This window comes from Streptococcus infantis (assembly GCF_047465035.1).
Taxonomy (GTDB): domain Bacteria; phylum Bacillota; class Bacilli; order Lactobacillales; family Streptococcaceae; genus Streptococcus; species Streptococcus infantis_T.
The window spans coordinates 1-57,671 of record NZ_JASHAQ010000013.1 but is presented as its reverse complement, the minus strand read 5'-3'; the positions used below and the strand labels follow the sequence as shown (position 1 = coordinate 57,671).

The window sequence follows — 57,671 nt, the reverse complement described above, 5'->3', positions numbered from 1 at the left end:
CTACTATAGAATCCATAGCCTACTATTCTGGATTCAATCCACTGTACAAAAAAGATACATGGTAAAAATAGTATTACAAGAAAAAACGCATACTATCAAGACTTTAAAAGTCTTGATAGTATGCGTTTAATGTTGGAGAGCGCTATTGGCCTTTCTTTTCAAATCAACCTTTGGACTACCCTCGCCATTTTTTACTTTTATTTTACTTCAAATCCTTCTGCGACTGCATCCGCAAAGTTTTCTTCTACGATACTTGCACAGTGGTCACAGATGGTTGCGTGGTAGCAACGTTCTGCTGTACTTGGATCAATACGGCGGCAACGATCACAAACTTCACCTGCAGCGCGTTCAACTGTAAAGGCTACATCTTCAAAGGCTACTGCACCTTCTGGAACTGGTCCTTCTGCGATAGTCAATTCTGAGACGATCAAGAGTTGAGCAACATTACTGTTAACCGCACCAAGAAGGGTTTGTACCACTTCATTTGGATAAACTGTCAAGTGAGCTTCAAGGGATTTACCGATGACTTTGGCATTACGAGCTTCTTCCAAGGCTTTTTGAGCTTGTCCACGGAACTCCATGAAGGCTGCCCATGTATCCAAGATTTCCTCTTGGTTAGCAAAAGTTTGAGCTTCTGGCAATTCTGACAATTGGACAAAGTCTTCAGCTTCAAACTCAAGATATGACCAGATTTCTTCCGCAGTGTGAGGAAGGATTGGAGTCAAAAGTTTGGTGATTTTTACAAGGATATCATAGAAGACAGTTTGCATTTGACGGCGTTCCAATGATTTGGCACCTTCGATGTAAACAACATCTTTGGCAAAATCAAGGTAGAAGGCAGACAAATCAACGTTGATAAAGTTCACTAGGGCTTTATAGATTGTCAAGAATTCAAAGTTTGCATAAGCGTCACGAATGGTCTTAACAAGTTGGTTAAAGCGGATGGTCATGTACTTATCAACTGAACGAAGTTCTTCGTAAGAAACTGTATCCTCAGCTGGATTAAAGTCAGATGTATTGGCAATCAAGAAACGAAGAGTGTTACGGATCTTACGGTAAGTTTCAGAAACTTGGCTCAAGATGTCCATAGAGATACGCACGTCATTGCTTGAGTCAACACTGGTTACCCAGAGACGCAAAATTTCAGCACCAAATTGTTTCTCAACATCGCTTGGAGCAATGGTATTTCCAAGAGATTTAGACATCTTCTCACCTTTACCATCCAACGCAAAACCTTGTGACAAGATTTGTTTGTATGGTGCCACACCATGGTTAGCTACAGATGTGATGAGTGATGAGTTGAACCAACCACGGTATTGGTCAGAACCTTCAAGGTAGAGGTCGGCTGGGTATTTGAGTTCTGGACGGTTAACCACGACCCCATTCCATGATGAACCTGAGTCGAACCAAACGTCCATGATATCTGTTTCTTTCTTGAACTCGCCATTTGGTGAACCTGGATGTGTAAATCCTTCTGGCAAGAGGTCTTTAGCATCACGTTCCCACCAGATGATTGAACCATGCTCTTCAAAAAGTTGAGCTACATGTTCAATCGTTTCAGCTGTCATGATTGGTGTGCCGTCTTCTGCGTAGAAGATTGGAAGAGGAACTCCCCAAGCACGTTGACGAGAGATGACCCAGTCACCACGGTCACGGATCATGTTGTAAAGACGGACTTTACCCCATTCTGAATGGAATTTCACTTTTTCGATTTCATCTAAAATATCTTGACGGAATTTTGATACTGAAGCAAACCATTGTGGAACTGCACGCCAGATGATTGGTTTTTTCGTACGCCAGTCAAATGGGTATGAGTGAGAGATTTCTTCTTGAGCAAGAAGGAGGTTGCCTAGTTTCTCGATAACAGTTGGAACCACCTTGTCATAGAATTGACCTTCGAACTCAGCGCCAGCATTAGCCATCATGATTCCGCGTTCGTTAACTGTCACAGCAACCTCAAGACCATTAGCAATACCAACATTGTAGTCGTCTTCACCGAAACCTGGGGCTGTATGGACAATACCTGTACCAGAGTCAGTTGTAACGTGGTCACCAAGGATAACGAGTTCATCTACTGCAGTATCCCATGGGTGTTCTGTCACGATATGGTTCAATTCTTGACCACGATAAGTCGCCAAAACTTGAACATCAGCCCAGCCAAATTTCTCAGACAAGCTAGTCAACAATTCTGCAGCAACCACAAACTTACGAGTTTCACCAGCAGGTTGAACCAAAACGTAATCAATATCTGCACCAACCGTCAAACCACGAGAAGCTGTGATAGTAAATGGAGTAGTTGTCCAGACAACGATATAAGTATCTGTATCTAGAACACCTTTGCCATCTTTAACCTTATTGGCATAGTACAGTGATGTTGAAACCAAGTCATGATATTCAATCTCCGCTTCAGCAAGAGCTGACTCAGATGACCAAGACCAGTAAACTGGCTTGGCACCACGGTAGATGTAGCCCTTGTTAGCCATCTCACCGAAGACACGGATTTGGGCTGCTTCATAGTCAGGAGTCAAAGTCACATATGGATTTTCCCAGTCACCAGAAACACCCAAACGCTTGAAGTCTTCGCGTTGTTTATCTACTTGAGAAAGAGCGTATTCACGGCAAAGTTTCAAGTACTCAACCAAGTCCATCTCTTTGCGTTTGACACCTTGTTTTGCCAAAACTTGCTCGATTGGCAATCCATGTGTATCCCAACCAGGGATGTATGGCGCATAGAATCCTGACATAGACTTAGAACGAACAATGATATCTTTTGAAATCTTGTTCATAGCATGCCCAACGTGGATATTTCCGTTAGCGTATGGAGGCCCATCATGCAAGACAAAATGCGGTTTCCCTTCATTTAATTCTTGACGACGTTGGTAGAGTTTTGCTTCTTCCCACTCTTTTTGCCATACTGGCTCTTTGGTTGGAAGTCCTGCACGCATAGGGAAATCTGTTTTCCCTAGATTTAAAGTTTCTTTGAGTTTCATGATATCTCCTTTATGATATAGACAAAATAAAAACCACGATTCGCTAAAAAGGACGAAAATCGTGGTACCACCTTTGTTCGGAAAAAGAACTAGTCTTTCTCCCTCTTTTCCCGTAACGTGGGCAACGTCAAATCCTACTAACTTCAGACTTGATAACTTGAGAGGATAATCTAATCAACAGGGATTGTAGGACTTTCACCATCTCCTACTCGCTGGAAATATGTTTGATTAGATTTTGTTCTCAGATTTTACAATTATAAATGTTGAGAAATTGTTATTCTGAATTCTCTTTAGACTCAGAACTCATTTCATTATTTACTAACGAAGATAAGTCAGATAAAGTTGATTCATCCTGTGCTTCCATCAATTCACGATTAGTTGCTTCTATACGTGCTTGGAGCTCAGCAACCTCTTCAGGTGAAAACTGACGAGTCAAATCATTGGCTTCCTCCTCATGAAATGCTGAAATATTTTCCCCCAAAGCCTCTCTAACCACCTCTTTAAAGACTTCATCACTAGTTTGTAAATAAGTTGCTGTTGGACGTAAAATTTCTTCCCAATCAGATGAATCAACGATGGCCAATTGACTTTCAATTGTAGATTTCAAGCGTTGATGGAAGACGCGACTCTTATTCTTCAGTTCTTCTGTCTCAATCGCAACCTTCTTAGCATTATCAGTTGCTTGACGTAAAATTTCATTTGCCTTGTACTTAGCTTCATCAAGCAAACGTTGTGATTCCTGTTCAGCATGATGAATGATATTATGAGAGCGTTCAGTAGCTGCTTGTTTAACTCGCTCAGCAGTATCTTGAGCAATTAAAACAGACTGACTCAATGAATCTTTCATCTCATCAAAATAAGACAAACGCTCTTCTAAATTTCTAATTTGTTGCTCTTTATCATGGTTACTTCGAACCAATGTTTCATAGTCTCGAACTACAATATCGAGAAATTCATCAACTTCTTCAGGATCAAAACCTCTAAACTTAGTACTAAAGCTTTTATCCTTAATCTCTAACGATGTAATTGGCATATTTTCCCCTCACTTACTTAATAATAATTGTATTGTCAATTTCTTCTTATCCCTTTTTGTCTGACCATTTTCTCTCAGAACACTAATTCTTCCAAAACGTCTGACACTTACTAAATCACCAATCTTAACTTGATAATCGGATTTTTCAACCAGATGGTAATTTACCTGAACATATTTTCTTTCTAATAAATCAGCTGTCTGAGAGCGAGACAATTTCAGAACATTTGACAAGAAAGCATCCAAGCGCATACTCGGAACTAAAACTTCCTTTTCCTGATAATCACTCTCGGCTTCTACCAATTCTTCAAAGGATTTGACTTCAAGTTTGACAGGCAATCGAGCAATCTTTTGAATCCCATCTTGAAAGAGAGAAGTGAATTTCCGGTCCACAATGATTTGAGCTCTATTTTCCGTTACCAATATATCACCAAACAACTTGCGATCGATTCCCAGACGATTCAGAACAGTTCCTAAAATCTTGGAATGAGTCAATTGGTCAAACTTACTAGAATAAACAATCTCAAGCAATTCCATTTCAAAATCCGTCAAAGTCGGTATGAAATAATCTGGTGCAAGTAGTACACGACTATACTCGCTAGCTACAAAATCATTGCTAGAAAAAACTTGAATCCCTTGATGATTGCCCAATGTCTTTAAAATAAAGGCCTGATGGGGGTTGATAAAAGGAGTTAAGATGGGAGCGTAGTGCTCTTCAACCTGCCTAAGCCACTCCAAACCTTTATCAATAAAAGGAATATCCTCGACTGAAAAATGCTGATAGATATCTTTTCTCATGCTAGTATTAAAAGAAAACGGATCAGATAGTTTCCAAGTAAATGAACTAAAACGACAGCCACCCAAACTGAAAAATCTAAACCACCAATACTTAGCGGCAGACGTCTCAAGGGTTGAAGAATCGGTTTGACTAAATTAGTCAACAAACGACCTGCTCTAGTCTCATAGGCATTTGGAAACCAGGATAAGAGAGCAAACGCTACAAGTATCATAGAATAGATATCTGTAGCGTTTTGAATAAAGCGAACTAGAAATATCATTATCTCACTCGTTTTCTCTTCATATCGAAATCAAACTCTTCACCATGAGTTCCCTCAGGCAAACGAATATCTTCGATGTTAACCACAACTCCTACTGGTGTCAAAAGGTACATGGTATTTGCAACCTTTCTTAATTCACCAGCAAGTACATGACGAGCTCCATCTAAATAGTCTAGACAACGACGCGCTTGTACTTCAGTCATGTATTGGAAATCGATTAAAATACTTTCATTACCTGCTAGTAAATCAACGATATCCGTTGCATCTTCGTAGCGACGAGGATAACGAACATCAATGGTTACCTTTTCTGTACTACGATGACTCTTCATCGCTAATTCTTGCTGACGAGCATGAAGGCGCGTAATATTTTTTTCCTTTGAATTCACTTGTGAAGGCTGAGGAAGTTGTTGAGCTTGTGGAAGTTCTTCCATGGGGGCAGAAACTGATGTTAGCGTTTTTTCAGGCTTTAATTCAGCAACGTTTGGTGCCATTTCTTCTCCATCTTCAGTGAAATAATCTATAAACTTTTCAAATTTATTTTTTAGTGACATGGTTATTTCCTACTTAAAAAATGCTGTGCCGATTCGAACGAAAGTTGAACCACATTGAATCGCTTCTTTGAAGTCACGACTCATTCCCATACTGAGTTCTGTCATCGGCATATTTGGGAGATATTTCCCCTGAATGGTTTTTTGCAATTCTTGCGTTTCTTTAAATATCTCTAGTAATTCTTGACTAGTTGCATCAAATGGAGCCATGGTCATCAGTCCCACATACTCAATCTGGTCTAATTCTGAAAGTTCTGGTAAGAGGGCTAACAATTCTTCTTTCGAAAAACCGTGCTTGCTCTCTTCCTTAGAAATATTTACTTGCAAAAAGCACTTAATCTTGTGGTCTGCTCGTTTTTGAATTTCCTGAGCTAGCTTTAAGGAATCTAAAGCATGAAAATAATCCACATAAGAAATCACTTCCTTGACTTTACGTCTCTGTAAGGTTCCAATCAAATGCCAGGTAAGATTCTTATCACTTAGAGCATGATACTTGTCAAGAAATTTATCAACACGGTTCTCACCAATGTGTTGCACTCCTTGCGAAACCAAAGCTGAGGCTGTTTCAACATCTACATATTTGGTCACCGCAATCACAGAAACCGAGTCGTTTTCACGACCAGCTTCCTGAACTGCATTCGATATCTGTTGAAAAACAAGGTTCGTATTTTCTTTTAAATTCATCTTCATTAACGATTTTTAAAGAATGGTGGTGTTTCCAACTCATCTTCATCCGTAGCTGCTGGAACTTCAAAACGTTCCACTGGAGAAACAACTGGCTCTCCTTGACGAACGATAGCATCGCGTCTCAAGTCCCAGTCACCAAAAGCTGATGTCTTTGGAGCTTCTTGACGGCGATAACTTGGAGTTGGAATTTCTGCTGTATCAGCCATATCAAAATTACGATCAAAAGTTTGCGTATGACTAGTTCGAGCAGGTTCACGGTGTGTTGCTTGGCGCGGTTGAGGAGTTACAACTTTCTCAACTTTATCCTGACGTACTCCTGTCGCAACAACCGTCACGCGGATTTCGTCTTTCATTGTCTCATCAATAGATGTTCCAAGCCAGATGTTAACTCCATGCCCAGCTGCTTGGTTAACAATCTCTGATGCTTCTTCAGCTTCAATCAAAGTCAAGTCCAAACCACCAGTTACGTTAACAATCACATCTTCTGCTCCATCGATAGTTGTTTCAAGAAGTGGTGAGTAGATTGCTTTACGAGCAGCTTCTACAACACGTTCTTCACCGCTACCGATACCAATTCCCATAAGGGCGTTACCTTTATTGGCCATAACAGTCTTAACGTCTGCAAAGTCCAAGTTAATCAAACCAGGATTTGTAATCAAATCTGTAATCCCTTGCACACCTTGACGAAGAACGTTATCTGCTTCACTCAATGCTTCAAGAAGTGGAGTCTTCTTGTCAACGATTTCTAGCAAGTTGTTGTTTGAGATAATCAAGAGTGTATCAACATGCTCACGAAGTTCGTTAATCCCTTCGATAGCAAATTGTCCACGTTTGCTTCCTTCAAAACCAAATGGACGAGTGACAACACCTACTGTCAAAGCACCAAGACTTTTTGCAATACGAGCGATAACTGGTGCAGCACCTGTACCAGAACCTCCACCCATACCAGCAGTGATGAAGACCATATCAGCACCGCTGATTGCTTCTGTCAATACTTCTTCGCTTTCTTCCGCAGCTTTACGACCAACTTCAGGTTGACCTCCTGCACCAAGTCCGCGAGTCAATTTAGGGCCGAGCTGGATAACTGTCTCAGCTTTTGTACTGCTCAAAGCTTGTACATCTGTGTTGGCTGCGATAAATTCAACGCCAGAAACGCCTTCGTCAACCATACGGTTGATGGCATTTCCACCACCACCGCCGACACCGATTACTTTAATTACTGCACCTTGTGCTGCTGCTGTATCAAATGAAAATGTCATATTTATATTCCTCTATTTTATTCGTCAAACATGCTTCCAATCAAGCTACGGAAACGATCCGTTAATTTACCTTTGCTCTTTTCTTCCGATTGAAGAGGAGCTACTGGTTCAACAGATTGAGTTGTTTCAGGCTCAGGTGTTGTCACTGTATTAAATACTGGTCGTGGAGAAACAGGTGAAACTGGTTGAGCTGAATTTATAAAGTCAAGTGACTGGTGGCTTAAAGTATGTTCTCCTCGAATTGCTCGCTGAGCTAGAACATTCACTTCAGTAAGGCTTCCAGCGAATTCTGACAAGCTAATGACATGGGCAAAAGCAGGATTGCGGATCCCAACTTGATTTGGTACGAATAACTTAACACGGACTCCAAATACTTCTTGAGCCAATTCAACGACACCTGGAAGGAGGGCATTTCCACCAATCAAAGCAATACCTCCTGGCAAGTCTAATAGGTGACGTCTTTCCAAATCTTGCTTAATTTGCTCAAAAATGTGCTTAAGTCTTGCCGAAATAATCTCAGCCAAGTATTCTTCGGTCACTTCAACTGGTTCAACTTCACCGATCACTTCAACTTGGAAAGTTTCTTTGCTTGCTAGCGGTGGATAAGCTTCACCATAGTTCAATTTTAGACCTTCTGCAATTTTCTTAGAAGTCTTGAGAACTTTTGAAATGTCTTTTGTGACATAATCGCCACCCTCTTGGTTGACATTTGTATATTGAAGTTCTTGGTTGCGAATAGTGGCAACAGTCGTTTGGCCACCACCCATGTCGATAACAGTCGCACCAAACTCACGTTCACCTTCATTCAAGACAGAGTGAACCATTGCAAGAGGTGAAATAATCACGTTATCAACTTGAATGCCTACACGCTCTACAGTTTTACGAAGATTATGGAGAATCGTACGTGGACCAGTGTACAAGAGACCGCGCATTTCCAAACGCACACCCATCATTCCGCGAGGATCACGAATTCCTTGGAATCCATCTACGACAAATTCCTCTGGAATAAAGGTGATAACTTCACGATCAGGAGTCATACTTTTAGTCAAAGCTGATTTAACCACATTTTCAACATCTTGATCTGTAATTTCTCTTGTATCTGATGTCACCGGAATCATGCCTTGAGTTGGCTCAACTTGTAGCAAATTAGCTGGCAAACCAACATTTACAGACTTGATTGAAATTCCTGCTTTTTCTTCTGCTTGAGAAATTGCAGACTTAATAGCAGTCGCTGCTGCTTCAATGTCAACGATAATCCCATCTTTGACACCTTTACTTTTGGCATTGCTTACGCCAATTACATTCACTTCACCATTTACAAGCTCTGCAACCAACACTTTAATAGAGCTAGTTCCAATATCTAAGCCTGTAAAAAAACCATTCCTAGTCATTACACTGCGTCCTCTCTATCTTACCAGTTTCACACTTCTATTTTTAATAGCTACACCAAGGCATAACTACTCACAGAATATTATAACACAAAAAATACATTCGTGCTCGAATTTTCTAACATTTAACCAAGCTTTTTCTTGAATTTTTATAATTATCCGACGATTTCATCGGTGGGTAAATAAAAAGAAAACGGCTGGGCAAACGCCCCCTTAAAATAAGAAAACGCATAATATCAGATGTTCAAAAAACTTGATACTATGCGTTTTATAACGGAAAGATTTACTCAATTTTATCTTCAAATTGAGTTTTTAGCTCCTCCGACTTTTATTTGAAAAAAACAGTAAAAAAGCGCAAAAAATCACTTCTTGTTCTATACTATAATTGAATTGAATTTTTTTATTTTGGGCGTTAGAACTGTTTCCTCAGTCCTAGCGCCTTTTCTGTTTGATAAGTCTGCTTGATGGAGAGTAGTTTGTAAATGATTCTAAGAATCTTATGGGTGCAAGCAATGACGGATTTCATCTTATTTTGTCATGAGTTAGCAGGATCTGCCTGCTTAGAGTTTTATTAATCAAAATTTCATATTTTATTTCAAAAATATCCCTATTTTCTATTTAATTGTATTATTCCTTCATTAAAAAATTTAATATAATCAAAAAGATCAATATCTCTTTTTCCTACCAGTATATTTCTATATCCTAGTAGACTTTTCACTTGTATTTTACCATTAATTGTTTCATTAGCTTTTGGAATATGTATGGCAGACTTTATTTCTGGCATCTCCTTACTTACGAACACAACTTTATTTTTATAGGATAATTTATCAAATTCCAATATATCTTCATATGTACATCCATCCCGCTCTATCATGAAAATAAATAAATTGTCCAAATTTACTCTTCTCTTTCTTTCATTCCATTTATCTTTTAATTCTGAAAAATTTTTATAATGTAAACCATGTATCTCTATATCATTACATAAAGCGATAGGATAATCACCTGACCATTCTTTTTCCGCTAGTGGTTGCTCAAAATAGTAAGTCAAATTCTTACAAAACTTAACAAATGAGCTGGGTTCGATAAACAAGTTCACTGTTGGAGACATAAATTTAAGCCCTAATTTATGACTTATTACACCTCCAAGACAGTTAGAGCTTATTATCGTGAAGTCAGAATTTTTTAAATCTAATCTTTTCTTCTTAATCATATTAAATTCTAATGCTTTTAAAAAATATTTTATCATACTATTCTTCCCTCCATACTGATGAACTTGAATACCTTCCTCTTCACGGGTATAGATATTACCCGCGATGTGATTCCTTTTTCAATGACTTTTACTTTTTGCCTTTTAAGGTCGCTTCATGGACAAACACTGCACCAAAAAAGGCCCACACCTACAACAGATAATCGTACATCTTAAGCTCCTTTGGAGTTCATTATCTGCCTCTTTTATTAGACTAGAAAATCATTCTATTGCTTATCTCACTTCTTGTTTATAAAATTCTTTCAAGGCATCTTGCCAAGTTGGGATGACAAATCCTGTAGATTTGGCTTTGGCCAGACTCATCGTTGAGTTTAGGGGACGTTTAGCTTTTGCTGGAAATTGACTGGAATCTACTGGCTTGATTTCCACATCTGTATCTTTCAAAATTTCAACTGCAAAATCATACCAAGTTGTGTCTTCTGTAGCATCATTTGACAAATGATAATAACCAAATTCCTTACGGTTTTCAGCTAGGTAGGTCATGAATTCAGCCAAGGTACGAGTCCAAGTCGGACGACCGTGCTGATCATTTACAACTGTTAAAGTCTTATGAGTTTTTGCAAGATTTTGCATGGTAAAAACGAAGTTTTTGCCATAATTTCCAAATACCCATGCAGTACGGATAATATAGAAATTAGACACATACTTCTCAACTAATTCTTCTCCCATACGCTTAGTACGACCATATTCCGTTTGAGGATCTGGTTTGTCATCCACTTCCCACTCTTGTCCAACTGGTTTCTTACCGTCAAATACATAATCTGTAGAGATGTAGACTAGAGTTGCACCATGCTTTTCGGATGCTTTGGCGACATTTTCTGTCCCCGTAACATTGATGGCAAAGTCCAACTCTTTTCCTTCATCCTCAGCTGCATCAACAGCTGTGTAGGCTGCACAATGGTAAACTAAAGTCGGTTTCACCTCTTCAAAAACTTTCTCCACCATTGCTGCATCGGTAATGTCCATCTCAGCCACATCTACGGCAACGTATTCTTCATTACGCTCATCTAATAAATAACGAAGTTCCGTTCCTAATTGGCCATTTGCCCCTGTAATTAAAATCATTTTTCTTCCTTTCAACTGATTCACAATTCTTCGGTATAGCAATAAAAAGCAGAAAGTTTCTGCCTTTTATTTTTCAAGAACCTCTTGTGTTTTAGCGTAGTTGGCTTCAACAGCTTCTTTTTCTCCCTGCCACCACTCTTGGTTATCTTTGTACCATTGAATGGTTTCTTTGAGACCTTGTTCGAAGTTGGTGAATTCTGGTTTCCAGCCCAACTCATCACGGAGCTTGCTTGCGTCAATTGCATAACGAAGGTCATGTCCTGCACGGTCAGTCACATGATCATAGGCATCGGCAGGTTGTCCCATTTCCTTAAGGATAAGTTCCAAAACTTCCTTGTTGTTCTTCTCGCCATCAGCACCAATCAAGTAGGTTTCACCGATTTGCCCTTTTGTCAAGATTGTCCAAACTCCTGAAGAGTGGTCATTGGTATGAATCCAGTCACGAACGTTCTTACCTTCACCGTACAATTTTGGTTTAATTCCACTTAGAATGTTGGTAATCTGACGTGGGATAAATTTTTCAATATGTTGATAAGGACCGTAGTTATTTGAACAGTTAGAAATCGTTGCCTTGACTCCAAATGATCGTACCCAGGCTTTGACAATCAAGTCTGAAGCTGCCTTAGTTGATGAGTAAGGAGAGCTTGGATTGTATTTGGTATCAGCGGTAAATTTCTCACCTGGACCTTCACCATGACCTGGCAAATCCTCACGTAGAGGAAGGTCTCCATAAACTTCATCTGTAGACACATGGTGGAAACGAATATTATATTTACGAGCTGCTTCCAAAAGAGTATAGGTTCCGATGAAGTTGGTATGGATAAATGGTGATGGATCATTGAGTGAATTATCATTGTGACTCTCAGCGGCATAGTGAACAATAGCATCTGCTTGAGCTGCCAACTTGTCTACCAACTCTGCATCCGCAATGTCCCCAACAACTAACTCAACACGATCACCTAAAATTTCCTCAATATTAGCGCGGTTCCCAGCATAAGTCAATTTGTCTAATACTGTCACATGAACATCTGGAAAATTCTTGTAAACATAGTGGACAAAGTTGGAACCGATAAAACCAGCTCCACCTGTCACGATAATTTTTTTGTATTCAGTCATATTAAAACTTCCTTTAGTTAGATAGTATTTCTTGATAACGATTTTTACAAGAATGATTTAGTTGTCTATAATTTCAGTTGTGTTTCAAAATCATGATAGTCGAATCCCTGTTCTTTCATTTTACTAATGAGAATACGATTGTCCTCTGAATCTCTATCTCTACCGTAAATTTGATTGTTTAACTTTCTAATTTGAGCATACTCAAAATAATCCTCTTCCTTAAAGTCATTTAAATAAGGTAAAATAAACTTTTCCATAATTCTATTCGCATCATCAAATCCTAGCCAATCAGGAACATATTTTTCTAGTATTTTTAATAAAAATTTATTAAATACTTCAATAATTCCTTTTTCTTTACAAATAAAATTAAAGAGTTTAATTTGGTCGGACGATATCCCGCCTAAATCTTTTATATTATCATCAGACATAATCATCTCTATATACTCTGATATACTATCCTTGGTATACCATAGAAAAAGATAATGATTGATTCCTTTAAACTTTTTCTCTATTCTTCCCTGAACATCTGAGTGTAGATATTGGTAATAATCTGGATAAAAGTTTAAAAATAAGATAAATTTATTGATAGGAATATCTAAATCAATTATATCTTTAATCTTATCTGACTTTAGTTTACCCTCAATAAAATCTTTAAAAAGTGCTTCATCTTGTTCTAAAACTTTGATTATAACGAATAGATTTAAAAAATTATTTTCCAACTCTTCATTATTCTTTTCAAAAGTCAACGTCCAAACATTTTTAAAGAATTTCTTTTTTAGTGGCATACTCATTCGTGAATAAAAACGATTATAAAAGTAATTATATTCATAATTATTATCTTTACTATCCTCATAAAAATTACGAATGTTAAAATGCGATTTTTTTTGTTCAAAAGACTCAAAAACTCTTTCAAGACCACGAGACATAAAATGTGCCGATTTAGTTAGTAAAGTTTCATAAATTTCCTTTATAAATCCAAGTGTTAATTCTCTTGTAGGTTGATAAATTTGTTGTTCTTTATCAAATGACGGATGAGCGCTCAAATTTCTTTTTAATTTTACTGCTTGAATAGTCGACCACAAATTATCATCAACAATTTCGAAATCCGTACTCTCATGCAATTTACCTAATAAAAAATTTTCCCATGAACTCTTATCATCAGAAGAATTTATTTTTTTATAAACTTCTTCCAATAGTTGCTTAGCATTTGAATCCTCATATTCATCTCGTAATTCTTCGAGTTTATACGTTAAATCATAAAGTATAACTGTATATAGAACAAGGATAGCGGCACGATAATTATGATTCTCATAACAACTGATTACTTCACTAAAATAACTTCTAATTTCTAAATTTTCAATCTGATTAATATCGAATAACGAATACTTCATATTTTACAAATCTTCTTTTTTCAAAGGTTTTACATCCTTAAGTAGTGGATGATTTTTATCAGCTTCTGAAACCTCTGCTTCTGCAAGATTTTCCCATTCAATGCCAAGGCTTGGGTCAGCGTAGTTCACAAAGGCATACTTAGGTTTGAGCTCGAGAGCCCAGTAGTCATTGACCAGATAACTATAAGAAACTGTATCTGATAGGACTTGGAAACCATTGGCCACACCTCTAGGAACAAAGATTCCCTTACTTACATCAATGACTGTCTGATAGGTATTCCCAAAGGTTTCACCCTCGCGTAGATCAACCCAAGAACCCAGAACTTTCCCTCCATCTGCTACAGAGATGTACTTATCCCAAGGCTCTGCGTGGAGGCCTCGAAGGACATTTTTACGTGAGAAAGATACATTGTTTTGCAATTTTCCTTCTGCAAAGAAAGACTCTGGAAATCCAAGTGGAAGCATTTTTTCCTTTTGGAAATTTTCTTTAAACCAGCCACGATTATCTCCATGAACGGGAATATCGAACTCCAACATACCTGGAATTGCATCAACCTTACGTGCTGCAAGTGCCTTGCCGAAAAAATTATCTGTCATCTATGCTTCTCCAATCAAACGGAGCAGATACTGCCCGTATTCATTTTTCTTAAGTGGTTGGGCTAAGGTCAATACATCTTCGCGACTGATATAACCCATACGGTAAGCAATTTCTTCCAAGTTCGCCACCTGAACATTTTGCATTCGTTGAACTGTCTCGATGTACTGTGACGCCTCTAGCAAACTTTCATGAGTGCCAGTATCCAACCAAGCAAAGCCACGTCCCATAACCTCAACCGATAAATCTCCACGATCTAGGTAAGCCTTGTTGACATCTGTAATTTCCAATTCACCACGCGGGCTTGGTTTTATATTTTTGGCAATTTCTACCACATCATTATCGTAGAAATAGAGACCTGTAACTGCATAATTGGAACGAGGATGCTCTGGCTTTTCTTCGATAGAAATAGCGTTCATATCCTTGTCAAACTCAACAACGCCAAAGCGTTCTGGATCCTTCACATGATAGCCAAACACAGTTGCTCCTGACTCCTTACTAGCTGCCTTTTGTAGCATCTTCGAAAGGCCAGGACCATGATAGATATTGTCACCTAAGATCAGAGCAACACTATCATCGCCAATAAACTCTTCCCCAATGATAAAGGCTTGTGCCAAACCATCTGGACTCGGTTGCTCTGCATAAGAAAGTTTAATCCCAAACTCAGAGCCATCTTGCAAAAGTTCTTTGAAACGAGGCAAATCTTGAGGAGTTGAGATAATCAAAATATCCCTAATCCCAGCCAACATCAATGTTGAAAGTGGGTAGTAAATCATCGGTTTATCATAAACCGGCATCAGTTGTTTTGATGCAGCTCGAGTCAACGGATATAAACGTGTCCCCGAACCACCCGCGAGAATAATACCTTTCATAGTAGGGTACCTTTCTTTGTTGTTTTAGAGTCAATTACTATTAGTTGTGTACTGCTCTAAAAGGAAAATAATCATCACATTTTTTCAAATTATTATCTAAAAATTACAGAAAATTTCTTCTTTATCCATAAAAAATTCACTTATTTCATAGTACATTTAGTATAAAATGAAATAAGTGAATTCTACTTTGTTTATATACAATTAAAAGTCATTTCCTAACGATGTCTCAAATAACTGTGTAAGAGGCATAATTTCACCATTTCTTAGTTTTTCAATACTAAAATACATAGTAACTGGTTTTCCATTATAAATCGCCATCTCTCTAGGATCAATGAAACCCAGTTTTTCATAGAATTCTACAGCATCCTCTAAAGCATGAACTCTTACCCCTTTTATTGGTAACCAACAGTCAATAGTTAAAGATAATCGAAGTGCAAAGGTCACCAAAAGCGAACCAATCCCTCTTTTCTGGCAATCCTTGTGAACACCAAGATAGTCTATACTAATTCCCATCTCTTTACCCTGAGCGATGAAAGAAAATGATACTAGTCTACAAGAAATAAAACCTAGTAATTCAAAATTTTGATTTACAATAGCTAACACATGGCCTGATTCTTCATCGTATTTGTTGTAAATATCCAAAAAAACATCATTCAATTCTTGATATCCACAATCAAAAGCTCTAACATCCTCATCATTTAAAATAGATGATGAAGTACTTATTAATTTCAATTCATCAATAGAATCCAAAACAGGCAATTAGTGCGTCTCCTTACTAAACACTTTCAAACGTTTACTTTTCTCATTCAGTCGTCGTAATCTACGACTCACATCATCAGATAAGTCATACTCACCATTTAAAATAGATAAAATATGTTGTTTTTCTTCATCAGTCTTCTCTTCAGTAAGTACATCTTTAAAAATTACTGCCATTATTCTCACCTCACTTCGATGGTTAAAGTGTTGTTACTTTATTCTATCAAAAACTAGACACAAAAGCTACAATTTCTTATATCAGCATTTTTTAATAATAGTTCATTCTGACAAATCTTCTTTTATCTTTGTGGTTGATATTTCTTTTGTTCTAGGCAAATAAACTACTTCAACACCTTCTTCTTCAAGATAATCAAATTTACCTTTCCAATCATCACCCATCACAAAAGTATCAATATGGTATTCTTTGACATCTGACTTTTTCTGTTCCCAACTAGTTTCAGGGATTACTAGATCTACATATCGAATAGCTTCTACTAAATTTTTTCTGTGTTCATAGTTAAAGTAACATACTTTATTCTTTTCTTTTAAATTAAACTCATCACTTGAAACAACCACAATCAAGTAATCACCTAGTTGTTTAGCACGTTTCAACAGATTGATATGACCATAATGCAATAAATCAAATGTACCATATGTTATAACTCTTTTCATCTAAAGGTCTCCTTATTTATCATTCAAAAAATATAATTATTTCAATCAATAACCCTATTGTTTTTTTATTTTTTCTTCAATCCAATTAGCACACTGTACCGAGGCTTTTCCTCTATCAAAACGAACGTCCTCTAATTCATACAGACGAACTTTTTCATCATAATTACTTCTTTCAAAATCTCTAATAATTTCTATCAACTCATTGTTATGATACGCTCTTGGAAATGGCAATTTATAAAAATTATTATCCAATGGTCTATCGTTCACATATCTTTGATAATCTGGTAAATACAGAAATACTGGACGATTTAATAACATAAAATCAATCGAAGATGACGAATAATCCGTAATCATTACATCTGCACTCATCATCAAATCCTGAGGATTTGAATAGGTTGACACATTTATACAGTTTGTATCCTGCAAATTTATAAAACTAGAATCAACAATTGGATGAAGACGAACTAATATTTTTACATTTTTTCTAAATTTGTTTTGAAAAGCATGTATTAGTTTCGAGTAATCTAAATTATAGGCATCCAACGATCCATCATCTCTGAACGTCGGCATATACAAAACCACCAGTTCGTCTAAATCAATATCAAATAAACTTCTAAATTTTATGTTTGTAGTTTTGATTTTTTCACTTTTAAAAAAATCATCATTTCGAGGTAATCCAAATTCAAGAAACTCCACATCCTCTGTCAGCCAAAAATTATTTTGCATCCCCAAAGTTTGAAAGTGCCGACTTGATACGATACCGTCTGTAATCTTTCCATCATACTTCGCCATTCTAAGATAAGTTTTTTTTAGGCTCCCTGCAACACTTTTTTCAATTAACTTTACCCCATCTGAGCCATGCCAAGTTTGAAGATAAATCTGTCCTTTACGCTTCCAAGGTCGATCAGAACAGCGAATATTATCTACCCAAACTCTAGCTGTTAACCATTCGTAGAAAGAACGATAACTTCCATATTTTACTACACGAACACCTTTTGGGACAGAAATTTCTCTATCTTTTGATATCCATACAAGATCTAGATTATTTTCTCGAGAGACAAGTTCTTCAAGTATATACTTGGGATTATCTCCCAAACCTCTACCACCAAAATTATCAAACACTATTTTATTAGACTGAATAGGTAATAAATTCAACGGTAATGTAGAGACTTTTTTTAATAAATTTTTTATATAAAATTTCATATTTTTTTTATAAATTACTATTATTCATTAGTGGGTTCAAATTTACGGCATAAGACCGTAAATTCAAGAAATAAATATTTTATAGTTTCTGAGTTTCTAATTCTGTTTCCGTATTAGTTAGAGAAAAGAGCAGTAGATTTAGGATCCATAAAAAGTTATGATAAATCGAAATATTGTCCGTAAACCATATCAGCATCTGAAACATTGTCAAGACAAAATATATGAATGATTCTTTATGACCAATTTTTACAAATATGCGTTTAGCATTTCTATAAAGGAGAGTATAAAAATAAATAGATAATCCTACAAATCCTATCTCAATGTAAGATTTCAAAATATCATTATGAATCCCCATTGATCCTGTAAGACCATTGATATTTAAAGTCATCCAATTATTATCCATCCATTTTGATGCAAAACCTACCCCTCTCCCCATAAATATAGGTGTAAAGCTATAGGTTGATTCAATTCCCTTCCATAAATCTGTTCTAGCCATCGAATTGATATTATGTTCTTGGATAAATGTATATATAAAACCAGATTTAATACTATAAACATAAAGGAATATTCCTGTTATAAATACTAAGGAAAAGGCATTTAATAAACTTAAAATTTTTCGTTCTTTCCCTAGTTTGCTCACTTTTTTATAATACCAATAAATTACTAAAAATACTGGTATGATAATTAACACACTCAAAAATACGATTCGTTTAAGACTTAAAAAGAGAATAATAAGAGCTATTAAGATCTTACGAAATACTGCAGAAAAACTATTTTCTTTTATAAAATATTGATACAGATAGTACAGAATAAAGAGAGCTGTAATTGGTGCTACCTCATGCATTTCTAGCACCGAACCATTGAAACTATCATCTGTTAACATCAAAATAAATTGACTAAGTCCTCCTTGACTATAGGCAACAATGATACTAGTTAAGTAACTAAGTGATATTGCTGTAAAAGTGTAATCTACTACTTTTTGTCCAAAAAATTGAAAAACAACCATAGCTTGAAAGATAGCTAATAAGCCAAAAATAGTCATACTTGACAATCTACTAAAATACCCACTAAATTGAACTGGATTCATTAGATGTAATAAAACTGAGTAAAAGAAGAGAACAATTGTTGGCATAGCTAATATCTTAGCAAGATATAATAATTTTTTATTAACAAAAATAACCTTTCCGAGACTTACTAATAATAAAATGAATAATACAATAATCAAAATACCAATATAATATTTTGTCATGTATGTTACAGGATACAGATGTTGTCTATCTGTAGCTAATTCTAAATACACTAACAATATATACAATATCGCGATTGGGTTAAATTTAAATTTCACTATTACTTCCTTTTAAATAAATGAGTACGTTCTAAAAAATTTGTTCGTAAACCAATAATTACCCTGTTTTTTGAAGAAAAGATGTACAAAATCAATAAACTAATATAAATAAAAGCTCCGACTATAATTTCAATAATAAGTGTAAGTAGCGATGTAGGTAAAATACTTGAAATAAGAATTAAGACCATATACATTACTGAACCAATAAGAAATAATATCCCAGCATTTATCAGATATTCTCTGATATGTAAATAATTTCTAGCGATCCACGTTTGATAGCAACATAGAACTAACTCTGCAACAATTGTTCCTATAACAGCTCCCATTGCTCCTATCTTCGGAATCAAAATAATATTAATCAAAATATTAACAACGGCTCCATAAAGCAAAGATACCGTATATTCCTTGTCAAAACTTCGTGGAATTAAAAACTGAGTTCGGATGACATTTCCAAAAGCCGAAAATACTAAAGCCGGTGTCATTCCTGCAATAATTTGGCTACTTGTCCTAAATTCTTCACCCCAATAAACAGGAGCAAAGGTTGCAGAAACTCCTGCTAAACCGAAAGCACAGCCCATTGTAATCACTAAAACGATCCACATCGTTTTATCAACATATTCTAAACTTTTTTGTTCATCACCTATACTCAGTAAATGTACTGTTCGAGGCAACATTACAGCTCCAAAGGCTTGAATCAGAGCTTTTGGAATACTAATGATCTTATCTGAATTCTCATAAAAAGCAGTTTCCTTCAAACTACTATACATTCCAAGCATTATTTTATCTAGAAACGAAAAAATACTAACCGCTAAGACGGGGAAAAATAAAATAATAATAGGTTTCATGTGTTTCTTTATTTTTCCAAGACTAGGGCGCACAAAGTTTACTTGTTTTAACAAAAATGGCCATGTAATCAACTGACCAAGCAGGGTACTCCCTGCCATTATAAAGGTATATAAATAGATATCATTAGGGCTTTTTACAAATGTAAAGATAGATATTAAAGTCAATAATTTAACAAATGAATTCCTAGCAACTGTAATACGAAACTCTTCAAGACCATAAAAAAACCAACTAACATCTGTTGCATACGATAAAACATGTAATACTTGGATATAGGCTACAATCTGAAAACTATTCACAAATACTGTTGCATAAATCAAATATGAGACGGTCATAACTAGTGAACACGTTAACTGAACCGCGTAAATATTCGAAAATTCCTGATTCAAATTTTCTCTACTTGTTCGTACCTGTGCTATTGTCCGATTCCCATAATTAGAAATCCCCAACATGGACAGAATCATAAAGTAAAAAGCAATAGAATAGGTAAAAGAATAAACTCCAATTTGCTCTGCACCTAACACACGCGCTAAGTAAGGTGAGGTAATAAACGGTACTATTACAGCTAAGATCTGATATAAGACATTGTAAACAATGTTTTTCTTTAAACTAGGCAAGATTCTCCCCTCTACTGATTCAGTAAGTAACTGTACAAGCTCTCAGATTTATCATTGTAATTTTTTTTATAATTTAATTTATGAAAATCAGAAATTTGACATAATTGCTGGTAACGTTCCTTTGAAAAATCATTATTTAATTCATCAACCATTATATGTGGTGCTGCGTTCGTATAGGTGGGTACAGACTGCCAAACATCCGAATAATGTTCAGCTACAATCGTGAACAGCAAATGAAAAACAAAATAATGTATTGCAATATTCTCTCTACACCAATATTCTACTAGCAACTTCTTCACAGATAGTATTAAAGGGTGATTTGCTGTTGAAGCAATCATCCAGCTTGATGATGAAATATTTTCTTCGATTGAAGATAGACTCTTATACATAAAAAATGGATTTTTTTCAATTAATTCCTTAATTGTACTACCAGTGCAATAAACTGTGGCATCTAACCAAATACCTCCATATTTAGATAAAATCTCAACACGCAAAACATCTGAAAAATTTGCGTTATTTATGATACCTTTATTCCACTTATACAAAATTTCTTCAGGAATTGTTACATACTGTTGAATAGTCTGAGCCGTTAATACTGTAATTTTATAATCTGGAAATTCTCTTTTAACAGACTTATAACATGATTTCACCAAATCTGGAGCATTCTCCATACCTTGAAACCAGCAAATCCAGATTTGCTTGGGAACTTTTTCTGATAAGTATGATTTATCAAAAGGGTTTGAAATTAAAGAACCGTATTTCTTTTTTAGTATTCTGTAGGCCCTATCTTCAAGTTGCACTTCTCGAATAGCCTTACTCCGAATCCACCACAAGGGCCAACGGTTACGTAAGGCGTGAATAACAACAGGAAAAAACGTTCCATTTTTTAAAGATAGTTTTAATTTTTCTATATTCATCGCCATAAAATCTATACACTCCGATTCCGATATTTTAATAAGGTTAAAGCTAAAAGCAACATCGACATATTATACTTAGCTAATACACAGATCAAACGTTTAGGAAAAGGTAAACGATGGATTGGATAGTGATACAAAACTGCTTTTGAGATAGGATCCTTACAAATCTGTCTAATTCTTTGCAAGCGTTTATGAATTCTAGAACTTTTATATAAGGATTCCTGAAAAATACATAAACGAATATTAGCAATTAAAATTCTCTCGATTCTTTCTTCCAAAATTTCTTGATTAGGTAATCCCTTAACTCTTTTTAATTGCTCGTTATACAAGATTTTATCCAACTCAAATCGATCTTCTTTATATTTCATACTTAAAGAACCAAAGTTTTCACGATAGTAGTATAAAATATCTGGGATAACAAGGGCGGATGTTGCTAATTTTAAACAATCAATTTGAAAAATAGCATCTTCTGAAATGAATTCTCTTTCCGAATGAAATAATAGCCCTTTATCCTTAAACAAAGAACGTTTATATACCCCTTTCCACACTGAAACACCTATCTTTCCATCTCCAATAAATTCTGGTGGTGAAGATATTACATCTGGTAAAAGTTCTGTGAAAATTGAATCATTTTTATAAAAAATGGAATCTAGGCTCTGATCAAGTGGTCCTATAATATTTCCTTTATTATCCACTCGATAAAAATTTTCACTATAAATCACGTCTGCATTAAAACGTTGTAAGTATGTATCATAAATTTCAAGCATCTCATATGAGACATAATCATCCGAATCAACAAAGACAATATAATCTCCTGTACAATTTTCAATACCTGTGTTACGTGCAAAACCAAGACCTTCATTGGTTTTATGTATTACTTTTATCCGATGATCTTTTTTCCCCCATTCTTCACAAAGACTTCCAGATGTGTCAGTAGAACCATCGTTTACCAAGATAAGTTCAAAATCTTTAAAAGACTGATTTACAAGAGTATTTAAACATTGAGATAAATAATTCTCTACATTATAAACTGGAACAACTACACTAAATGTAGGCATAAATTCTCTTCCTTTCAGAAATAGTTAAACACTATCTATAGGCCAGTATTCTAGCTGGTACTCCACCTATGATAACATTATCTGGAAACTGCTTAGTGACAACAGCATTCGCTCCAACAACACAACCTGAACCAATGCTGGACCCATCCAAAAAAACAGCTCCAGCACCAATCCAACAATTATGTCCTACTGATATTCCCTTTCGAGATACACCTTGTTCAACAATAAGTTTATTTAAATCACTATAATTATGATTTTCAGCATGAAAACGAACATTCTGACCTGCGATAACATTATCACCAATTGTGATACCTCCAGCAGAACCAAATAAACTATATTCTGAAAAAGATGAGTTCTTACCAACTTTCAAGCCAATCCCCATATTTTTTATAGATCCTGTTCCAATAATTTGAGAATAATCTCCAATCTTCACATTATCTGCAAAATGGATTCCTTCTTTCGACAGTGCATCTATAGACACCTTTTTACCAATTCGAACATTTTTCCCAACAAATAATTTACGCTTTGCTAAGATAGAAACTCCTTGTCCAATGAATAAACGCTTCCCCTTTTGACCAAATCCGATTCCACGTACAAATCCACGAAAGAGTCCAAAACCATAGTTCATACCTCTTTGTAGTATATACGCCATGGGTACATCAGGGTGAATGTCTACTGCTTTTCCAGTAATCTTTTTTATTAAGCTCTCAACTATCATTTATCACTCTTTCATAATACTGAATCACTTCTTTCGAGTGTTCATCTATAGTTTTTAATTTTGTATTTTCTATATCATTTTCTATAACTTTAACTACTAAGTCATTCTGATTTTTAAAAACATGTGTTTCTGGAAGTAAGTCTTTTGATCCAACATTTTCACTCACAAAAACATTTACCCCATAGGATAACGCTTCTACTGTTATCAATCCAAATGTCTCCTTCCACTTACTTGGAACAATAAGAATATCAATATTTTCATAGACACTATCAATCGTTTCCTTGGTAAAATATCCTTTTTGTTCAATGAATGAAGGACACTCTTCATTTGGTAAATGACCATAAGTTGCCACTTCATATAATTCTTGATCTAAAGTTCCAGCAAAATCAATAAAATCAAAGTAGCCTTTATATTCTTCGTCTGAACCAATATAAGCAACCCTAATTTTATTATTTGTGGTTGTTAATCTCTGATGCTGTTTAATTGAACTATTTGTTATAGATAATACTATACTATTAGCTGGTTGAATCTCATTTATCTCATATACATTCTTTGCTAGACTACTATTAAACAAATAACCATCTATCAAATGGAACATCTCATTATAATAGTGTCGAAGCTCACTATAATCTTGCTCCTCAATAACATCTCGAATAACTAAATTCTTTTTAGATTTTGGATTTTTCCCCAATAATTTCAAAATCTTGCGGATAGTTGGATAAAATGGAACTTGAAAGAATCGTAATTTTTTTACACTCAAAGCATTGGAAGACATGATATTCCATGTTAAGTTTGTATTTTTATCACTATAATCCACCCCATTAAAATAGAAATGAGGTACGGGTGCTAATCCATAATAATCATGACTCGTAAAAACCACTTTAATATTCAAGTTTTTAGCAATTTTGAGGAATTCTTTATGCAATCCCATAAACGAATGAATATGTATAATGTCGGGTTGTACTTCTTCTAAAAAAGTACGATAAACATTTTTATCACAAGATGTTAGGAAAGCAGTTGGATTGGATATCCCTCCAAATAAAGCAAGAGGTAAGCTATTAAGCAGTTCATAACACTCAAACTTTCTTGATGATACCTTCTTTATTCCTACTTTTTTTGAAAGTAACCTAATATTTCCAGGATATAGGGCAGTCACTTGATGACCTTGAGCAATTTGCTCTAGCATTAAATCCTCAGCATATTTAACCAAACCACCTGTTCGCTGGGGTTGAAATCCTAAAGTATAATGTAATATTTTCATATTTTAAATAAATTCTCATATTCTGTGACAATCTTTTCCCAAGTGAAAGCATCTGCAATTCTCTGATTTGATTGTCTATCTAACTCATCAATCATCTTTTCATCAAATTGTTCAACTTCCTCAATCACTTGTGATAGTTCGTCTTTTTTCCAATAGATGGCACTTTGCTCCCCAACTTCGCGGTTAAAACCAACATCAAGTAGTAGGTTCAACTTTGTTGACTCCAAAGCTTCAAGTAACGAAGGATTGGTTCCACCAACTTCATGCCCATGGAAGTAAGCAAAGGCGTTTTCACGAATATACTTCAGAAGTTCTTGGTCATAGACTGTGCCTACAAACTTCACTCGTGGATCTTTATCAAAGCCAGTACTTGCTAATAACTGATTATAAAATTTATTCTGTTCTACATTTGTGATTAAGACAAAGTCCTTCTTAGAATTAGATGCTAAAAAACCACGTATCATAGACTCATAGTTATTCTCTGGAACAAAACGCCCTACAACTAGGTAATACTCGTTTTCAGAAACATTTTTCTCCTTGAACCAAGCACGCACTTTTTCATCACTGCTATTTAATGTGGAGCGTGTTGTATCTGTCCCATAAGCGATATAGGTTGTCTTAGGTTGATACTGTTTATAATCTTCTTGGACATATTTTTCAATATTCTTACTATCACACACTAAAAGATCTGCATGTTTGACCATAAGACCTTCCGAAATTTTCCAGTAACGACGAACCGGGGCGCTCCACTTAGCACGCAACCACTCATGACCATCTGGATTTACCAGAAGAGTCCCACCTATTGCTTGAATTTTTTTCTTGATTCCATGGATAAAAGGTCCAATGCGACAAGCTAAAATATAAAAGATAGGAGCTTCATCCTTATTTTCTTTAGCAATTTCTATCGCTCTGTTAATTGCAGCAATATCATAAGCTATAGCTCGCGCTGGACCAATATTAGGTACATCGACGTTATAACAGATAGCACCGTTATGTTCAAAAACATCCTCAGTAATCCCTGACTTTGCAGAGTTTTCACGCATACAAGCCACATAATATTGGATATCCTTATCTTGTTGAAAGGCTGTTAATTTTTCAACAAAGGTTTCAAATCCCCCGTATTTAGCAGGAATCCCTTTTGACCCTACGATATAGACAGTTTTTTTCATGTTACTCCTAATTTATAGACAGAGAGAGCAACGAGACTTACTTCGCTCCATCTCTCATCAACACAACTTTTACAGTTTTTAACAATATTTCAAAATCTTTCCAGATGGTCCAATCATCGATATAAGCCACATCCAGTTTCACGACTTCATCGAAGTTTGTAATTTCACTTCGACCACTAATTTGCCACAAACCAGTAATACCAGGTTTGAAACTGAGACGACGTTTTTGTTCAGGTGTGTACTTTTCGTACTCATCTACAGTCGGCGGACGCGTACCGACTAGACTCATGTCTCCAATCAAAACATTCCAAAATTGTGGCAACTCATCCAAACTCGTTTTTCGGATAAAGTGTCCAATCTTAGTCACTCGAGGATCGTTATTGATCTTAAACATCCCACCTTGCATGGTATTTTGATCCATCAACTGTTCTTTAATAGCTTCAGCATCGACTCGCATCGAGCGGAATTTATAAAAGGTAAAGTGACGACCATTTTTTCCGATACGAGTTTGTGAAAAGATTGCAGGCCCTCCATCTTTCCGAATCAAGGGAACTAAAAATAGACTAGCAATTCCACAAAGGATCAACCCAACAATAGCACCACAAATGTCGAGGATACGTTTGGCAATTATGTGACTTGGCTTGTAAAAATTTGTAGAAAATGTCACTACATTCAAACCAGCCATTTCATGAATTTGTTTATCTCGGCCTAAACTTTTATCGAAAGCATTTAAGTTAACTGTGACATCAATCCCCATTGTTTCAAACTGAGAAATAACAGCTCCAATATCATAGTCCTCACTTGGAAGATTGACAAAGACTTCATCCACCACTTCGTGTGTCGCATAGGTCAGTAACTGCTCCTTTGGTACCACAACCACCTTTTCATGGGTGAACTCTGGCATGTCTAAAACGCTTACCGCAACCAATTTCCCCTGAACATCATTAGCTGTTAATAATCGATCCAATACTTTTTCGGTACGTGACATCGCCGTAATCAACAAAATATTACGACTTCCCTTCAAATTATGTTTGAAGATTCTCCAATATTTCTTCACAAAGAAACTGAGTAGATAATTCAAAACACTATACAAGGAAAGCAAGTATACCATCCCTCGCCTTGAAATTACAAACTTTTCCTTCAAGAAAAAACTTGAAAAACTAATCAGCAGAGCATAAAAGATAATATATTTAATTGTTTCTACTAACTCCACATACTGACCACGTTTTAAAAAATCCTTACCGTAACCACTGATATAGAAGGCGACAAAGTGAAGAAAAAACAGAACAAATACTGTATTTAAAACAATGTCAGTTTCTGAAATTGCAATCAGTACATAAGCTAATAAACTAACAAGTATACTCTGCAAGAATGCCAGAGTTACATTGTAGAAACCCCTTCCTTCCATATCGAACTCCCTATCCTATTTTTACCTTTTCCCATAAGATCCGTAAGATCCGTATTTTTCTCGTTTAACATCAAATTTATTTAAAACAACACCCAAAAATGGGATCCCTGTTTGTTCTAACTGAACCTTAGCTTTTTGAACATCTCTTCTTTTTGTTCCACCAGCTTCTGTAACCAAAATCGATGCATCGCATTTTTGCACAATAATTGCTGCATCAATTACAACTCCGATTGGTGCTGTATCAACAATAATATAATCAAAATATTTCCGTAGTGTTTCAATCATCAATTCAAAATTAGCACTTTGAAGAAGAGCTGTTGGATTTGGAGAAGGTGACCCTGATTGGATCATAAATAAGTTATCAATGTTTGTTTCACAAAGACCATGAGATAAGTCTTGCGTTCCAGCAAGATAATCAGTTAAACCTGTGATTCGTTCTCTTGATTTGAATACTCCAGACATGACTGAATTTCGGATATCAGCATCAATCAGGAGTGTCTTGTAGCCTGCACGCGCAAAAGCCAAGGCAATATTTGTAGAAGTTGTCGATTTTCCTTCGCTTGGTTCAACAGAGGAAATCGTTATAACCTTTAAATTATCTCCACTCAACTGTATATTGGTACGTAAAGCATTGTAATATTCTTCTGCTTTTTTGGCAGAATCAAGTTTTTGTTTTGTTAATTCTAACTTCGCCATAAGTTCTCCCTTACTTTAATTTATCAAGATCTGGAATGACTCCAAGGAGTGATATTTTCATAACATCCTCGATATCTTCTGGACGTTTGACACGGTCATCGAATAGTTCAAGCAACAAGACCACTAAAATCATTAATCCTGCACCTACTCCAACTCCCATTATAGTATTACGACGAATATTTGGTGAGGAAGGTGAAGTGGCAGGGCGAGCATCTTCTAGCGTAGTCACATCCGCAACACGGGTGACCGCAATAATCTTTTGTGCCGCAACTTCTCGAAGAGCATTCGCAATTCGACTTGCTTCATCTGGTTTATCGTCGATAACTGAAATGGATACAATACGCGTATCCGCAGGAACAGTCACCTGAACCTTCTGTGACAATGCTTTCGAGTTGATAGTTAGTTCAAGATCTTTAACTGTTTTTTCCAAGACATCTTGAGAAAGGATGATCTCTCGGTAGTCCTTAACCAGGTAAGCTCCTGCTTGTAAATCTTGATTTGTCAATCCTGGTTTATCATCTTGCTTACGATTAACCACATAGATACGCGTGGTACTAGAAAACTGAGGCGTAACAAGAAAAGTACTATAAGCAAAAGCTGCAGCTCCTGTCAAAATTGCAACTAATATAATCAATAACTTTCTTTTCCACAGTCCTTTTAACAATTGAATAACGTTAATTTCAATAATATCTTGTTCTTTCATTATAACTCCTAAATAATTTGATCTTTAATGACTTTTTCGGGATTTAATATAAAGAGTTCCCGAGCCTTATCTTGGCCATACTTTTTACTCACTATTTCGTAGGCTTCCTTCATATAAGGAGGGCGACCATCTAGATTGTGCATATCACTAGCAACTATATGAACCAAATCCCTCTCTAAGAAATAGCGAGCCCGTTTTTTCATGAATTTATAAGTATCACCAAACAATTTTGTTTTAAGGATACTCGAACTGTTGACCTGTGTATAACATCCCATGTTGATGAGGTCTCGCACTCTTTTTTCATTATTTTCCAAAGCATCATAACGTTCTATATGGGCAATAACAGGGGTTATTCCCAACATCAAAACATTGGTCAATGCGCTATGGATTTCACGATAAGGGGTATTCATGCTGAATTCTATCAAGGCATAACGGGTGCCATTTAGTTGTGGAATCTGCTGATTCTCTAATTTGTTTAAAGAATCACTGCTGTAATAAATCTCTGCTCCATACAAGATGGTTAAATCAGGAGCAACCTCTTTAGCCAACTCCTTGACAACTTTAAAATTTCTTAATATGTCCTCTTCTGGTGTTTCAAACATTCCCTTTCGACGATGGGAAGTCGAAACGATGGTACGGATTCCTTGAGCATAGGCCTCCTTCAGAAGCGCTATACTTTCTGCCTTATCCTTAGGACCATCATCTACATCAAAAACTATGTGTGAATGGATATCAATCATCTTATTTTCCTTCCATGATATCTTTAATTTCTGTTTTGAGTGTCTCTAAGCTATTTGGATCTACCTCTAGCATATAAAGGCTGCTGTCAGGCATGGCATAGGAAGGAAGATCCATACGACCAGTTCCCTTTAGATCTCGAGTGATGACAGTATATTTCCCTCCACTTACTAGTTGGGCGTTCACTAAACTAACCATTGTTTCAGGAGGCATATTAGTTTGGACAGAATCCTGTAAACTTTGCATAATATCATCAAAATTTTTCAATGCTTCTGCCGAAGTTAGTTTCTGGACAATTGCAGAAATGACTTTCTGTTGATTGCGCCCACGGTCTCCATCGCCATTTGCTAATGAATACCGCTCGCGTACAAAGCCTAGGGCCTGTTCAGAGTCTAGATGAACATTTCCAACAGGAAAATGGTAATTACCATGAAGCGAGGTAAATTCTTGGTCATTATTAACATCGACACCACCTAAGAGATCAATTAATTTCAAGAAGGAAGTGAAGTTGAGTCGTGCATAGTAATTTAGATCAATTCCATAAAGATTTTCCAAAGTATGAATCGAAGCATCCACACCATAAATACCTGCATGGGTCAATTTATCATTTTGGTTATTGCCTCCATCAGCTATGGGCACATAAGCATCTCGAGGGGTCGTTGTCAAGAGAATTTTCTTGGTTTCTTGATTAACCGTCATGATGATGTTGACATCCGAACGAGAAACGGAGCTAATCGGTCCGTATGTGTCAATACCACTAATATAGATATTAAAAGCCTTATTTTGAGAAGACTTAGGTGCCTCAACAGTTTTTGTTAGTTCTTTGGTATAAATTTTCTTGATTTTTTTGGCGTGATCTGGATACTCTTGTTCAATCAGATTTTCAAAGACACTATTCAAAACAATTGCCTTGGTCTCTCCAGCTAAGAGACTCTTATAAGCCGCAAGGTAAGAAGAACTATCCTCAACCTTTAGATCTTTATTCTGACTTGTCTTAATATCATCAAGCAATTTTTTGATATTCTCCGCATCTGTTTTTGTCGGAGCTGTCACACTGGATAGTTGGGACACATTACCAATCTCACTATCCGCCAAAACTGCAACACTGATGGAGTAACTAGAATAGTTAGATGTTGCATTTAAATGATTGGCCAAACTAACGAACTGATGAACTCCAACCAAGGCTAGTGAGCTAGCTACAATAGATAGCAAGAGCATGATTAAAGTAAACTTCTTAGCTTTTCTATTTGATATTAAAAATAAAGCTACTAGCGCAATGAACACCATAATAGCTGCTAGAATAAGATTGAAATAACTAACGGCTAAGATATGATATCTGAATATTAAAAACAGCAAAAAACAAGTAAGCACTATATATAGAAACAACAAAATAATATTGAAACTTTGCTGAAACTTGCTCGTTTTATTTTCTTTTAAACGTCTCCCCACCTTACACCTCTATTAATTATTTTATTTCTATTATATCACAAACTAACACTGGATGCTATCAACACCTGAATTGCAACCGTTTTATTTCACCTTAAAACCAAAAATACTATATTTCAATCATTAAATGCCTCATATCTTTTTTTGAAAGAAGACTGCCAACAAAAATACCAGGAGATAGAAATCGGTTGACAAGTTCTCAATACCATACTCTCACACCCTAAAACTTTCAATAATTACCAAGAAAGTGGAAGATTTTAGCTAGAGAAACTCATATTTTTACAAAAATAACCTTTTAGAGTCTCAAAAACAACCCACTATCGCAGCAAAGATTTATCGTTAATAAAAAACAAGAGGCAGGGTAAAAGTATTAAAAATAAAAAAAACATAGTATTAAGTGTTCAAAAACTTTATACTATGCATTTTATACTTGAAAGCTTCACTCAATTTCATTTTCAAATTGAGTTTTTACCCAACCTGTCTTCTTATACTTATTTCACGTGACTTTCAAAGTCTTTTTGACTCTTTTCGACAGAATTTTTACGTTCTTGTTCCCATTTAGCCTTCGCTTCAGCAAATTGAGAGCTTGTAACAACATCTGTCTGCAATCTCATGTACTTGTAGTTACTTCCAGTTCCTTTGATACCAACTAGTGAGTAAGCGCGTGTAAATGGTGTCACACGAGTCACTGAAGCACCACCACCGTTTGACACAACTGGGATTAGAAGGGAACTATCAATCAACCAAGCTTGTGCGTCTGCATAGTTTTCATAGCGCTTAGCTACATCTGTATTTTCTGCATCTGCTGTTTTTAATTTTTGAGTAAATTGGTCCAAACCTAGACTAGTAATCTTATTTGCATCCTTGCTTGGATCAAGTCCCAAAATCTTGAGATAGAATCCATCTTCAGCGTTGAAAGGATTGAGGTAAGTTGAAGGATCTTGATAGTCAGCTGACCATCCATCCAAATTCAAATCATAGTCGTGATCTGCAGGAGTTGGTGCTTGAACTGTTGCGTTTGTATAATCATCCGTCGATAATTGGATAACGTCAACCACTACATTTTCAGAACCAAGTGTTGATTCAATTGATTGTTTGATTGAGTTTGTTCCAGAAAGCAAGGTCTTGTTAACCTGGTCTACAGGCAAGTCCAAATGAATTGGGAAGCTCACACCTTGGGCTTCTAATTCTTTTTTAGCTTCAGCAAACTTGGCTTGTGCTTTTTCTTTATTGAAATAACCGTCTTGAGCATCTTCAAGATTCATATTCGACCATTGTGTACCATAGTTGACCAATTTTGAAGCAACTGTTTCACCAAAAATCTTGTCTCCAACTTGTACGAAAGTTGGTGGTACAAGCGAGTTACGAAGAGTGTTTTTAGCTGCTTCTTCACCATTTGATTGAGCTGAGTATGCTGTACGATCAATGGCGAAGTTAACTGCCTGACGGAAGTTTTTATTCAAAACTGCAGCTTGAGTTGCTTGTTTTTGCTCATCGCTTGTTTTTGCAGTATGGTTATAAGCACCACGGTTGACGTTAAAGTTATAGTACCAAGATGTTGCATCTTGCAAGCTATAAACGATATTGTTCTTGTATTTTTCCTTGGTCTTAGCGAAGTTTGAGCTATTTGGATAAACACCTGCAGATGAGTAAGCACCACTTTCAAAGTTACGGATTGTCAAGTCTTGGTCTGAACCGTCAAAATAGGCCAATTTTACCTTTTCAATCGTTACTTTTTCTTGGTCATAGTAATGTGGGTTTTTCACATATTCGATAGAAGACTTAGATGTAAAATCTTTTAACAAATATGGTCCGCTATAAAGAATGCTATCTGGTTTCAGGGTTCCGAAGTCTTTACCTTTAGAAGCTAGGAATTCTTCATTAACAGGGAACAAGATACTGTTGGTTGTTTTTGAGTTCCAGAATGGTTCTGGTCGTGTCAAGGTATATTGGACAGTATAGTCATCTAAGGCTTTGACACCAACATTTGAGAAGTCAGTATTTGCACCTGTTACATAATCATCCAAGCCCTTGATAGAGTTCTGAATCAAGTCCAAAGCTTGTCCCTTGTTGTCAGCAGCATACTTGATACCAGTTACAAAGTCTTGTGCTTTAAGGGGAGCGTATTCCTCACCGTCAGCTGTAAACCACTTGGCATCTTGGCGAAGTTTGTAGGTATAAGTTAAACCATCCTTAGAAACACTCCAATCTTCTGCAAGGGCAGGAATGAGGTTTCCGTAGTTATCATTTTCAAGCAAACCATCAACCAAATTGGTTACAATAGCAGTGTTATCACCAGCGTAGTCCAAGAGATAGTTGAAGGTTGTTGGATCTGCACCAAAGGTCGACGAGTATGTTTTACCGTCTGATGCTGACTGGCCACATGCTGTCAATAGGACCGCAGCAGCAAGCGTCAAACCTGCTCCTAATAAGCGTTTTTTCATGCTCATGATTTATTTCTCCTTATATGTTAGGTTTTGTAACATGGTTATATTTTAACAAATTTTGTCCAAAAAGTAAAGTTATATACTGATTTGACCTCTCATTGAAAATCAAAAAAATAAAGAAATCCCGCTTCAAAACAGGATTTCTTTATTCATTACAAAAGATTATTTAACGTGATTTGCTAGTTCTTTTTGGTATTTGGCATTTGTTTCAATTTTCTCTTTTTGCCATTTCTTGAGAGCTTCTTCGTATTCTTTAGCTGTTACAATATCATTTTGCAATTCTAAACCCTTAAATACAAATGGATCTCCCTTGATACCAACTTGAGAGTAAGCTTTTGTGAATGGCACTGTACGGCTAACTGTCGGAGAACCACCTGAAGAAGCTACAGGGATAAGAAGTGAGCTATCTGAAACCCAAGCTTGTGCTTTGGCATATTTTTCATAGCGTTTGTTAAGATCGCTTGTTTCTGATGCTGCATCATCCAAGAGTTTCTTGTACTCATCAAGTCCAACTTGAGCCATAACTTCTGGATCTTTACCTTTTGTGATACCCAAGTGTTTAAGAGCAGAACCCTTCTTAGCATCTAAGATATTGAGGTAGGTTGCTGGATCTTGATAGTCTGGCCCCCAACCAGTTCCGTTCAAGTCATAGTCTTTTTGAGAAGGCACTTTGGCTTGAGATGTGATACTCATTTTCTCATTGTCAGTCATTTGAAGTACATCAATAACAACATTTTCACTTCCAAGTGCTGCTTCGACAGACTGTTTGAGAGAGTTGGTTTGTTGTACAGCAATGACATCAGTCTGCTCAACTGGAATATCCAAATGGATTGGGAAGGTTACACCTTTGGCTTGCAATTCTGATTTTGCTTTTTCAAAGGCAGCTTTTGCTTTTGTTGGATTGTAAAGGGTATCTTTACCATCTGTCAAAGCTACATCTTTCCACTGGTCTCCGTATGTTACCAATTGTTCTTGAGCCAATTCACCGAAGGTCTTTTCACCAACTTGAACATAGTCATAAGGCACAAGGCTGGTACGGATAATCTTGTCTGCACCTTCTTCGCCATTCATCTGTGCAGAGTAAGCATGACGGTCAAGAGCGAAGTTGATGGCTTGACGGAAGTTTTTATTGAGAAGCGCTTCTTTAGTTGAAGTTTTTTGAGCATCATCTGTCTTAGCTGTTTTATTGTAAGACTGACGATTTACGTTGAAAGTAAAGTAATAGCTAGTCGCTTCTTGTGGGCTATAGACAATCTTATCGCCGTATTCTTTCTTAGTTGAGTCAAAACTTGAGCTAGTTGGAAAGAGACGAGCTGTCGTATATGAGCCTGACGCAAAGCTACGAATCAATGATTCTTGGTCAGATCCATCGTAGAAAGTAAGCTTGACATGGTCAATCTTCACATTGTCTTTATCCCAGTAATTTGGGTTCTTTTCGTACTCGATCACGGATTTTGAAGTGAAGTTCTTCAAAATATATGGACCATTGTAGAGAATACCTGAAGGCGCTGCCGCACCGTAATCTTTTCCTTGAGAATTTAAGAATTCTTCATTAACTGGGAGCATAGTTGCTGTTGTCACCTTAGAATTCCAGAAGCTTTCTGGTTTGTTCAAGGTATACTCGACTGTATAATCGTCAACTGCTTTAACACCGACTGTTGAGAAGTCATTGCTTTCACCACTGACGTATTCTGCCAAACCTTTGATAGAGTCTTGGATAAGAGTTAGGCCATCTGATTTACCATCTGCAGCATGCTTCAAACCAGTCACAAAGTCTTGGGCCTTGACTTCAGCGTACTCTTCTCCTTCAGAAGTATACCATTTGACACCTTTACGTAGCTTGTAAGTGTAAGTCAAACCGTCTTGTGAAACAGACCAGTCTTCAGCAAGCGATGGAATCAAGTTTCCATATTTGTCATTTTCCAAGAGTCCGTCGACCAAGTTGGCAATGACGTCTGATGTTGAACTTTTACTAGTAACGCTATAGTCCAATGTTGTTGGATCAATGGCATATACATACGAAAATGTTGTTGGAGCATCTGCTTTTTTCTCAGTCTTGCCACAAGCTGCCAAAAGAAGAGCTGCGCTCATCGTTATCCCTGCTACTGCGAGCCACTTTTTCGATTTCATTGGTATTCTCCTTTAAAATACTATTTTCACCATTATACCCTATTTTTATATAAAAGCAAGGGTTTCAAGGTGATTTTTTAGAAAATTCAAACTAATATTTATTAAAGAAGTTTCTACACTTATTTTAGAAAAGAGAGTGGGACAGAAATCGGTAATTCGTTAGAATTCGATTTCGTTGTCCCACCTCCGCACAGTTGAGTAGGGCTGTAAAAGCTGATGAAATCAGCGTAGTAGAGCCCACTCAACCACTGCGCCTTGCTCGGTAATCCAAAGACAATTGAGAGGCTAGCACTTTTGTCCCAACCTCTTTTAGGTTTATTTGACTAATTCGATACAGAAGGCATCCCATGGAGCCAAGCTCTGTGTAATCAAAACTGCTTCTACTGAGGTATTTTCAATCAAGATAGACTTAACTGACCCTTCTACTGCAAACTCTTGCTTTTGGTTGGACAAATTGGCGACCACTAGAAAACGACGGTCCACATCTTTACGGATATAAGCAAAGACTTTTTCAGCCGTATCTAGCAGCTCAAAGTCAGCACGAATTAACCAGCTATTTTCCTTACGAATTTCTACCAGTTTTTGATAAGTGTAAAAGATTGATGCTGGATTTGCTAAAGCTTCTTCTACATTTATCTTTACGTAATTTGGATTGACTGCAAGCCAAGGTTGACCATCTGAGAAACCAGCATTTTTTGTATCATCCCACTGCATTGGCGTACGGGCATTGTCACGACCAATCACGCGAATGCTATCCATAATTTCTTCTATCGGAACGCCTTTTTCAAGAGCTTCACGCGCATAATTGAGGGATTCGATATCCTCTACTTGATCCAGCGTTTCAAATGGGAAATTGGTCATTCCAATCTCTTCACCTTGGTAAATATAGGGAGTCCCTCTCATAAGATGAAGCAAGATGGCATACGCTTTGGCAGATTTTTCACGGTAGTCTTGGTCATTTCCCCAGATAGAAACAATACGAGGGAGGTCATGGTTGTTCCAGAAAAGTGAATTCCAGCCATCTTCAACTCCCAACTCGGTCTGCCATTTGTTGAAAATCTCTTTTAACTTCCCAACATTTAGCTCTTTTTGGTACTGCCACTTAGGTTTCCCTTCCTGATACTGAAGACAGATATGTTCAAACTGGAAGACCATAGACAGTTCTTGTCCTTTAGGATCTGAATAGAGTTTGGCAATCTCTGGTGTTGCTCCCCAAGTCTCCCCTACTGTCAAGAGCTCTTTGTCGCCGAAAGTAGCCTGATTCATTTCCTTGAGGTAGGGATGAAGCATAGGACCATTGTTGACAATCTTCTGATCAGGAATTTTCCCAATCATGTCAATGACGTCCATACGGAATCCACCAATCCCTTTATCAATCCAGAAATTCATCATCTCATAGATTTTTTGGCGAAGTTCTTCATTTTCCCAATTGAGGTCCGGTTGCTTCTTACTGAAAAAATGGAGATAGTATTGACCAGACTTTTCATCGTATTGCCAGGCAGAGCCACTGAAAATTGACTCCAATTCGTTAGGTTCATCACGCCAGATATAGTAGTCTCGCTCAGGACTATCAGGATTTTCACAAGCTTCGATAAACCAAGCATGCTCATCTGATGTATGATTGACCACCAAATCCATAATGATTCGGATATCTCGTTTTTTAGCCTCAGCAATCAGCACATCCATATCTTCCATGGTTCCAAAGATAGCCGCAATATCTTGATAATTGGCAATATCATAACCATTGTCATCCATGGGGCTATCATAGACTGGAGAAAGCCAGATCGCTGTGATCCCTAACTGAGCTAGATAGTCTAGCTTACTGGTAATCCCAGGTAAATCACCAATCCCATCTCCATTGCTATCATTAAAACTTTTTGGATAGACCTGATAAACAACGGCATTGTGCCACCATTTTTCTTGCATCTTTTTTCCCCTCTTAACATTCACTTTATTCCATCATAGACCTTTTATCAATTTTATGCAAGCGTTTGCCTCAATCTTTTTCCTTATTTCGAACCTCCGTTGTTTCTTATCTTCCATTTTTTTTATATAATAGAGGTCAGAGGTAAAAAAATGAAAAAACAAGCTTTTAGTTCTGAACAATATTTAAATCTACAACGCGACCATATCTTGGAACGCATCAACCAATTTGACGGCAAACTCTACTTGGAGTTTGGTGGCAAAATGTTAGAAGATTTCCACGCTGCTCGTGTCCTTCCTGGATATGAACCAGATAATAAAATCAAACTCTTACAAGAATTGAAGGAGCAAGTTGAGGTTGTTATCGCTATTAACGCTAGCAATATCGAGCACTCAAAAGCTCGTGGAGACTTGGGCATTTCTTATGACCAAGAAGTGCTTCGTTTAATCGATAAATTCAATGAACTCGGTATCTTTGTTGGTTCAGTCGTCATTACTCAATATGCAGGCCAACCGGCAGCTGATGCCTTCCGTAATCAATTAGAGAAAAATGGTATCGACTCTTATCTCCACTACCCTATCAAGGGGTATCCGACAGATATGGATCACATCATCTCTCCTGAAGGTATGGGGAAAAACGACTATATCAAAACTAGTCGTAACTTGATTGTCGTGACTGCTCCTGGGCCTGGTTCAGGTAAGTTGGCAACTTGTATGTCTAACATGTACCACGACCAAATCAATGGTATCAAGTCTGGTTATGCCAAATTTGAAACCTTCCCAGTTTGGAATCTCCCACTTCATCACCCAGTCAACTTGGCTTATGAAGCTGCTACAGCAGACCTAGATGATGTCAACATGATTGACCCATTCCATCTCCAAACTTATGGAGAAACCACAGTCAACTACAACCGTGATATCGAGATTTTCCCTGTTCTTAAGCGCATGCTAGAACGTATCTTGGGTGAATCTCCATATGCATCTCCAACTGACATGGGTGTCAATATGGTTGGTTTTGCAATCACTGATAACGACGCTGCCATTGAAGCATCTAAACAGGAAATTATCCGTCGCTATTACCAGACAGTTCTTGACTTCAAAGCTGAGAAGGTTGGAGAAACTGCTGTGAAGAAGATTGAGCTTCTCATGAATGACCTGGGTATCACACCAGCTGACCGAAAGGTTGCTGTTGCTGCTCGACAAAGAGCTGAAGAAACAGGCGGACCTGCTCTAGCTCTTGAATTACCTTCTGGTGAAATCGTTACTGGTAAGAACTCAGAACTCTTTGGTCCAACAGCGGCTGCATTGATCAATGCCATCAAAATGTCCGCTAACATTGATGCTGAAACAAAATTAATTGAACCAGAAGTGGTGAAACCAATTCAAGGTTTGAAAATCAATCACTTGGGTAGCCGTAACCCTCGACTCCACTCAAATGAAATCCTCATCGCTCTTGCTATCACAGCAATGCAGAATCCTGATGCAGATCGTGCCATGAAAGAACTCGGAAATCTCAAAGGAAGCGAAGCTCACTCTACGATTATCCTAACAGACGAAGATAAAAATGTTCTTCGCAAACTAGGAATCAATGTAACCTTTGATCCTTACTACCAATACGATCGTTTGTATCGCAAGTAAAAATACGAAACTCACTCCTCTAAGAGTTGGATTCTTATCGTCCAGCTCTTAGAGTTTTTTATATCTTGCAAGTCTTCCACAAGCATATCTTTCAAAAATAATTCTCATTTTAATAGAAACTGAGATAACATTTAATTTTAGATTTATTTCTAATGAATCCTTAAAAGGAGTGATACTCAATGAAAATCAAAGAGCAAACTAGAAAACTAGCTGCAGGTTGCTCAAAGCACTGCTTTGAGACATCTACACAAGAGAACTAGTTTGGTCATTGATTTTCATTGAAAATACAAAAAAAGGTGAACAAGACAGCATTCTGATTTCCAGAAAACTATTTTGTTCACTTTTGCTTATGAGTTAAACTTTTAGTTTATTCTACCGTTACTGACTTAGCAAGGTTACGTGGTTTATCCACATCAAGTCCACGGTGTAGAGTTGCAAAGTAAGCGACCAATTGTGTTGGTACGACCATTGAGATTGGTGAGAGGTAAGGGTGGACGGTCGTAAGAACGATATCATCTGTATCTTTGGCAACATTTTCTTCTGCAATGGTGAGGACCTTAGCTCCACGTGCTGCCACTTCTTGGATATTTCCGCGAGTGTGGTTTGCAAGAACTGGGTCTGACAAGAGGGCCAAGACAGGTGTTCCTTCCTCAATCAAGGCAATCGTTCCGTGCTTGAGCTCCCCAGCCGCAAAACCTTCACACTGGATGTAAGAAATCTCTTTGAGTTTGAGACTCGCTTCCATAGCTACGTAGTAGTCTTGACCACGTCCGATGTAAAAGGCGTTGCGTGTTGTTTCAAGGAGGTCACGAACTTTAGCATCAATCAATTCTTTCTCTGAAAGAGTTGATTCGATAGACTGAGCCACGATAGACAATTCATGAACCAAGTCAAAGGCTTTGGCTTTTTCATTGCCATTTGCTTCACCAACCGCTTTTGCAAGGAAGGCAAGGGCTGCGATTTGGGCTGTATAGGCCTTAGTTGACGCTACGGCAATTTCAGGACCTGCATGAAGCAACATAGTATGGTTGGCTTCACGTGACAGAGTTGATCCTGGAACGTTTGTCACTGTCAAGCTTGGGATTCCCATTTCATTGGCCTTGACCAAAACCTGACGGCTGTCAGCTGTTTCACCAGATTGACTGATAAAAACGAAGAGTGGTTTCTTGCTGAGAAGCGGCATACCATACCCCCACTCAGAGGAGATACCAAGTTCAACTGGCGTATCGGTCAGTTCTTCCAGCATCTTCTTAGAAGCAAATCCTGCGTGGTAAGATGTCCCAGCTGCTAGAATGTAGATGCGATCTGCGTCTTGAACAGCCTTGATGATAGCTGGGTCTACTACTACTTGACCAGCCTCATCAGTATAGGCTTGAATCAACTTACGCATCACCGTTGGTTGCTCATCGATTTCCTTGAGCATGTAGTAAGGATAAGTTCCCTTACCGATATCTGACAAGTCAAGTTCAGCAGTGTAGCTAGCACGCTCACGGTTATTGCCATCATAGTCTTGCACTTGGACGCTATCAGCTTTCACGATTACCAACTCTTGGTCATGGATTTCCATGTATTGGTTGGTTTCACGAATCATGGCCATGGCGTCTGAGCAGACCATGTTATAGCCTTCTCCAAGACCAATCAAAAGTGGTGATTTGTTCTTAGCTACATAGATGACATCTGGATTTTCAGAGTCAATCAAGGCAAAGGCATAAGAACCACGGATGATATGAAGAGCTTTTTTGAAGGCTTCAAGTACTGACAAGCCGTCTTCTTCTGCAAATTTTCCAATCAAGTGAACGGCGATTTCTGTATCCGTTTGTCCTTTGAAATGGTGACCTGCCAGGTATTCTTCCTTAATTTCAAGATAGTTTTCGATCACCCCATTGTGGACCAAGACAAAACGTCCTGTCTCAGAGCGATGTGGGTGAGCGTTATCTTCTGTTGGTTTCCCATGAGTGGCCCAACGAGTATGTCCGATACCAGTTGTCCCCTCAACACCAGTTGTCTTGGCAGACAATTCTGAGATACGACCAACAGCCTTCACCAAATGGTTTTCAGCACCACCTAGGACAAAAATTCCCGCAGAATCATAACCACGGTATTCGAGCTTTTCAAGCCCTTGAATCAAAATATCAGTTGCATTTGTGTTTCCAACAACACCAACAATTCCACACATAGTATATACGACACAGGCTAGCTGTGCTTTCCCCTTAAAATTGGTATAGTCTGATTTCTCTTTTATAGAATCAGCAAAAACAGTATATACTTGTTTCTTTTACTTGTCAAGAATAAAAATTGGTATAGCGTGATTCTACTGATTCTTTATACTAAAAGTCTATCATATTTCACCTAAAGCAAGTATTTAAAAAGGGCTTTACCGCCCTTAACAACTACTATTTTGTAGCAAGCTTGTCTGTCTTTACTACTTCTTGAAAGTTTTTTTGATAATTTACTTTAATCGTCATTGTCATGTGAGAGTCCTCATTTCTTTTTAATGACCCTAGTATAGGATACCTCCCTAAAAGCAAACTTAACATTTTCTTAGAAAAAACTAAAAGTAACTTCTGACTCAATGAAAACGAAAGAGCAAACTAGAAAGCTAGTCACAGCTTTCTCAAAGCACTGCATTCAGTTTACCAGATAGACTAAGACCTCGTTTGAAGTGGTGTTTAAGTTTATGAATTCAGTAAATAAAATTAATATAAGGATTTTTCTAAATCCCTTACCTGTGAATTCCATACAAAAAGAGCGTTACCGCTCTTTTACTTAGTATTTAAGAGAAGGTGATTGCTCCTGTTGAAACGTTTTTTGGTAATTTACTTTAATTGTCATTGTCATGTGAGAGTCCTCGTTTCTTTTTGATGACTCTAGTATAGGTAATAACCCTAAAAGCAAACTTAAGATTTTCTTAGAGAAAGCTTAATCTAAATGTTCTTTCTTTTCTAGATTTAGGGCAATCATATGCCACTCTGGGTCCTCCTGCCAGTTAGGAAGGGAGCTGATATAACTAGCTACCTTACGTGCTTCCTCAAGTATTGGGAAGTCCTCTATAATATCAGCCACTTGGAATTCTGGTAAGCCCGACTGTCTGGTTCCAAAGATTTCACCAGAACCACGCATTTTTAAATCTTCCTCAGCAAGAACAAAGCCATTTGTTGTCTCCGTCATGATGCGCATACGGTCTTTTCCAGAATCAGTCTTGGGATTGGCCACAAGAACCGCATAGGACTGCTTGTCTCCCCGACCGACACGACCTCTGAGCTGATGAAGCTGACTAAGTCCGAAACGGTCAGCATCCATGATAATCATGACGGTCGCATTGGGAACATTGACCCCAACCTCGATAACCGTTGTCGAAACCAGAATATCAGTCTTTCTATCTTTGAACTCCTGCATAATCTGGTCTTTTTCATCGCTCTTCATCTTCCCATGCAAGAGAGCAACTTTTGCTTTTTCTGAAAAATGAGCCGTCAACTCTTCCGATAAAGCGATAGCATTTTTCAAATCCAAGGCTTCAGATTCTTCAATCAAAGGAGAAATAACATAGGCTTGAGACCCTTTTTGAATTTCTCCTTCCAACCAAGTCAAAACCTGTGGCAGTTGCTCATGCTTGATCCAGCGAGTTACGATTGGTTTGCGCCCAGCAGGCATCTGGTCAATAATGGAAACATCCATATCTCCAAAGGCGGTGATGGCTAAGGTTCGTGGAATCGGAGTCGCCGTCATCATGAGGACATCTGGATTTTCTCCTTTTTCACGTAAAATACGTCTTTGTCCCACACCAAATCGGTGTTGTTCATCGATGATAATCAAACCAAGTCGAGCGTATTCCACCCCATCCTGTATAAGAGCATGGGTACCGACGATCACATCAACCTCGCCCTTAGCAATCGTTTCCAAAACCGTGCGTTTTTCTGCAGCTTTCAGTGAACCTGTTAGGAGGGCTAGTTTCAAATCTGGAAAGAGACTCTCTAAACTTTCAAAATGCTGCTCTGCAAGGATCTCTGTCGGAACCATTAGAGCTGCCTGATAACCAGCCGTTATAGCCGCGTACATCGCTAGCCCCGCAACCACTGTCTTCCCACTACCAACATCCCCTTGTAAGAGTCGATTCATGTGATGGTCCGACTTCATATCTGATAGGATTTCTTGCAGGCTTTTTTCTTGAGCTTGTGTCAAAGCAAAGGGTAACTTTTCTTTAACCGCAGTTAGTTTTTCCTGGGACCAATTCAGAACCAGACCACTTCCGTGAATCTTATTCTCAGACTTGAGGGTCTGTAATTGCATTTGGAAATAGAAAAGTTCCTCAAACTTGATTCGACGGAGAGCCTGCTTGTATTCTGCCAAATTCTTAGGAAAATGCATGGCACGAACAGCCTGACAGCGAGACATGAGTTTGTATTTATCTAGCAAGGACTGAGGGAGATTTTCCTCTATCAAGAGATCTAGCCCCTGATCAAAGGCGGTTTTAATGACCTTAACAAGGCTTGCTTGACTAACTCCTTGTGCGAGACGATAGACAGGTTGAAGGTCGTCCTCCACTTGGGCTAAAACCTTCATCCCTGTGAGACTAGCCTTGGCGCGATCCCACTTACCAAAAACGGCTAGAGTCGCTCCTAGCTCAATCTTGTCAGCCAGGTAGGGTTGGTTAAAGAAGTTCACTGAAAACACAACTTCTCCCTGCTTGAGGCTAAAGCGTAGGCGATTGCGCTTAAAACCATAATACTGAACACTAGCTGGTGTTACTACCTGACCAGATAGGACAGCCTTTTCACCGTCTTCTAGCTCTAGCACCTGCTTGGTCTTAAAATCTTCATAACGGAAAGGAAAGTAGAGCAAGAGATCTTGCAGGTTTTCAATTCCTAGTTTGGCATATTTCTCTGCTGATTTTGGTCCCACGCCAGGCAAGACATGCAAGGGTTGATGTAAATTCATGCTCTTCTCCTTTCCTTCTTTCTTTTAATGATATTCTCTCGGAACTCGATCACTGAGGAGGCAAACCACCTCATAATTGATAGTTCCTCTGTAGACTGCTACATCTGTTGCAGTAATTTCTTGATCACCGTCTGCACCAATCAAAGTTACCTTGGTACCTAATGGATACAGCTTATGCAAACGAACCGTGATCTGGTCCATAGATACCCGCCCTACGATAGGGCACAATTGTCCATCCACCAGAACTGAGAAATTCTGCATGTCTCTTGTCCAACCATCAGCATAACCGATTGGTAGCGTTGCAATGACTTGCTCACCGTCTGCCTGATAAGTTGCTCCGTAACCCATACAAGCACCAGCCTCTACTGTTTTGATATGAACGATGGCTGTTTCCAAAGTTAAGGCTGGTTTTAGTTCATAAGGCAATTCTAAAACTTGTCCGCTTGGATTGAGACCATACATGGAATCTCCCATGCGAACCGCATTGAAAATCGTTTCTGCATGCCATAGAGTCGTTGCGGAGTTACTCGCATGGACTAGTTCTGGTACTTCTTGCAAGTCAGCTAGGATTCCCTTAAAGCATTCTAACTGTTGATTAAAGTAACTATCCGACTCTTCATCAGCAGTTGCAAAGTGCGTAAAGATTCCCTCAACATTTGCTCCATGTCCCTTGAGTAAAGTTTGAGCTTGTGCTGCCTCGCTTGCACTTCTAAAACCAATTCGTCCCATACCTGAGTCAATTTTAAGGTGAACGGTTAAGCCTGATAAATCTGAATCAGTAGCAAGGAGATTCTCAATCCATTCCAATCCAGCCACTGTCAAGGTAATCGCATACTGCTTAGCCAATGAAAGAGATTCAACCTCAGATACTCCCAAAATGAGAATCTTCTTAGAAATTCCTGCCTGACGAAGCTCGATGGCTTCATCGATATTAGAAACGCAAAAACCATTGACATCATCCTGGATAGCCGTAGCAACAGCTACCGCTCCGTGTCCGTATGCATTGGCTTTCACAACCGCCCATTTTAGGGTATCTTTGGGAATATGCGCACCCATTTGTTGGATATTGTAGCGAATAGCACCCAGATCGATGAGGGCCTTAGTTGGTCTATGTGGACTAGTTTTCATAATCTTCCTCCAAAATAACACTAGCTGTCACAAACTGATCTGTATGGCTGATCGATAGCCACACTTTTCCTGAAAACGGGGATTTACTGAAGTAGGGGGCTCCTCTCTCATTGTTCAAGACTTCCAAGTCCTGAAAACCTAATTTCCCAATTCCCGTTCCCATAGCCTTTGAAAAGGCTTCTTTAGCTGACCAACGACCAGCCAAATACTCGACCTGTCTTCGACCCTTGAGACTGGAAAAGCGCTCCATTTCCTTGTCTGTCAAGACACGCTGGGCAAAACATTTTCTTTTTTCAACTGCATTTTGTATGGAAGCTAATTCTTCGATATCAATTCCGTGTCCAACTATCATTTTCGTCAAAAGGAGTTGAGATACCCCCAACTCCATCCTTTTCACTTATTTTGTTAAGGTAGTATAAATTTCTTCTACCAAGGCAACTGTGTTTTCCCATCCTAGACATGGGTCTGTAATAGAGCAACCAAAGATTTCTGGTTGATTTTGGCGACCATCTGCCAAGTAGGATTCAATCATGAAACCTCGAACTGTTTTCTTAATCTTTTCATTCCAGTCACGGTTGAGCAGTGCTTGGCGAACAATTCGAACTTGCTCCATATATTGTTTCCCTGAATTATCATGGTTGGTATCAATCATGATAAAGGGATTTTCAAGCCCCATAGACTCGTAACGCCCGATAGCATTTAAGAGAGTTTCATAGTAGAAGTTTGGTTCATTCTTCCCATATTCATTCATAGCTCCACGAAGGATAACGTGAGCTAGGGGATTACCTGAAGTCTCAACTTCTTGTCCATGGTAAAGAAATGTTTGCTTGTTTTGTGCAGCATAGATGGCATTAAACATAACAGACAGATTTCCAGAGGTTGGATTTTTCATACCCACTGGTGCATCAATCCCTGAAGCTACAAAACGGTGTTCCTGATCTTCTACTGAACGCGCACCCACTGCATGGTAGCTCACCAAGTCGTCAACCAAGACTAGATTGGATGGATAAAGCATTTCATCTGCTGTGGTTAGTCCAGTTTCTGTAATAACACGATAATGAAGCTGACGAACAGCCTGCAAACCATTAATCAAACTTGGTGCTTTAGAAGTATCTGGCTGATGAACCAAACCCTTGTAGCCATCTCCATTGGTACGTGGCTTAGCTGTGTAAACACGCATGACCATGAAAATCTTATCCGCAACTTTTTTCTGCAAGTCTGCCAAACGACGAGCATATTCAAGCACTGCTTCTTCATTATCAGATGAACAAGGTCCAATGACCAAAAGAATACGGTCATCCTTACCAGATAGAATATCAGCCAGTTCTTGGTCTCGGCTTTCCTTATGTTGCAAGGCTTCTGCAGATAATTGCGTTTCCGCCTTAATCGCTTCAATATCGATTTCTTGACCTTTTTCAATAAATGCCATATTATTCTCCTAGTCTTTGGTAGATTTCGCGTACAAGAGTCTCAGTATTTTCCCATCCTAGACATGGATCGGTGATAGATTTTCCAAAGACCTCTGGTTCATTTTGACGACCGTCTTCTAGATAAGACTCAATCATGAAACCACGGACATATTTTTTAATCTTTTCATTCCAATCGCGGTTAATCAAGGTCTGACGTACGATACGAATCTGATCCATATACTGTTTGCCTGAGTTATCATGGTTGGTATCAATGATGATAAATGGATTTTCAAGGCCCATCTTTTCATACTGGGCAATGGTATCCATCAAATTATCATAGTAGTAGTTAGGAATATTTTTCCCGTATTCATTGAGGGCACCACGGAGAATGGCATGCGATAGAGGATTTCCAGTCGTTTCAACTTCTTTCCCTAGGAAAAGGAAACTTTGTTTGTTTTGAGCTGCATAAATACCGTTGAACATAACATTGAGATTACCAGACGTTGGATTTTTAAAACCTGTCGCAAAATCTGCTCCACTAGCTACAAAACGGTGTTGTTGGTCTTCAACCGAACGAGCTCCAACTGCCATATAAGAAATCAAATCATCTACCAAAGGAAGGTTTTCTGGGTACAACATCTCATCCGCTGTGGTCATTCCTGTTTCAGAAATAACACGGTAGTGCAGGTGACGAACCGCCTTGATCCCATTGATGAGACTAGGTGCTTCTTTGGCATTTGGTTGGTGAATCAAGCCCTTATAGCCATCACCATTAGTACGTGGTTTAGCAGTGTAGACGCGCATCACCATAAAGACGCGGTCTTTTACTTCTTCTTGCAGTTTTGCCAAACGCTTGGCATACTCAAGAACTGCTTCTTCATTGTCAGACGAACACGGACCAATCACTAACAAAATGCGTTGATCTTCACCACGAATAATCGCTTCAAGTTCTTGATCGCGTTGTTGTTTATTGGCAAGTGCTTGTCCTTCTAATTTAGACAAACTACGAACTTCTTCAATATTAATTTTAGGGCTTTTGGCTGTAAATACCATGATTCATCCTCCTTATAAAGCAAACGGATGCCAAGCGAAAATTCACTTTTCACTAGGCATCCGCCTGAAAATTAGTCATTCTTAACGTCGTTTACCGTGACAGTTTTTAAATTTCTTACCAGAACCACATGGACACAAGTCATTACGCTTAACTTTGCTAAGATCCAAATCTGCAGGAAGCTCAGTCTGTTGTGCAGCAATATTACGAGCCGCTGTAGTACTGATATGACGCTCTGCTTGTGGACGCTCTTGTTCATGAATTTGTGCTTTCATCATCAAACGAGTCACATCAAACTCAATGGAACCAATCATATCATTAAACATACGGAAACCTTCTGCTTGATACTCAACGACAGGGTTGTTTTGTGCGTAACCACGAAGGCCAACAGCATTACGCAACTGATCAAGAGCATCGATATGGTCTGTCCACTTGTTGTCTACAACACGTAGGATCAAGACTTTTTGGAATTCTTTAACAGCTTCCTCATCTCGAAGCTTAGCAACTTGGCTATCGTAGACTTTCAAGGCACGTTGATAAAGTTCATCTTTGATTGCTTGGTCTGATAAACCTTCTAGGTCTGAAAGTGAAATTGAATCTTCTGGAAGCAAGTTGTATCTTGCAAAATTCAAGATAGCTTCTAGTTTTTCATCCTGTTTAGCACGCGCATGATTATCAACAACACGATTAATAGTGCGTTTAATCATCGCATGAATCTCAGGAGCCAAGTCACGATCAGCAGTGATGACATCGTAACGTTGTGAGTAAATAATCTCACGTTGCTCACGCATGACATCATCGTATTGAAGGACTTGTTTACGTGTGTCGTAGTTGTTTCCTTCAACACGTTTTTGTGCTGCTTCAACCTGACGTGTCAACATACGAGATTTGATTGCTTCGTCTGACATATTGAGACGTTCAAAGACACCCTTCAAGCGCTCTGAACCGAAACGTTTCATCAAATCATCTTCAAGAGAAAGGTAGAATTGAGATTCCCCTGGATCCCCTTGACGTCCTGAACGTCCACGAAGCTGGTTATCGATACGACGGCTTTCATGACGTTCTGTACCGATGACACAAAGTCCACCAAGTTCACGAACACCTTCACCGAGCTTAATATCAGTACCACGACCGGCCATGTTGGTCGCGATTGTAACTGCACCACGCTGACCAGCGTTCATGATAATTTGAGCTTCTTTGTAGTGGTTCTTGGCATTCAATACTTCGTGAGGAACACCTGCAGCTACCAATTTTTTAGAAATATAATCACTAGTTTCAACTGCAACAGTACCTACCAAGACAGGTTGACTTTTTTGGTAGCGAGCTTTTACATCTTCGACAACAGCCTTAAATTTAGCTTCAAGACTAGCATAAAGTACGTCTGGATGGTCAATACGTTGAACTGGACGGTTTGTTGGGATAGGAATAACACGAATATTGTAGATTTCGCGGAATTCTTCTTCCTCAGTCTTACCAGTACCTGTCATACCAGACAACTTCTTGTACATACGGAAGAGGTTTTGGTAGGTGATGGAAGCTGAAGTCTTAGTTTCGTCCTGGATTGGCACACCTTCCTTAGCCTCAATCGCTTGGTGCAAGCCATCAGAATAACGACGACCTTCCATAGTACGACCTGTAAATTGGTCGACAATCAAGATTTCCTGCTCTTCGCTGACCACATAGTCAATATCAAGAAGCATGATGTAGTTGGCACGAAGGGCATTATCGATAAAGTGAGTCAAGGCTACGTTTTCGATATCGTAGAGATTTTCTAGTTTGAAGTAGCTTTCAGCCTTGTCAATACCAGAATCAGATAGACCAATTGTCTTAGACTGAATATCAATGATATAGTCATCCTTATCCAAAGACTTCACAAAATGGTCAGCCATATGGTAGAGTTGGCTGGTTTCAACTGCATTGGCTCCTGAAACGATCAAAGGAGTACGAGCTTCGTCGATCAAGATTGAGTCAACCTCATCGACCAAGGCGTAGTTGAGTGGACGTTGAACCATATTTTCAGCACGAACGACCATATTATCACGAAGATAATCGAAACCAATCTCTGAGTTTGTTGAATAAGTGATATCACACTCATAAGCTTCTTTTTTCTCCATTGGAGATTTGGCCGCCAAGTTGATCCCTACTGATAAGCCAAGCCATGAGTACAACTCACCCATCTCAGTCGCGTCACGTTCAGAAAGGTATTCATTGACCGTAACTACGTGAACCCCTTTGCCTGAAAGAGCATTGAGGTATACAGGCATCGTCGCTGTCAAGGTTTTACCTTCACCCGTACGCATCTCAGGAACGTCACCATGGTGAAGAACGATACCACCCATAACCTGAACCTTATATGGGAAGAGACCAAGGACACGCTTAGCTCCCTCGCGTACAACAGCAAACGCCTCATACAGAAGTTGGTCAAGAGTCTCACCATTTTGGTAGCGTTGTTTGAATTCTTCTGTTTTTGCTTGCAATTGCTCGTCTGTTAACACAGCCATTTCATCTTCATATTTTAGGACTTTGTCCGCCATCTTTTCCAGACGACGAATCTCTCCTTTATCATTTTCGATGATTGTTTTTAGTAAATTTGCCATTTTTTTCCTTACTTTAAATTCTGAATATTTTAGAATGTTCTTTTTATTGTAGCATATTTGCCCAATTTTTTCAAGAAATATTCCGTTTTCCCTTAGGACGAAAAAAGAGCTAATCATCAAGATTAGTTCCCTTAAAATTCCTATTCCGATGCTAGTTTTCTTTCAGGTACAAGCTTGCCTATTTCTTTCAAGAAAGACTAGATTTCTTCTTTTCCAATCGCAGCTTATTCATAAATTTTAGACAAGCATAGATTTTCCAGTCATTGACTAAGGATAAAAGGACTAAAAGTAGCCAGATCATCCATCTAGCAAGATCACTTGGTTCTTGTAAAATAAAGTTAAATAAGACTAGCGAAAAAAGAGTGAAAACTAGACTAAACAAGGCTGCTAGAGGCATATAAAACCAATAAAAATAGTAAAAGACAGAAAAGTACTTACTTCCTGGCTGTACCTTCCCTTGCCAACGAAAAAAGTAAAAGTAGGGTGCCAAAATCAAGAATTTTAATAGTTTTTCCATCTCCTTACCTCTCCAACGCGTTCCTTATTTTATTATAGCAAAAAATCTGGAAATATCCTTCCAGATTCTGCTTTTTTACTTTCGTTTTCTTGCAATCAGATGAATCGGTGTTCCTTCAAAGACAAAGGCTTTGCGGATTTGATTTTCCAAGAAACGCAAGTAAGAGAAGTGCATGAGTTCTTCTTCGTTGACAAAGATGACAAAAGTTGGTGGTTTGGTTGCCACTTGAGTAGCATAGAAAATCTTGAGGCGTTTCCCTTTGTCGGTCGGTGTTGGGTTGATGGCGATAGCATCCATAATCACATCATTCAAGACAGCCGATGGAATACGGGTGTTTTGACTCTCGCTGATTTGCTTAATCATCTCAGGCAACTTGTGGAGACGTTGCTTAGTCAAAGCTGAAACAAAGATAATTGGTGCGTAAGGCAGGTATTGGAACTGCTCACGGATATCCTCTTCCCAGTTTTTCATGGTGTGGTTGTCTTTTTCAAGGGTATCCCACTTATTGACCACGATAATCATCCCTTTACCAGCTTCGTGGGCAAATCCAGCGATACGCTTGTCATACTCACGAATACCTTCCTCGGCATTGAGGACCATCAAAACTACATCTGAACGGTCAATAGCACGCATAGCACGCATAACCGAGTATTTCTCAGTATTTTCATAGACTTTACCTGACTTACGCATACCAGCCGTATCAATCATGGTAAACTCTTGGCCGTCAGCATCTGTAAAATGGGTATCAATGGCATCACGAGTGGTACCAGCGACAGGGCTGGCAATGACGCGATCTTCTCCCAAAATGGCATTAATCAAGCTCGATTTTCCAACATTTGGACGTCCAATCAAGCTGAATTTAATAACATCTAGATTTTCTTCTTCAACTTCATGTGGGAGGTTTTCCACAATAGCATCCAGCACATCCCCTGTCCCGATACCGTGAACAGATGAGATTGGTAGAGGTTCGCCCAATCCAAGAGCATAGAAATCATAGATATCATTTCGCATCTCTGGATTGTCAACCTTGTTAACGGCTAGGATGACTGGTTTATGAGTTTTATATAGTTTACGGGCAACGTATTCGTCCGCATCTGTAATTCCTTCTTTACCAGACACGACAAAGACGATAACATCTGCTTCTTCCATGGCAATTTCTGCCTGGTGCTTGATTTGTTCCATGAAAGGCGCATCGACATCATCGATTCCCCCAGTATCAATCATACTAAAAGAACGATTGAGCCACTCACCTGTGGCATAGATACGATCTCGCGTTACACCTTCAATATCTTCTACGATTGAGATGCGTTCTCCCGCGATACGGTTAAATAGGGTTGATTTCCCAACATTGGGACGCCCTACAATGGCAACAGTTGGTAAGGCCATGTTTTCTCACTTTCTACAATAACTTCTTCTGCTCAAGATTTTCTCGAGTCGAGCTTGGTTCTGGATTGCCGAATTGCTCCGCTAAACGTTGACTCCAAGTAGTAGTCGCACGCGCACCTGCATATTCAGTCTGTACACGGTCATAGGCTTCAATTGCCTCAGTTGACTGTTCTTGGTATTCTTCCTCAAAGACAACATGCTCTAGTGGCAATCTTGGTTTTACATCATGCTTTTGATTTGGCACACCGAGTGCAATCCCAAAGACTGGATAGGTATAGTCAGGAAGCTTGAACAATTCTGCTAACTCAACAGACTTGTAACGCACCAAACCGATAATCACTCCTCCGTAGCCTAGGCTTTCTGCCGCAAGCAAGGTATTTTGCCCAGCAAGCGCAGCATCTACTGAAGTGATGAGGAGTCCTTCCACCCCTTGAGGTTGGAAAACATCCGTATGAAGACGGGCCCCTTTTTCTGCACGGTTTAGGTCCCCAACAAAGAGGAGAAAGGCTGCAGACTGGCGAATCGCTTCTTGAGGAACTAGCTCAAATAAGGCATCCTTCTTTTCTTGACTTCTAACTACAATCACAGAATACGATTGGAAATTTTTCCAAGAAGAAGCCATTTGTCCTGCAGACAAAATGGTATTTAAATCTTCTTGGGGAATCTCTTGCTCCTTAAATCTACGCACTGAAGTATGAGCCTTCATTAATTTGATTGTTTCTGTCATCGGCGGTTTTCTCCTTCAAGTCTTGTTTCCTCTGCTAAATAACGAATGCGTTCCATGACGCGTCTAGCTTCCCAGGTTTCGTCATTTCCGTTTTTCCCTTTAGCGAAATGCTTCTCCAAATCTTCAAAGTTGAAGTTGGAGGTGAAAAAGGTTGGCAAATCTTCCTGCATACGATATTGGAGAATGACCTGCAGGATCTCGTCACGCACCCAAGCTGTAGATTGCTCGGCACCAATATCATCCAAAATCAAGACTTCAGCAAGCTTAATCTCATCCACCAAGGTCTTGACATTGCCATCACCGATGGCATTTTTGACATCGATGACAAAGCTCGGATAGTGGAGGAGAGTTGATGAAACGCCACGTTTTTCTGACAAATCATGAGCTAGGGCAGCCACCATGAAACTTTTACCCACACCAAAGTCTCCATATAGGTAGAGACCTTTTCGAATAGCTGGATATTGCTCCACAAAGGCTAGGAGCTTTTCAAAAACTGGCAAGCGCCCCAAATCATCCAGGTCTACTTGAGCTAAGCTAGCTTTTTTAAGACTAGCTGGAAGGTTGATTAGTTTGAGACGGTTTTTAATCGCTGCTTCTTTTTCCGCTGCAATTAGCTCTGGAGTCTCTTCATAAGAGACGTCCGCATAGCCATGGTTCATGACTAGGATAGGCTTGTAGCCACGCGCGATATAGTCTGTATCTCCTCGGAGGAACTTATCTCTCTCAGTGATATATTGGTTAAACTTGGAAATACTACGGTTCAACTCCTCCTGACTGAGGGATTCTTTCTGGATAAAGGCCGCAACATCAGGGTCTTTCACAATTTGCTGGACCAAATCCTGATACTGAAATCGGCTTGGTTGACGCTTGAGTACGTCTCCGACACTTTCCATCTAGTCTCCTCCTTTTTCTAATCGAGCTAACATTTCTTTTTTCTTACGTTCTAGTTCTAAACGAGTTTCTTCGCTCGTTTCATTCTTATATTCAGGATTGCTCCATTTAGGCACATTGGTTTTTACTGGGGCAGTCTGATTCTGCTTTTGCGTTTTTGCTTTTTGGCCACGTTCACGAATACGGAGGACAGCCTCCTCGGCACTACGAATATTTTGATAGGCGTAGTCATTAGCCACCTTCATGGCGTATTTTTCATTGATATTGGCCGAATCAACCTTATTAAAGGTTAGGAGCAAGATAACATTGATCACTTCATCCAACAAGCCCAAGGCTGCCATCTGCTGGAGCAGGTCCCGTTCAGTCTGGGTAATATTTCCCTTGCGGGTCTGCTTGATTTCAGCAAGGAACTGCAAGGCTGTCTTTCTCTTAGCCTCTCGGATAATGGTTGCTTCCTTGGGACTAAAGTCAGAAGTCACAGGCTTTTGCGCTATCTTTTCACGGATGCGTTTGACAGAAATCACTTGCGACACTGCTGTCGCTTTGGCTACTTGATAAGTCTCAAACCAGGTCCACTTCTGCTCGTCTGCTATTGCAAACAAGGCCAAAACATCCGAAGTCTCATCTTGAAAACGAAGACCATCGCGAGCCATGAGCTGACGGAAATGCTCCAAATCAAAATCATCTGCCGTAGGCTGACTGCTAGAGGTTTCTTGACTCGCAGACTCGGATAACTGATGAAAAATTTGACTCAAGGCCACCGAGATCGGTTCCCCTTCAACACTTTCCTGTCTCATGACTGCAACCGCACTATCCCCAATCATTTTTTCTAACAAGGTTCGATAAACTGTATGTTGTAAAAATTCTTGAGTTGATAAGGGAGAATGGAGTAACAAGTTATAGGTCTCCCCCTGCTGATAGAGGGTCACCAATTTCATGGCTGTTAGAGTTTTAAAAGCCTTTAAAAGTGTATCCATCCCAAAATTCAGATGGTTGAGCATAGCTGCAAAGAGATGCTCCTTTTGACCATCATCCCAAAAAGTCACAGCATAAAGATAGAGGCTCAGCGCCTCCTGACCGATAATCGGGAGGTAGCACTGCACCATTGATGAGGTATCTTGCGACACCCGATTATTCTTTACAAAAGAAAAACGGTCATTTGGCTTCATTTATTTTTCCTTTTTCTTTTTAGAGGATTGTGTAATCTGCTGGAGTAGGCTCTCAAGCTCACTCACATCCTTAAAGCTACGGTAGACACTGGCAAAACGTACATAAGTAATCTCATCGAGCTCTGCCAATTCTTCCATAACCAAGGAACCAATATCCTCACTCTGAATTTCGTTTTCATTGCGACTACGGAGTTTTTGTTCGATGCGATTGACCACCATGCCAATTTCATCACTGGACACTGGACGTTTCTGGGCTGAACGAATAATCCCGTTAAAGATTTTATCTCTTGAAAATTGTTCCCGTGTACCATCTTTTTTGACCACAACTAGTGTTCTCTCTTCTACGCGTTCATAGGTTGTAAACCGATGCTGACACTCTTCACACTCACGTCTTCTTCTGATTGTATTTCCTTCTTCAGCCTGGCGACTATCGATTACACTTGATTTTGTAGCGCCACATTTTGGACAACGCATGCCTTTCCCTCCTTGTCGTTTTCTTTTCATTATACCATTTTTTAAGAGATTCCCAAAATAATTCTCCTTTTGGCTTGACAAGTTTTTTGTTTTGTTGTATTATTGAATTAACACAAAGGTAAATAGAAAGGAGATCGTGATGTCTTGGACATTTGATAACAATAAACCCATTTATTTGCAGATTATGGAGAAAATCAAATTGCAGATTATTTCCCATAAACTCGAGCCCAATCAACAGCTTCCAACCGTTAGAGAATTAGCAAGCGAGGCAGGGGTCAATCCCAACACCATCCAGCGTGCCCTAGCGGACTTGGAGAGAGAAGGCTTTGTCTATACCAAGCGAACATCTGGACGCTTTGTCACAGAGGATTTGGACTTGATCCTCCAATCCCGTAAGCAACTGTCAGAAGAACAGCTGCAACAGTTTGTAACAGGCATGGTAGTATTCGGCTATGAAAAAGAAGAACTACCGACTGTTTTGAGAGATTATATTGAAGGAGTTTAAACTATGACCTTGTTAGCATTTGAAAATGTGTCAAAATCCTACGGAGCAAGTCCTGCTCTTACAAATGTTTCCCTTGAAATTCCAGCTGGACAAATCGTTGGTCTCCTTGGACCAAACGGTTCTGGAAAAACAACCTTGATTAAACTAATCAACGGCTTGCTACAGCCAGAGGAAGGACGTATCCTTATCAATGGTATGGAACCAAGCCCAGCAACTAAAGCGATTGTTTCTTATCTCCCTGATACGACCTACCTCAACGAGCAGATGAAGGTCAAGGAAGCTCTCACTTATTTCAAGACCTTCTACCAAGATTTCAATCTGGAACGTGCTCAAGGTCTTCTTCGTGACCTTGGCATCGATGAGAACAGCCGTTTCAAAAAACTCTCAAAAGGGAACAAAGAAAAGGTTCAGTTGATCCTTGTCATGAGTCGTGATGCTCGTCTATATGTGCTTGATGAACCAATCGGTGGTGTCGACCCCGCAGCTCGTGACTATATCTTGAACACCATCATTAACAACTACTCTCCAACTTCAACTGTCTTGATTTCAACTCACTTGATTTCAGATATCGAACCAATCTTGGATGAGATTATCTTCCTCAAGGATGGAAAAGTCGTCCGTCAAGGAAATGTTGATGATATTCGCTATGAGTCTGGAGAGTCTATCGATCAACTCTTCCGTCATGAATTCAAAGCCTAGTTAAAGGAGATTATTATGTTTTGGAATTTAGTTCGTTATGAATTTAAAAATGTTAACAAATGGTATTTAGCCCTCTATGGTGCTGTGTTAGCACTTTCTGGTCTTATCGGAATTCAAGCAAAGACCTATAACAATCTACCCATCAAAGAAAGTCAACCTATTCTACTTGCTTTTCTTGCACTCGTATTTGGTGGCTTGATGATTACGCTTGGGATTTCAACCTTGATTTTGATCATCCGTCGCTTCAAAGGTAGTGTCTATGACCGACAAGGTTATCTCACTTTGACCTTGCCAGTTTCCGAACACCAGATTATCCTAGCCAAACTCTTAGGGGCCTTCATTTGGTCTCTGATCAGTTCAGCAGTATTGGTTCTGAGCATTTATATCATTCTTGTGATAATTGAGCCTAATTCTGTTGATTTCCTTGCTTTTAAAGACTTGTTCCAACAGTACCTAGACAGTATCAGCTTATCTCTGATTTCATTCATCCTCAGCACTGTAGCAGGCATACTATGCATCTACTTGGCAATCTCAATCGGACAACTCTTTAATGAATACCGTACAGCTCTTGCAGTTTTAGCCTATATTGTCATTCATGTTGTCCTTGGATTCAGTGATCTCTTCTTAAACTTTGGTACCCATTACAATATGATGCTTACTTATGAAATCTTCAAAGACCTAATCCTTATCGCAGTCTTCTATCTCGGAAACTACTACATCTTGAAAAACAAGGTTAATCTTCAGTAATCATTCAGAGGCTAGTTAAAAACTTAATTTTATAGTGGATTGAACTTAGAGTAGCACGTCATGGATTCTAAAACATTTTTAAAAATTAATTTGACTTTCCTAACCTCTTTGTTCATATCTTATTTCAATCAACTATAGTAAAAAATGAAATAGATCTGTCTATGATCAAACGCATATTATCGGCTCTATAATATTTGTAGTGGGTAAATCCCCTATAGATATTATGGAGCCTATTTTTGTGTAGAAAACATACTAAGATTAGTAGTGAGAAAATCTCCGACGGGAGAGAGTACTCACTACTTTTTCTTTATGTTAAAGTAGAGGTGTCTTGTAAAGTCGTAGGGCTCTTTGGCGCTAGACGTCGCGTATTGAAAATAAAATCACTAAAACACGGAATTATTCAAGACAAAAGAGGTAATATCATGCGTACAGTATTTGGGATTGATGTGAGTAAGGCAAGTTCTGAGGTGGCAATTTTAGTC

The 57,671-nt window shown here is 38.4% G+C and carries 49 protein-coding genes; 4 read left to right on the top strand and 45 right to left on the bottom strand.

Annotated features, from left to right (window positions below; translation table 11 throughout):
* Positions 1-197: 197 nt before the first annotated feature.
* From ileS to QM406_RS06920, 33 genes are all read right to left on the bottom strand, one after another.
* The gene (gene ileS, locus QM406_RS07080) at positions 198-2,990 is read right to left on the bottom strand and encodes an isoleucine--tRNA ligase (protein ID WP_414273804.1); all 2,793 of its coding nucleotides are present in this window, start codon (positions 2,988-2,990) and stop codon (positions 198-200) included.
* Positions 2,991-3,264: 274 nt separating this feature from the next.
* Positions 3,265-4,023, bottom strand: a complete 759-nt coding sequence (locus tag QM406_RS07075) for a DivIVA domain-containing protein (protein WP_414273803.1) — start codon at positions 4,021-4,023, stop codon at positions 3,265-3,267.
* A 9-nt stretch (positions 4,024-4,032) separates the two neighbouring features.
* On the bottom strand, positions 4,033-4,818 hold the full coding sequence (locus tag QM406_RS07070) for an RNA-binding protein (protein WP_414273802.1): 786 nt from the start codon (positions 4,816-4,818) through the stop codon (positions 4,033-4,035).
* A complete protein-coding gene (locus QM406_RS07065; RefSeq protein WP_248035607.1) occupies positions 4,815-5,078 on the bottom strand; it encodes a YggT family protein in 264 nt (87 codons plus the stop codon). Before QM406_RS07065 ends, QM406_RS07070 begins: the two co-directional genes overlap by 4 nt.
* Entirely contained in the window at positions 5,078-5,629 is a 552-nt protein-coding gene (locus QM406_RS07060; protein ID WP_414273801.1) for a cell division protein SepF, read from the bottom strand. The genes QM406_RS07065 and QM406_RS07060 overlap by 1 nt, the downstream gene beginning before the upstream one ends.
* 9 nt (positions 5,630-5,638) lie before the next feature.
* Positions 5,639-6,310 (bottom strand): YggS family pyridoxal phosphate-dependent enzyme, encoded by a 672-nt coding sequence (locus tag QM406_RS07055; protein WP_414273800.1) that lies wholly within the window; start codon positions 6,308-6,310, stop codon positions 5,639-5,641.
* Positions 6,311-6,315: 5 nt separating this feature from the next.
* Positions 6,316-7,572: a cell division protein FtsZ gene (gene ftsZ / locus QM406_RS07050; protein ID WP_311522921.1), complete on the bottom strand. Its 1,257-nt coding sequence runs from the start codon at positions 7,570-7,572 to the stop codon at positions 6,316-6,318.
* Positions 7,573-7,589: 17 nt separating this feature from the next.
* A complete protein-coding gene (gene ftsA / locus QM406_RS07045) occupies positions 7,590-8,963 on the bottom strand; it encodes a cell division protein FtsA (RefSeq protein WP_414273799.1) in 1,374 nt (457 codons plus the stop codon).
* A gap of 604 nt (positions 8,964-9,567) precedes the next feature.
* A complete protein-coding gene (locus tag QM406_RS07040) occupies positions 9,568-10,206 on the bottom strand; it encodes a DUF1919 domain-containing protein (protein WP_075231294.1) in 639 nt (212 codons plus the stop codon).
* Positions 10,207-10,440: 234 nt separating this feature from the next.
* Positions 10,441-11,292, bottom strand: a complete 852-nt coding sequence (gene rfbD / locus QM406_RS07035; RefSeq protein ID WP_075231293.1) for a dTDP-4-dehydrorhamnose reductase — start codon at positions 11,290-11,292, stop codon at positions 10,441-10,443.
* 66 nt (positions 11,293-11,358) lie between these two features.
* Entirely contained in the window at positions 11,359-12,408 is a 1,050-nt protein-coding gene (gene rfbB / locus QM406_RS07030; RefSeq protein WP_075231292.1) for a dTDP-glucose 4,6-dehydratase, read from the bottom strand.
* Positions 12,409-12,473: 65 nt separating this feature from the next.
* Positions 12,474-13,799 (bottom strand): hypothetical protein, encoded by a 1,326-nt coding sequence (locus QM406_RS07025; protein WP_153225225.1) that lies wholly within the window; start codon positions 13,797-13,799, stop codon positions 12,474-12,476.
* 3 nt (positions 13,800-13,802) lie between these two features.
* A complete protein-coding gene (locus tag QM406_RS07020; protein ID WP_414273798.1) occupies positions 13,803-14,396 on the bottom strand; it encodes a dTDP-4-dehydrorhamnose 3,5-epimerase family protein in 594 nt (197 codons plus the stop codon).
* A complete protein-coding gene (rfbA, locus tag QM406_RS07015) occupies positions 14,397-15,266 on the bottom strand; it encodes a glucose-1-phosphate thymidylyltransferase RfbA (RefSeq protein WP_153225227.1) in 870 nt (289 codons plus the stop codon).
* A 201-nt stretch (positions 15,267-15,467) separates the two neighbouring features.
* Entirely contained in the window at positions 15,468-16,025 is a 558-nt protein-coding gene (locus QM406_RS07010; protein ID WP_414269605.1) for a GNAT family N-acetyltransferase, read from the bottom strand.
* On the bottom strand, positions 16,026-16,199 hold the full coding sequence (locus tag QM406_RS07005; RefSeq protein ID WP_194251832.1) for a hypothetical protein: 174 nt from the start codon (positions 16,197-16,199) through the stop codon (positions 16,026-16,028). It abuts the gene before it with no gap.
* 102 nt (positions 16,200-16,301) lie between these two features.
* Positions 16,302-16,694 carry a glycerol-3-phosphate cytidylyltransferase gene (gene tagD, locus QM406_RS07000; RefSeq protein WP_075231289.1) on the bottom strand — a complete coding sequence of 131 codons (393 nt, stop codon included), beginning with the start codon at positions 16,692-16,694 and terminating at the stop codon, positions 16,302-16,304.
* A 54-nt stretch (positions 16,695-16,748) separates the two neighbouring features.
* The gene (locus tag QM406_RS06995) at positions 16,749-17,897 is read right to left on the bottom strand and encodes a CDP-glycerol glycerophosphotransferase family protein (protein ID WP_153225229.1); all 1,149 of its coding nucleotides are present in this window, start codon (positions 17,895-17,897) and stop codon (positions 16,749-16,751) included.
* Between the two features lie 79 nt (positions 17,898-17,976).
* A complete protein-coding gene (locus QM406_RS06990) occupies positions 17,977-19,242 on the bottom strand; it encodes an O-antigen ligase family protein (RefSeq protein ID WP_261072783.1) in 1,266 nt (421 codons plus the stop codon).
* Positions 19,243-19,244: 2 nt separating this feature from the next.
* Entirely contained in the window at positions 19,245-20,702 is a 1,458-nt protein-coding gene (locus tag QM406_RS06985; RefSeq protein ID WP_153225230.1) for an oligosaccharide flippase family protein, read from the bottom strand.
* Between the two features lie 11 nt (positions 20,703-20,713).
* Positions 20,714-21,625 carry a capsular polysaccharide synthesis protein gene (locus QM406_RS06980; protein WP_101785388.1) on the bottom strand — a complete coding sequence of 304 codons (912 nt, stop codon included), beginning with the start codon at positions 21,623-21,625 and terminating at the stop codon, positions 20,714-20,716.
* Positions 21,626-21,630: 5 nt separating this feature from the next.
* Positions 21,631-22,677, bottom strand: coding sequence for a glycosyltransferase family 2 protein (locus QM406_RS06975; protein WP_033680703.1), 1,047 nt, complete (start codon positions 22,675-22,677; stop codon positions 21,631-21,633).
* A gap of 31 nt (positions 22,678-22,708) precedes the next feature.
* Entirely contained in the window at positions 22,709-23,395 is a 687-nt protein-coding gene (locus QM406_RS06970) for an acyltransferase (protein ID WP_033680704.1), read from the bottom strand.
* A complete protein-coding gene (locus QM406_RS06965; protein ID WP_414273797.1) occupies positions 23,385-24,656 on the bottom strand; it encodes a glycosyltransferase family 4 protein in 1,272 nt (423 codons plus the stop codon). Before QM406_RS06965 ends, QM406_RS06970 begins: the two co-directional genes overlap by 11 nt.
* Entirely contained in the window at positions 24,653-25,825 is a 1,173-nt protein-coding gene (gene cps2T / locus QM406_RS06960) for a beta 1-4 rhamnosyltransferase Cps2T (RefSeq protein ID WP_414273796.1), read from the bottom strand. The genes QM406_RS06965 and cps2T overlap by 4 nt, the downstream gene beginning before the upstream one ends.
* A 37-nt stretch (positions 25,826-25,862) precedes the next feature.
* Complete coding sequence (locus QM406_RS06955) at positions 25,863-27,233, bottom strand: sugar transferase (RefSeq protein ID WP_075231281.1); 1,371 nt, start codon at positions 27,231-27,233, stop codon at positions 25,863-25,865.
* A 21-nt stretch (positions 27,234-27,254) separates the two neighbouring features.
* A complete protein-coding gene (locus QM406_RS06950; protein WP_075231280.1) occupies positions 27,255-27,929 on the bottom strand; it encodes a tyrosine-protein kinase in 675 nt (224 codons plus the stop codon).
* 10 nt (positions 27,930-27,939) lie between these two features.
* The gene (locus QM406_RS06945; protein WP_315640747.1) at positions 27,940-28,632 is read right to left on the bottom strand and encodes a CspC family polysaccharide chain length determinant protein; all 693 of its coding nucleotides are present in this window, start codon (positions 28,630-28,632) and stop codon (positions 27,940-27,942) included.
* Between the two features lie 8 nt (positions 28,633-28,640).
* Positions 28,641-29,372, bottom strand: coding sequence for a capsular polysaccharide biosynthesis protein Cps4B (gene cps4B / locus QM406_RS06940; RefSeq protein WP_414273795.1), 732 nt, complete (start codon positions 29,370-29,372; stop codon positions 28,641-28,643).
* Position 29,373: 1 nt separating this feature from the next.
* Complete coding sequence (locus QM406_RS06935) at positions 29,374-30,819, bottom strand: LCP family protein (protein ID WP_414273794.1); 1,446 nt, start codon at positions 30,817-30,819, stop codon at positions 29,374-29,376.
* Positions 30,820-31,307: 488 nt separating this feature from the next.
* Positions 31,308-33,266: a peptide ABC transporter substrate-binding protein gene (locus QM406_RS06930; protein ID WP_414273793.1), complete on the bottom strand. Its 1,959-nt coding sequence runs from the start codon at positions 33,264-33,266 to the stop codon at positions 31,308-31,310.
* A gap of 159 nt (positions 33,267-33,425) precedes the next feature.
* Positions 33,426-35,393 (bottom strand): peptide ABC transporter substrate-binding protein, encoded by a 1,968-nt coding sequence (locus QM406_RS06925; protein ID WP_414273792.1) that lies wholly within the window; start codon positions 35,391-35,393, stop codon positions 33,426-33,428.
* A 315-nt stretch (positions 35,394-35,708) separates the two neighbouring features.
* Entirely contained in the window at positions 35,709-37,319 is a 1,611-nt protein-coding gene (locus tag QM406_RS06920; RefSeq protein ID WP_414273791.1) for a glycoside hydrolase family 13 protein, read from the bottom strand.
* Between the two features lie 150 nt (positions 37,320-37,469).
* Between QM406_RS06920 and QM406_RS06915 the strand changes: the two genes are divergently transcribed.
* Positions 37,470-38,954: a DUF1846 domain-containing protein gene (locus tag QM406_RS06915; RefSeq protein ID WP_414273790.1), complete on the top strand. Its 1,485-nt coding sequence runs from the start codon at positions 37,470-37,472 to the stop codon at positions 38,952-38,954.
* A gap of 367 nt (positions 38,955-39,321) precedes the next feature.
* On the opposite strand, the gene glmS is transcribed toward QM406_RS06915, so the two are convergent.
* From glmS to nrdR, 12 genes are all read right to left on the bottom strand, one after another.
* Entirely contained in the window at positions 39,322-41,130 is a 1,809-nt protein-coding gene (glmS, locus tag QM406_RS06910; protein WP_414273789.1) for a glutamine--fructose-6-phosphate transaminase (isomerizing), read from the bottom strand.
* A gap of 743 nt (positions 41,131-41,873) precedes the next feature.
* Entirely contained in the window at positions 41,874-43,889 is a 2,016-nt protein-coding gene (gene recG / locus QM406_RS06905; RefSeq protein WP_414273788.1) for an ATP-dependent DNA helicase RecG, read from the bottom strand.
* 24 nt (positions 43,890-43,913) lie between these two features.
* Positions 43,914-45,017, bottom strand: a complete 1,104-nt coding sequence (gene alr / locus QM406_RS06900) for an alanine racemase (protein WP_315640736.1) — start codon at positions 45,015-45,017, stop codon at positions 43,914-43,916.
* Entirely contained in the window at positions 45,007-45,369 is a 363-nt protein-coding gene (gene acpS / locus QM406_RS06895) for a holo-ACP synthase (protein WP_315640904.1), read from the bottom strand. Before acpS ends, alr begins: the two co-directional genes overlap by 11 nt.
* 45 nt (positions 45,370-45,414) lie before the next feature.
* Entirely contained in the window at positions 45,415-46,446 is a 1,032-nt protein-coding gene (locus tag QM406_RS06890; RefSeq protein WP_075228792.1) for a 3-deoxy-7-phosphoheptulonate synthase, read from the bottom strand.
* A 1-nt stretch (position 46,447) separates the two neighbouring features.
* Positions 46,448-47,479 (bottom strand): 3-deoxy-7-phosphoheptulonate synthase, encoded by a 1,032-nt coding sequence (locus QM406_RS06885; RefSeq protein ID WP_315640733.1) that lies wholly within the window; start codon positions 47,477-47,479, stop codon positions 46,448-46,450.
* An 81-nt stretch (positions 47,480-47,560) separates the two neighbouring features.
* Positions 47,561-50,074, bottom strand: a complete 2,514-nt coding sequence (gene secA / locus QM406_RS06880) for a preprotein translocase subunit SecA (RefSeq protein WP_414273787.1) — start codon at positions 50,072-50,074, stop codon at positions 47,561-47,563.
* A 592-nt stretch (positions 50,075-50,666) separates the two neighbouring features.
* Positions 50,667-51,977: a ribosome biogenesis GTPase Der gene (gene der, locus QM406_RS06875; RefSeq protein ID WP_414273786.1), complete on the bottom strand. Its 1,311-nt coding sequence runs from the start codon at positions 51,975-51,977 to the stop codon at positions 50,667-50,669.
* A 13-nt stretch (positions 51,978-51,990) separates the two neighbouring features.
* On the bottom strand, positions 51,991-52,704 hold the full coding sequence (locus tag QM406_RS06870) for an NADPH-dependent oxidoreductase (RefSeq protein ID WP_414273785.1): 714 nt from the start codon (positions 52,702-52,704) through the stop codon (positions 51,991-51,993).
* The gene (dnaI, locus tag QM406_RS06865) at positions 52,701-53,597 is read right to left on the bottom strand and encodes a primosomal protein DnaI (protein WP_049549027.1); all 897 of its coding nucleotides are present in this window, start codon (positions 53,595-53,597) and stop codon (positions 52,701-52,703) included. Before dnaI ends, QM406_RS06870 begins: the two co-directional genes overlap by 4 nt.
* Entirely contained in the window at positions 53,598-54,764 is a 1,167-nt protein-coding gene (locus QM406_RS06860; protein ID WP_414273784.1) for a DnaD domain protein, read from the bottom strand.
* On the bottom strand, positions 54,765-55,238 hold the full coding sequence (gene nrdR / locus QM406_RS06855; protein ID WP_049549025.1) for a transcriptional regulator NrdR: 474 nt from the start codon (positions 55,236-55,238) through the stop codon (positions 54,765-54,767).
* Between the two features lie 139 nt (positions 55,239-55,377).
* Here nrdR and QM406_RS06850 point away from each other — a divergent pair, with 139 nt between their 5' ends.
* The 3 genes from QM406_RS06850 to QM406_RS06840 are packed head-to-tail and all read left to right on the top strand — an operon-like array spanning position 55,378 to position 57,189.
* On the top strand, positions 55,378-55,743 hold the full coding sequence (locus tag QM406_RS06850) for a GntR family transcriptional regulator (RefSeq protein WP_414273783.1): 366 nt from the start codon (positions 55,378-55,380) through the stop codon (positions 55,741-55,743).
* A gap of 3 nt (positions 55,744-55,746) precedes the next feature.
* Positions 55,747-56,442: an ABC transporter ATP-binding protein gene (locus tag QM406_RS06845; protein WP_414273782.1), complete on the top strand. Its 696-nt coding sequence runs from the start codon at positions 55,747-55,749 to the stop codon at positions 56,440-56,442.
* A gap of 15 nt (positions 56,443-56,457) precedes the next feature.
* Entirely contained in the window at positions 56,458-57,189 is a 732-nt protein-coding gene (locus tag QM406_RS06840; RefSeq protein ID WP_414273781.1) for a hypothetical protein, read from the top strand.
* The last annotated feature ends 482 nt before the right edge of the window (positions 57,190-57,671 follow it).

Excerpts from the sequence above, each read along its gene's own strand:
- ileS (WP_414273804.1), bottom strand. The coding sequence starts at position 2,990 with ATGAAACTCAAAGAAACTTTAAATCTAGGGAAAACAGATTTCCCTATG.
- QM406_RS07075 (WP_414273803.1), bottom strand. The coding sequence starts at position 4,023 with ATGCCAATTACATCGTTAGAGATTAAGGATAAAAGCTTTAGTACTAAG.
- QM406_RS07070 (WP_414273802.1), bottom strand. The coding sequence starts at position 4,818 with ATGAGAAAAGATATCTATCAGCATTTTTCAGTCGAGGATATTCCTTTT.
- QM406_RS07065 (WP_248035607.1), bottom strand. The coding sequence starts at position 5,078 with ATGATATTTCTAGTTCGCTTTATTCAAAACGCTACAGATATCTATTCT.
- QM406_RS07060 (WP_414273801.1), bottom strand. The coding sequence starts at position 5,629 with ATGTCACTAAAAAATAAATTTGAAAAGTTTATAGATTATTTCACTGAA.
- QM406_RS07055 (WP_414273800.1), bottom strand. The coding sequence starts at position 6,310 with ATGAATTTAAAAGAAAATACGAACCTTGTTTTTCAACAGATATCGAAT.
- ftsZ (WP_311522921.1), bottom strand. The coding sequence starts at position 7,572 with ATGACATTTTCATTTGATACAGCAGCAGCACAAGGTGCAGTAATTAAA.
- ftsA (WP_414273799.1), bottom strand. The coding sequence starts at position 8,963 with ATGACTAGGAATGGTTTTTTTACAGGCTTAGATATTGGAACTAGCTCT.
- QM406_RS07040 (WP_075231294.1), bottom strand. The coding sequence starts at position 10,206 with ATGATAAAATATTTTTTAAAAGCATTAGAATTTAATATGATTAAGAAG.
- rfbD (WP_075231293.1), bottom strand. The coding sequence starts at position 11,292 with ATGATTTTAATTACAGGGGCAAATGGCCAATTAGGAACGGAACTTCGT.
- rfbB (WP_075231292.1), bottom strand. The coding sequence starts at position 12,408 with ATGACTGAATACAAAAAAATTATCGTGACAGGTGGAGCTGGTTTTATC.
- QM406_RS07025 (WP_153225225.1), bottom strand. The coding sequence starts at position 13,799 with ATGAAGTATTCGTTATTCGATATTAATCAGATTGAAAATTTAGAAATT.
- QM406_RS07020 (WP_414273798.1), bottom strand. The coding sequence starts at position 14,396 with ATGACAGATAATTTTTTCGGCAAGGCACTTGCAGCACGTAAGGTTGAT.
- rfbA (WP_153225227.1), bottom strand. The coding sequence starts at position 15,266 with ATGAAAGGTATTATTCTCGCGGGTGGTTCGGGGACACGTTTATATCCG.
- QM406_RS07005 (WP_194251832.1), bottom strand. The coding sequence starts at position 16,199 with ATGGCAGTAATTTTTAAAGATGTACTTACTGAAGAGAAGACTGATGAA.
- tagD (WP_075231289.1), bottom strand. The coding sequence starts at position 16,694 with ATGAAAAGAGTTATAACATATGGTACATTTGATTTATTGCATTATGGT.
- QM406_RS06995 (WP_153225229.1), bottom strand. The coding sequence starts at position 17,897 with ATGAAATTTTATATAAAAAATTTATTAAAAAAAGTCTCTACATTACCG.
- QM406_RS06980 (WP_101785388.1), bottom strand. The coding sequence starts at position 21,625 with ATGGCGATGAATATAGAAAAATTAAAACTATCTTTAAAAAATGGAACG.
- QM406_RS06975 (WP_033680703.1), bottom strand. The coding sequence starts at position 22,677 with ATGCCTACATTTAGTGTAGTTGTTCCAGTTTATAATGTAGAGAATTAT.
- QM406_RS06970 (WP_033680704.1), bottom strand. The coding sequence starts at position 23,395 with ATGATAGTTGAGAGCTTAATAAAAAAGATTACTGGAAAAGCAGTAGAC.
- QM406_RS06965 (WP_414273797.1), bottom strand. The coding sequence starts at position 24,656 with ATGAAAATATTACATTATACTTTAGGATTTCAACCCCAGCGAACAGGT.
- cps2T (WP_414273796.1), bottom strand. The coding sequence starts at position 25,825 with ATGAAAAAAACTGTCTATATCGTAGGGTCAAAAGGGATTCCTGCTAAA.
- QM406_RS06955 (WP_075231281.1), bottom strand. The coding sequence starts at position 27,233 with ATGGAAGGAAGGGGTTTCTACAATGTAACTCTGGCATTCTTGCAGAGT.
- QM406_RS06950 (WP_075231280.1), bottom strand. The coding sequence starts at position 27,929 with ATGGCGAAGTTAGAATTAACAAAACAAAAACTTGATTCTGCCAAAAAA.
- QM406_RS06945 (WP_315640747.1), bottom strand. The coding sequence starts at position 28,632 with ATGAAAGAACAAGATATTATTGAAATTAACGTTATTCAATTGTTAAAA.
- cps4B (WP_414273795.1), bottom strand. The coding sequence starts at position 29,372 with ATGATTGATATCCATTCACACATAGTTTTTGATGTAGATGATGGTCCT.
- QM406_RS06930 (WP_414273793.1), bottom strand. The coding sequence starts at position 33,266 with ATGAGCATGAAAAAACGCTTATTAGGAGCAGGTTTGACGCTTGCTGCT.
- QM406_RS06925 (WP_414273792.1), bottom strand. The coding sequence starts at position 35,393 with ATGAAATCGAAAAAGTGGCTCGCAGTAGCAGGGATAACGATGAGCGCA.
- QM406_RS06920 (WP_414273791.1), bottom strand. The coding sequence starts at position 37,319 with ATGCAAGAAAAATGGTGGCACAATGCCGTTGTTTATCAGGTCTATCCA.
- QM406_RS06915 (WP_414273790.1), top strand. The coding sequence starts at position 37,470 with ATGAAAAAACAAGCTTTTAGTTCTGAACAATATTTAAATCTACAACGC.
- glmS (WP_414273789.1), bottom strand. The coding sequence starts at position 41,130 with ATGTGTGGAATTGTTGGTGTTGTTGGAAACACAAATGCAACTGATATT.
- recG (WP_414273788.1), bottom strand. The coding sequence starts at position 43,889 with ATGAATTTACATCAACCCTTGCATGTCTTGCCTGGCGTGGGACCAAAA.
- alr (WP_315640736.1), bottom strand. The coding sequence starts at position 45,017 with ATGAAAACTAGTCCACATAGACCAACTAAGGCCCTCATCGATCTGGGT.
- acpS (WP_315640904.1), bottom strand. The coding sequence starts at position 45,369 with ATGATAGTTGGACACGGAATTGATATCGAAGAATTAGCTTCCATACAA.
- QM406_RS06890 (WP_075228792.1), bottom strand. The coding sequence starts at position 46,446 with ATGGCATTTATTGAAAAAGGTCAAGAAATCGATATTGAAGCGATTAAG.
- QM406_RS06885 (WP_315640733.1), bottom strand. The coding sequence starts at position 47,479 with ATGGTATTTACAGCCAAAAGCCCTAAAATTAATATTGAAGAAGTTCGT.
- secA (WP_414273787.1), bottom strand. The coding sequence starts at position 50,074 with ATGGCAAATTTACTAAAAACAATCATCGAAAATGATAAAGGAGAGATT.
- der (WP_414273786.1), bottom strand. The coding sequence starts at position 51,977 with ATGGCCTTACCAACTGTTGCCATTGTAGGGCGTCCCAATGTTGGGAAA.
- QM406_RS06870 (WP_414273785.1), bottom strand. The coding sequence starts at position 52,704 with ATGACAGAAACAATCAAATTAATGAAGGCTCATACTTCAGTGCGTAGA.
- dnaI (WP_049549027.1), bottom strand. The coding sequence starts at position 53,597 with ATGGAAAGTGTCGGAGACGTACTCAAGCGTCAACCAAGCCGATTTCAG.
- QM406_RS06860 (WP_414273784.1), bottom strand. The coding sequence starts at position 54,764 with ATGAAGCCAAATGACCGTTTTTCTTTTGTAAAGAATAATCGGGTGTCG.
- nrdR (WP_049549025.1), bottom strand. The coding sequence starts at position 55,238 with ATGCGTTGTCCAAAATGTGGCGCTACAAAATCAAGTGTAATCGATAGT.
- QM406_RS06850 (WP_414273783.1), top strand. The coding sequence starts at position 55,378 with ATGTCTTGGACATTTGATAACAATAAACCCATTTATTTGCAGATTATG.
- QM406_RS06845 (WP_414273782.1), top strand. The coding sequence starts at position 55,747 with ATGACCTTGTTAGCATTTGAAAATGTGTCAAAATCCTACGGAGCAAGT.
- QM406_RS06840 (WP_414273781.1), top strand. The coding sequence starts at position 56,458 with ATGTTTTGGAATTTAGTTCGTTATGAATTTAAAAATGTTAACAAATGG.